The following is a 40,576-nucleotide window of genomic DNA, read 5'->3' as shown; positions in this document are numbered from 1 at the left end:
GACCACAAGTTTGATGCTTTTCTTGACTCTCTCCAATTTTTGTCCTGTACTTAGAAGAGTCTGCAGCTAAATTCGTTCGTGGGGGAGCATTTTCGCTAAACAGAGATATCTGAGTGCGAGCAACCCATTCGATGACCGCTACAGGAACGATTGAGCTATCCTTTAGGGGAATTGGCAGTAATCCAACAATTTCTTGTTCCTCATTCGTTACCGCGATCGACCAATCTTTATTTTCTGGTAGAAGTAATACGCCTTTAGATGTTCTAGTTTTTTCTAACATGACTTGTAGAAACCGAGCGAGCAGGCGATCGCGCTGAAATTCTTCTGAAAGAGAGCAAAGTGCCTCCATAACGCTATCCGAGTTAAAAAGATCGGCAATATCCGTATCCATTGAAGTCATGATTGTTAAAGGGGTTCTATTCATGGTTATATTATTAACTCAATTGTTAACTGTAACAGCCTCATCCTGTCAGAGAAAGGGACAAGCTGTAAATTGTCCGTAAAATTTAAAATTGTTTGTAGAATTGTCAATTGTCCATTGATATTACCCTGTATCCTCTTTCGTTCGATCGCAAAACCCCATAACAAGCCTGAAAAGCCAGAGAATAGATTACGCAATATACAATATAAATTACAAAAAATGAGTCATATTCCGTTTTCTGACCAAGGCTTGCTGACTCAAACTCGAAAAATAGAACGATCGATACAACGATCCCCGAAATTTTGACTTATCAATTTAGTCTTAATTTAGTCTTAATGTACTTAACTCGCCCTTAATGTTTTGGATTTGAAGGGTAGATGCTGGAATTCGAGTCTATTGTCTGGAATTATTTATTGTCAAGCAATGACAATAAAATTGCACTCAAAAATGAGATCTATCTTTAGGATAACACCAAAGCATTTTTCCCTGCAAAATTTTTCTTGCTATGCGCTGTGAAAACAATTTACTATTCTTAATTGAGAGAAGTTGCCGAGATTAAACTTTCGGTAGAGCGAAACTCATTTTGAGAAGCTCAAATATTGAGGAATTTATCGAGTTGTGACAAAAAGTTTAACAATTATTGTGATTGGTGGAGGTGCCGCCGGATTTTTTGGGGCAGTGACGGCGGCTCGTTTTTGTCCTAATTCTCGTATTGTCATTCTTGAAGCAGGACAATATCCTCTGGCTAAAGTTAGGATTTCAGGAGGAGGGCGTTGCAATGCGACCCACTCTTGTTTCGATCCGGCTCTATTGGTTAAGAATTATCCGAGAGGAGGAAAGGCTTTACTCGGAGCATTCAGTCGCTTTCAGCCTCGGGATACGATCGCTTGGTTTGAGAGTCGAGGAGTGCAGTTAAAAACGGAAGCCGACGGACGCATGTTTCCCGTTAGCGATCGCTCGCAAACCATTATTGATTGTTTACTAAAAGAAGCCAAACAGCAAGGGGTTGAATTGCGGACACGATCGAGGGTGAAATTGTTAACGCGATCGCCAGAGCAATTTACGATAACTTTAAAAACCGGTGAAATATTAACCGCCGATCGCGTTTTAATGGCCACAGGGAGCAGTCTTTTAGGGTATCGTTGGGCGAAGCAATTCGGACATGCGATCGCAACGCCTATTCCTTCTTTATTTACTTTTAAAATACCCGATCCTCGTTTACAGAATTTGGCTGGAATCAGTGTCGATCGCGCCCGAGTTCGTTTGCTACAGGAAGGAAAAAATAAACTCGAACAAACTGGCCCCATTCTAATTACCCATTGGGGTTTAAGCGGTCCGGCAATCTTAAAACTTTCGGCATGGGGTGCAAGAATTCTCTGGGAGCATCGCTATCATCTCTCATTACAAATTAACTGGTTGCCCGAGGAAAATGCAGAAACCCTGCGCCACAAAATTCTCCAAATCAAATCTGAATATCCCAAGCGGAAATTGTTTAATTCTTGTCCCGTTTCTGTGCCTAAACGCTTGTGGCAGCAATTGCTCATCTCTGCTGATATTTCACCAGCTAAAATTTGGGCAGAATTATCGAAGAAAGAGCTAACTCGCGCGATCGCGGAATTGGTCAACGGACACTATACCATTCAAGGAAAAAACGCCTTTAAAGAGGAGTTTGTGACTTGTGGGGGAATCAGTCTCAAAGAGGTTAATTTTAAAACAATGGAAAGCCGAAAATGTCCGGGATTGTATTTTGCAGGGGAGATTCTCGATATTGATGGCGTTACTGGAGGTTTTAATTTTCAAAGTGCTTGGACGACGGGATGGCTGGCGGGAACTTCAATTCAATGAACAATGAACAATTACCCATTACCCATTACCAAAAATTTATAAAACTCTCTGAGTTTGTGAAGATTCAGTGAAAATGCTGAAATTGCCTCGACAAACCCAAGATAGCCCGGATAAGCTGAAAATAAGCCAAATGGGGATGTAATTGAGGTGGGAACAATGCTGAGCTATCCTAGAATTTTTGGAGCGATCGCGGGAACGACTTTAAGTGTAATTGCACTCATTAGCACAACAACAGGTGCAGCCAAGGCTTTTACAATGGGCGATCATCTTGATGGGGCAGAATTTGATGCGTTGGGGTTAGATATCCCTTGGGCGGCAGAAAGTCGCATCGGTCGAGTTGGCGACTATGAAATTAATATTCACGATATAGACAATGATGCTGACAATCGTGTTCAGGCGAACTATGATAATTGGGTCAGTGGTGAAGCGGTGGATTTTTCCTTGATTTTTGATAGTATTGCCAATACTTTAACCTATACAGTTGCCGACGTTGAGATTAGCAAAACCGATATCTTCGAAGATAATTTTTCCGATCTGTATATCAGAACAAGCGCCCGTAAAGAGGGTACGAGTATGCTCGTTGATAATTTGTTTTTAAGTGATGCGTCCATGTCATCCAGTATCGCCGATATTTCTAGCGCTTCTTGTTCTGGCGGTGTGGGTTGCGGCTATTTTGATGCTGACTATCTTCATATTGGTAACATTGTCGGTGATTTCACTTTAACTGGGAAATCGACAATGACTTGGGGAGATATAAAACCCAACAATTCTAACCTTGCCTATCAAATTAAGTTAGTTGCCGGTGACGGGGGTGGCGAAGATATTGAAGTTCCCGAACCCGCTTCCCTCTCTTTACTTTCTCTGGGTTTAGCCGGATTATTAACTGTAGGGAAACGTCGCCAAGAAGATAGCGATCGCTAAGTTTAAAGTTTGATGTGAGAGTGGTTCTCCTTTTCTAATCCGCCTTCTTTAGGAAAGCGGATTTTTTTGTGCTGGGCGATCGCAAACAGAATTAAACGGCAACTGCCGATCGCCCTTTCGTGGCAACCAGAGAGACAAAATTAGAGAGGATTTTTAGCCCTGCTGTTGAGGACTTTTCCGGGTGAAATTGAACGGCGACGAGATTATCTTTGGCGATCGCGGCAGTCACTTCCTGAGAACCGTGAGTCACTGTTGCGGCCTGAATTTGCGCCTCGACGGGATCGACATAGTAAGAGTGAACAAAATAAACGTAAGGACTTGGCCCTAATCCTTGCCAGACGGCTAGATCGGGTTGTTTAAAAGAGAGAGTGTTCCAGCCCATGTGAGGAATAGTAATATCGGGTTCGGAATGAAAGCGCCGCACCATACCCGGAATAATCCCTAACCCCGGTTCTGTACCTTCCTCAGAGCCATCGAAGAGAATTTGCAACCCCAAACAGATACCGAGAAACGGCTTGCCACTGGCAATCGCATCTTTAATCGGTTCGACGAGATGGCGCGATCGCAAATGCTGCACGGCTGGATCGAAAGCACCTACTCCCGGTAAGACAATGCCATCTGCTGCGATGAGGTCTTTATAAGAGTCTGTCACTTTTGTTGTCGCACCTGCGTTTTCTAGCCCCTTGCAAGCCGAGTGCAAGTTGCCCATATCGTAGTCGATAACCGCGATCGATACCATTTTACTTCCGAAAAAAGAACACTTTAAACTGTGGCGATACCACTGGCTAGATCCTACCCCAAATTGCAACAAACTTGTTATACTAGCCGGAAAAACCGGCAGAGAGGATGAAGGGTTAACGCATCTGCCTTTATGTTTAGCTTCCCAAATTAAAATTCGATAATGTTTGCATATTTCTGGCGTACAATCTTTGGAACGGCGATCGTTTGTGTTGTTTTAAGCGTTCGCTCTTTAAGTTGGGCGGAATCTATTACCGCGACAGATGAAACGGGAACGATCGTGCAAAAAGAAGGGGATATTTATCGCATTCAAGGAGGAACGCGATCGCAAGATAATCTTTTTCATTCTTTTCAGGATTTTGGCTTAAACAGTAGCGAAATTGCGGATTTTCTTTCTTCTCCAAGCATTCAGAACATTTTAGGACGAGTGACCGGAGGCGATCCTTCAATTATTAATGGTTTAATTCAAATTACGGGGGGAAATTCTCACCTTTATTTAATGAATCCTGCGGGGATTATTTTTGGCAGCAATGCGAGTTTAAATGTTCCCGGTTCTTTTTTAGCAACAACGAGCGATCGTATCGGTTTTGCAGGTGGTTGGTTTAATGCAGTCGGAGAAAATAATTATCAAGATTTAATCGGGAATCCCGATCGCTTTGCCTTTTTGAGCGATACATCCGGTGCAATTATTAATAACGGTAATTTAGCCGTTCAAACAGGAAACGATCTCACGCTAATTGGCGGAACAATAATTAATACGGGAACAATTTCTGCACCGGGAGGCAATATTACTTTAGCCGCCGTACCGGGAACAAATTTAGTGCGAATTTCGCAAGCGGGGACGCTTTTAAGTGTAGAGTTACCCGCCGAAACAGTCGCCACAGGAATTACGGCTTTAGAATTGCCCGAACTATTAACAACACCGGGAATTGAAGATGCGATCGCAAATCTCCCTACACCTCAAAATGGTGATATTTTCATAAGCGGTCAAATTCATGGGGAAACAGTAAATTTAATGGCAGCAAATCGAGTCAATGTTGTTAATACAGCTAATCCCTTAGTTTTGACAGGAGATGGAACGAGAAGCGCACCCACTGTGACAATATTTCCTGAAAATACAGAGGATCCTCTAGCCTATGTTTTTATCGATGCGCTGGTTGAAAATTATCAAGATTTTCTCTACAATGGCAAACCCGGAACGGTTTCTTTTGTCGTGACTCCAGAAGAAAATGGCATATCCTTGATTAGCGATCGCTTAGCTGCGATCGGCGATCGCGAGCAAAAAGTTGACGAAATTCATATTATCTCAGAAGGAAATGAGGGAAACTTTTGGCTAGGAAATGCTTATGTAGCTGAAGAAACAATAAACCAATACCGAGAAGATTTTCGCAATTGGAGAAGTAGCTTAAGTCAAGAAGCCGATATTTTATTGTATAGTTGTTTTACTGCATTAGGAGAAGTTGGCGAATCTTTAATACAAACCATTGCCACAGAAACAGGAGCCGATCTCGCCGCTTCAACTAATTTAACAGGAAATTCAGTCTTGGGAGGAGATTGGATTTTCGAGAAGAAAATTGGTAATATTGAAGCAAGTTTAGCCTTTAAACAATCAATTTTAGAAAATTATAACAATACTTTAGCTATTTTTACAGCGAGTAATGGTTCTGAATTAGATACAGCAATATTGACTGCTAATACAAATGGTGTTGATGACACAATTAATCTTACTCCTAATACAATTTTTTTCCTAAATGCCGAGTCAATTACTGAGTTCTTTACAACTCTGACAATTAATGGATTTGGCTCAACAATTGATGCTCAAAAGAACGGACGAATTTTTACAGTTAGTCAAAATGCAACTCTCAGTCTCAATGATTTGACAATTCAGAATGGATATCGCGTGGGATCTGCAAGTGGAGCAATTTCTGTTCGCACAGGAGGAACATTAAATATTACCAATAGCACCATTACTAATAATTCAACAACCAGTAGTGGCGGGGCGATTTCCTTGAATGGAGGAACGGTCAAGATTAGTAATAGCACGATTTCTGGTAATTCTGCTGTCAATGGCGGAGGAATTTTTAACGATCGTGGTACAGTTACTATTAGCAATAGCACAATTTCTGGAAATATTGCTATGTCTAATGGGGGTGGTGTTTACAATGGCTTTGCAACAATTACTCCTAATACCGCGATCGCAACAATTACGAATAGTACAATTTCCGGCAATAGTTCGGGAGGACAAGGAGGAGGAATTGCTAATATTAGCCGTTTTGCTAACACTGCAACCTTACAACTCTATAACAGTACCGTATATGGAAATACCAGCCCACAAGAAGGAGTAGGAATTTTTAATGATGATGGTGGATCGGGTTCGGCGATCGCCAAAATTCGCAACACAATTATTGCCGGAAATATTTCTTTAGGGAATCCCGATCAGCGAGATGTTAGAGGTGGGAATGGCTCTCTCAACTCTGAATTTACCGATCTTGGCAATAATCTTATTGGAGTGGTTGATGGTGCGATCGGCTTCAATTCTACTACTACGCTTTTAGGAACTTCAAGTAATCCTCTCGATCCTATTCTTTCTCCTTTAGGAAATTATACTGGAGACACTCAAACTCATGTTCCGCTTCCCGGAAGTCCTGCAATTAATACTGGTAGTACAACAGGAACTCCCAGTACGGATCAGCGAGGATTAACTCGAGGAATCCTAGTTGATATTGGATCGGTTGAAGTCACTGCCGATCTGCAAATCACTCAAAGTGTTAGCACTACTATTCCTATTCTAAATCAGGATATTGGTGTTGTTCTGACGATAGAAAATCTGGGTCCCGATCCTGTCGGAGGCGTATTGGTTAGCAGCCTTTTTCCCGATGGAATTACCTTAAATAGTGCTACTCCTTCTACTGGAAGCGCAACATTTAACAATAATATCGGGCTGTGGACGATTGGTAATCTCGATGGCAATTTCAACCTGATTTCTGAAGGGAATTCAGCGACTTTAACATTAATTGGTCGTGTCACCGATCCCGATATTTTCAACCTGATTTTTTTGAATTTTATTCAAAGCGATATTTTTCAAGCGGAAGATCCCGATTTATCAAATAATATCGCTCAATCCGAGTCAACAACAATTAACCCTAATATTCTGCCAACTTTACAACCAAAATCCCCTTTAGTTGCGATCGCACCCTTCAAACCCATTCTCAATACTCTGAGTGATGAAGCAATTTTTATTGAGATTGAAGATACTTTTTCTCAAGAGTATGAAGATTACTTAGAACTTGAAGCAGAGAAACCCGTAACTTTACAAGAAGCGCAAAATATTCTTCGCAATATTGAAGTGACTAACGGCATTACTCCAGCCGTTATTTATGCTTACTTCAATCCGAAAAATTCTGGGTTAAATGAAAATGAACTCTGGCGTTTTTCTCCTCGAGAAAACCAGCAAACAAAAGTAAAATATGACCCTTCTCCTGATGATGAATTGCATTTATTAGTCCTCACTCCCAACGATCGCCCCTTGCGTCACCATCTTCCCGAAGTCACCCGAGAAAAAGCGATCGCCGTTGCTCAAAATTTTCGTCGTACCGTAACTAATGTACGTCGTCCCGATGCTTATCTTGACTCCGCAGGACAAATGTATAATTGGTTGGTGGGTTCAATTGCAGAAGAATTAGAAATACGAAGGGTGGATAGTTTATCGTTTGTATTAGATAGAGGATTGCGAACCATACCGCTTGCTGCCTTACACGATGGAGAAAACTTTATTATCGATCGCTATAGCGTCGGTATGATGCCCAGTTTCTTTTTAACAGCACCAGAATATCGCAATATTAAAGACCGTCCGGTTTTAGCAATGGGTGCCGATCGCTTTGTGGAATTAGAAGATTTACCCGCAGTGCCTACAGAATTAGAATTAGTCGGAAATGAACTTTGGCCGGGAGAATTTTATCTCAACGAAAATTTTACTGCCGATACCCTCAAACAAGCGCGATCGCGAAATGCTTTCGGACTGGTTCATCTGGCCACTCACGGCGAATTTAAACCCGGTAAAGCAGAGAATTCCTATATTCAGTTTTGGGATGAAAAATTGCCCCTCACTCGCTTTCGAGAATTAGGATTAAACGATCCTCAAATTGAATTATTAGTTCTTAGTGCTTGTCGTACTGCAGTGGGCGATCTCGATGCTGAATTAGGGTTTGCAGGACTGGCGATCGCAACAGGTGTTAAAACGGCGGTAGGAAGTCTCTGGTATGTTAACGATGAAGCCACTCTAGCCCTCATGACGGGGTTTTATTCCCAATTAGATAGCGCGGCAATTAAAGTGGAAGCCTTGCGACAGGCACAGTTAAGTTTATTACATGGCGAAACTCGTTTTGAAAATGGACAGTTGCTCTTTCCAGACGGAAGTTTTCCGCTTCCTCCAGAACTATTAGGCAGAGGCGATCGCCTTTTCAGCCATCCTTATTTTTGGAGTGCATTTACAACAATTGGCAGCCCGTGGTAAACCAATAAGCAATAAGCAATTATCAATTCAATCCAAATTCTTTTATTGCAGGGAGGAAGTTTTTGTTCTCGTGGCTGGGACGGCTGAGTTTAATTAAGGCAAAGCGGCGATCGGGGGTTAAACTTTGCCACTGTTCGAGACTTAAAGATACATCCATTTCTATTGCTTTTTTCTCCACCGTATCGGGAATCACTGTGTCGTTTAACCAAGGTGGATTTTCTTCAATGGGAAGTGTTGATGCTGGCTTTCCGGTATGTTGAATCACTAATTTTTGTAAATATTCTCTATAAGTTTCAATTTCTGTTTCTGTTCCACAGGGCATTATGACGAGATTTTCTCGAGTTTCGCGATCGAATTGATGCCAATGAGTGAGTTTCAGTTTGATCCCGCAAGTATCTAATTTCATCCTCACTTGCATGGGAATACAGCGTAAAGAGTTCACAAAATCTGCTTCAAATTGGAAAAAATAAGACATGGGCTATTCGTTTTTTATTTGTTAAAATAGCCCCATCACCTGAAAGGAAAATAGGGCTATTTTATTTTAGCGGAAGAGTTAGGAATTCTTCAAGGAACAAAAAACAAAGAAACTGTAATTTTTCTCATCAAAGTTCGACAACTCTCACATTGCGGAGTTGATAATCCGATCCGGTTTTCTTCGCACAGAAGCCCATATCAACGGTTTGATTGGGTTGCAGGGGTTGTCCCCAATTAGGCGGCGTTACGGTGTATTGCGAACCCTGACGCTGAAAATCGCCATTCCAACTGTTATTAATTTGTGCTTGATTCATATCAAAGCGCAATTGCCAAGCACGAATCGGAGAACTATTGGAATTCTTGACAGGAATCCGTATACAAAATCCTGTATTCCAATCGGAATCAACGATCGCATTTGCTGTTAGGTTGGTATTAGAAACAGGATCGACAACAGGATCGGGAGTTGGATCGGGTATGGGATCGACAACAGGATCGGGAGTGGGATCGGGTGTAGGATCGACAACAGGATCGGGAGTTGGATTCGGATCGATCGCAACGCTATCTCCTAATAAAGTACTTAATAGCTGTTGTTTGGGGGCATCAACGGTGCGCCAATCATCTTTTAAAATCCCTCCCGTATCGCCACTATTGGGATTCCAACTCCAATACGTAAAATGTAATTCTTTTTCATCAATGAATTTGACTAATTCGCGCTGCCAAATTCCTTCTTTCGAGGAAGAATCCACTTGACGACCGCCAAATTCTCCAATGAGAACGGGGGCAATCTTTTCATCATTAATATAATTAAACCCAATTTGCCAGCGTTGGCGCAGATTGCTAGGAAAAGAAGATTCAGAAAACCAAGGTTGATTGTAGACTCCCGCGCCATATTCGTGTGGAGAATAAACGAGCTTATTCGCGACATTCAAGCGAACGGGATAGTTTTTTACCCCTTCCAAATTACCGCCCCACCAGTGATTGATTTGTTGTCCCGGGACGTTTTTTTCGACCCCTTCAACCACAATGAGCCAATCAGGATTCACTGCAAGGATAGCATTTCCGGCACGTTCGGCAGCTAGTCGCCAGTCCGTCGCGCGATCGCCAGTTCCCCAACTCGCTTCGCCGTGGGGTTCGTTTTTCAGATCCGCCCCAATCACATTACGCTGATTTTTGTAACGTTGGGCGAGCATTGTCCAAGCGTCGATCCAGTCCTCTTCCGTGAAACCATCGCCATACCATAGGGTCGGGATGCGCTGGTCGTTTAAGCGATGGCTGTCGAGGAGAATGAGTAATCCTTGGCGATCGGCTTCTTGAATAAAGAGATCGAGGGCTTGTAAAGAGGTTTTTCCTTGGAAATCGGCGTTACTGCCAATACTAAAATCAACACCACTGAGGGAATTCGATCGCAATCCCTGTACGGAGTAAGGAAGGCGAATAACGTTGTAACCTAAGTTCTTAATTTCGGCGAGCATTTCTTGATAATCTCGCGCCCAAAGTCCGTGAGGGGCGTGGGTTTCCGTCTCAAAACCGAACCAATTGACCCCGCGCAAGAGAACCGGTTGACCGCTTGCATCGATGATTTGCGATCCGCGTGTAGAAAGAGGGGTTTGCAGAGGAGAGGCGGCGCTTGCTGGTTCGGGAAGGTGATGTAGTGCGATCGCGACCCACAAAGCTAAGAAAAAGGTCAAAATTCTCGCACCAATTTTGAGGAAATTTCGTTTCGGTTTCAATTTGTGCGACGGGTTGAATTGTTTTGTCAGCATGAAAATTTACAGGTAGAGAGTGATTTGCATTGCCCAAGGAAATAGGAGCCACTTTCCCTGATTTTTAAAGAAAGACTGAGTTTGATTTTAATCAGTTCCCCAACCAATATTTTAAGTGTCCTATCCTTATAGCAGCAATCCTCACTATTGCTAGAAAAAGAAGATATTATTTCAGCGAACAGTACCGATCGCTAAAGCAAGAGGCTTGAAACCTTAATCAAAGAAAAGCAGGGTATTCTAAGGATGCAACCGCTTAATATTTAATTTTGTAACAATTCGATGGAAAAGGAGCCGAGGATAGCCGAAATTGGGATTCAATTCATCTTAAGAACATCTAATGGAGTTTAATAACAATGACGGAAACACAAGTTTTTGTTGCCCTGATCATCGCTTTACTACCGGGTATTTTGGCTTACCGTTTAGCTTCTGAACTTTACAAGTAAAATTCTTAAGCAAAATTGCGAGCAAAATTAAATATGTGCGCGATCGGGGTGAAGGGAGTCTCTTTGCCCTGATTTTTTGCCTTGATTTTTACCATCCCCGAGTGCCGACTCCTCCTTTAAAAGGTCCGGTAATCTCGCTTGTTATCCAGCCACCATAAAAATCTCCTTCTTGTGCTTGGACTCGTTCTCCGTTTGCGTAGCACGCATCCATTAAACTAGGATAAACAGCAATATAATTTTTAATGGCTGCAAAGGAAGGAGTCGGTTCGGGATAATACCATGCTGCATGGACAATCTTTTTATCCCCCACCGCGATCGCATAATATTTTGCTACCCCTTTCCACTCGCAAAAGGTTTGTCGGGGGGTTGGGGAAAAATACGCCATTTTTACATCTTCGGGAGGGAGGTAATAAACCGGAGGATGACTGGTTTCGAGGACGCGATAGGTGCGCTGACTCTCGGCGATCGCCACGCCATTAAAAACAATTTTAATCTCTTTCGAGGAAGGCTCTGCGATCGCGGGACGGGGATAATCCCAAACAGATTCTTGATTTTTCAAGGAACAACGATCGATAAACAACGAACAATTATTAATGAATTAGGGGAAGTTTATCAAGTGCGATCGCGATAGTCGATCGCCTCTAAGCGTTTTTGCAAATCGATATTGCTACCCGTGGCGATGGCTTCTAGGGTTTTGACTCGCTCTTCGAGAAGTTTAACTTGAGTCGATGGGGATAAGCGATCGCTTTGCGGGTCGTCGCGATCGTCTTCCTTCTGTCGCCAAATTTTAACCGTACTGATGGTCGTCCCCACAATAATCGCCAGAGGAATCAAAGGACCGCTTCGGGTTGCGGGGGCCAGAGGAATGCAAATTGCGAGCATTCCCGTTGCAATACCCCAAATTTTAATAATCAGATCGCGCCGCAATTTTTGTTCTTTTTCCATTGTCCTTGACTTTAAAATTGTTGTAAAAAACGTAAGTCGCTGCTATATAAACGACGAATATCATCGATTTCATGGAGTACCATAGCAAAGCGCTCGACCCCAAAACCTGCCGCAAAACCCGTATACACTTCGGGATCGTAACCGACAGCTTTTAAAACATTGGGGTCTACCATCCCGCAGCCTAAAACTTCCAACCATTTTCCTTTCCATTTCACATCAACCTCTGCCGAAGGTTCCGTAAACGGAAAATAACTGGCACGGAATAACATGGGTAAGTCTTCCCCAAACATTTGTCGAACAAATTCTTGAATCGTGCCTTTGAGATCGGTAAACGTCAGTCCTTTATCAACAGCTAAAACTTCAACTTGGTGAAACACTGCTGCATGGGTTGCATCTACAGTATCCCGACGATAAACGCGACCCGGGGCAATAATACGAATGGGAGGTTCGTGATTCTCCATGTAACGAACTTGTACGGTTGAAGTATGGGTTCGCAACAAGTTCCCATCGGGAAGATAGAGAGTGTCCTGCATATCCCGAGCGGGGTGATCCTCAAGGAAATTCAACGCCTCAAAATTATAATATTCCGTCTCCATTTCCGGACCTTCCGCGACGGTATAGCCCAAGCCAACAAAAATATCGGTGAAGCGGTCAAAAGTACTGTTCAAAGGATGAACGCGACCGAGAGGGCGGCTGACTCCTGGCATGGTAACATCAAGGCGTTCTGCCTCGAGTTGCTCTTGAATTTGGGCAGCTTCTAAGGAATTGCAAGCATCTCTGAGGGTCTTTTGAATAGCTTCTTTGACTTCATTGGCGATCGCACCAATTTTGGGGCGTTCTTCAGGACTGAGTTTACCCATTCCTCGCAAAATTTGAGATAGCTGTCCCTTTTTTCCCAAATATTTCACCCGCAAAGGTTCTAAGGCTTCTAAGGTATCTGTAGCGGCGATCGCAGTGGTCGCTTCGGTTTTAAGGGCACTCAGTTGAGTTTCAATCTCGATCGGGGAGGTCATGGGCGTGGCGTTGTGCTTAATGTTCCATACATTACAGTTTATACCAATTCGCAATTGAGCAACTGTATAGAGTAGGACAAGGAGTATCGAGGAATCTTCGTGCTGAAATGGCCAAACCGTTGAAAAAAATGGAACAATTATACTCCGATTGTCATCGTAAGATTTTACTGTTTAGAAAATTTTTTCTTTGACTCAAACCATAGGCGATCGCGGCAATTAAATTCAATTAAATTGTTGCGAGATAAAATTGTGAGATAAAATCGAGTTCAAGCCTGACTTGGGGAGCAGTCTTTAAGGTAGTATTATTTTCAACAAACGTTTTACTCTGTAATCACAACTCACAATTAAAAGATTTCCCCTTGGCAAGAAATTATCGAATGATGACCCATGCTTCCCCAAGTCAGACCCCTTTTCCTCTTGAAGAGATTGCAAAAAATCCCTTTGCGCTCGATTCTCGTGATTCCTTTTGTTATTGAAGTTGTTGCAGCCGTAGGTTTGACAGGATGGTTTTCCCTGCAAAACGGACAAAAAGCGGTTAATGATGTCACCACGCAACTGCGAGAAGAAATTACTGCTCGCATTCAACAAAAACTTGAATCTTATTTAGAAGTTCCCCATACAATCGATCGCTTGAATGCGAAAGCGATCGCGATCGGGCAACTCGATTTTACCGATCCGATCGCCCTCGATCGCTGGTTTTTCCAGCAACTGCAAACTTTCGATTCCGTAACAGGTATTTATTTTGGCAACAAACAAGGCGGTTTTACCGGACCCGAACGAGGTGGGGAAGGAACTTTCTTTATTTACTCTACAGAAGACTTTAAAGCAGGCAATCTTTATCAATACGCAAGTGACAATCAAGGCAACCGGAGAGAAATCTTAGCGACCATTCCTGACTACGATCCCCGTCAGCGACCTTGGTATACTGCGGCCATCAAAGTACGGCGGGATGTATGGAGCGAAATTTATCCCTTTATTGCCGATTTGAGTTTGGGAATTTCAGCCAGTTTACCCGTCTATGATACTCGGGGACAACTCCAAGGAGTAGTCGAAACCGATCTCGCCCTTGCAGACATTAGTGATTTTTTGCGTTCCCTCAAGATCGGGCGCACGGGACAAACTTTTATTATGGAAAGTTCTGGGTTAATTGTTGCGACTTCCACCGATGAAAAGCCTTTTCTCGATCCCTCGGGAGAAGAGAAACCCCAGCGTTTAAACGCGATCGAGAGTCGCATTCCTTTAGTTCAAGGAAGCGCCAAACGGTTAATCGAGCAATTCGGCGATTTTTCCAGCTTAAAAGGCAGCGAACAATTAACCTTTACTCTGCAAGGACAGCGACAGTTTTTGCAGGTGACTCCCTTCCGAGACAAGCGAGGATTGGATTGGTCGATCGTGGTGGTGATTCCCGAGGCCGATTTTATGGAGCGCATTCACGCCAATACGCGATCGACGATTTTTCTTTGTTCGATCGCGTTGGGAGTGGCTCTGGTTCTCGGTATTTTAACCGCTCGTTGGATTGCTCAACCGATTTTACGCTTAAATGCGGCCTCGAAGGCGATCGCGTCGGGGGAGTTAAACCAGCACATTGAGGTCAAGCAAATTCGAGAACTCGATACTCTTGCTCGCTCTTTCAATCAAATGGCCGGACAGTTACAAGATTCTTTTACCGCTCTCGAAACGACGAACGCACAGTTAGAACAACGGGTTGTCGAACGAACTGCTGAATTACAGAAAGCCAAAGAAGTCGCCGACTCGGCTAATGAGGCCAAAAGTGAATTTCTTGCCAATATGAGCCACGAACTGCGAACGCCGTTAAATGGGATTCTCGGCTATGCCCAAATTTTACAACGCGATCGCGATGCGACTCCTAAAATCAAAGATGGCATTGGCATTATCGATCAATGCGGTTCTCATTTACTGACCCTAATTAACGATATTCTCGATATTTCTAAAATTGAAGCGCGAAAGCTAGAATTCTATGCGCGGGATTTTCATTTAGAAACATTTTTGCGAGGAATTCGCGAACTTTTTCGCATAAAAGCCGAGCAAAAAGAAATTAATTTTCACTACGAAGCACTCTCAGAACTTCCTCAAGCGATTCATGCCGACGAAAAACGCTTGCGTCAAGTTTTAATCAATTTGTTAGGCAATGCAATTAAGTTTACCGATCGCGGCACGGTAACGCTAAAAATCAGCATCGTTGAACCGTCCTCCGTCACCCGTCACTCGTCACCCGTTCAACACCCTCTAACTAAACTTCGCTTTCAAGTTGAAGATACGGGAGTGGGTATGACCCCAGAACAATTAGAGAAAATTTTTCTCCCGTTCGAGCAAGTCGGCGATCGCGCCCGTCGCTTCCAAGGAACGGGATTGGGATTAACGATTAGTCGTAAGATTATTAACATGATGGGCAGCGAACTCAATGTGACCAGTACTGCGGGTGCGGGCAGTCGTTTTTGGTTCGATCTCAATGTCCCCGAGGTGAGTAATTGGCATGAATTAGAAGTGAAAAAACCGCCTCAAAATATTGTGGGCTATCAGGGCAAAACTCGGAAAATTTTGATTGTTGACGATCGCTGGGAAAATCGAGCGGTTTTGCTGAATTTTCTCCAGCCGATAGGATTTGAAGCGATCGAGGCCGAAAATGGTTGTGACGGATTAGAAAAAGTAAAAATTCATCACCCCGATCTCATTATTACCGATCTATTTATGCCTGTCATGGATGGTTTTGAAATGATGCAAAAATTGCGGAATTTAGAGGACGGACAAAAAACGATCGCGATCGCCTCTTCTGCGAGTGTGGTCCGGGGCGCTCGTCAAAAAACGCAAGAAATCGGTTGCCATGATTTTCTCCCTAAACCCGTACAAGCATCGGAGCTATTTGCTCAACTCCAACAGCATTTAAACTTAGCGTGGATTTATCAACCGGTTGAACAATCTCCTGAAAGCACTCCGCAAAAACTCATTTTTCCTCCCGCACGAGAACTGATCCCACTCTACAATATTGTTTTAGATGGGTATCTCACGGAAATTAAAGCTGAAATCGAACGGCTTGAGGCTCTAGATCCTCAATATGTTACTTTTACTCAGAAAATCGTTAAACTTGCAGACGCATTCGAAGGCGAAGAAATTCTCAAATTACTCGAACCGCTTATCAATGAACAATTATCAATGAACAATTATCAATGAAGAACCAACAACCAACAGCTATTTTTTGGGTTATCTCCATTTTCGCAGCATTAATGGGGTTAGCGATCGCGCCGTCTCCCAGCATGACACAAGAAACCGCTTGTCCGCCTTCAGTTCTTTCGCGACTGCGAACCCATACGGTACAAGGAAGAGAAACTTTAGAAGCGATCGCAGCACAATATCAAATTTTGCCGGCTATTCTCGTACATTTCAATCCTATTTTGCAGGAGCGCCAACCCATTCCGGGCAGCACATTATTTATTCCTCCTCTCAATGGTATTGAAGTGAATGTCCCCTCGGGAGCAAATTGGCAAGATTTAGCCGAGGCTTACGGAGTTCGTGCCGATGTATTATTCGAACTCAACGGCTGTCAATTTCCGGGGGAAACTGCCTTTATTCCGGGAACGAATTGGAGTCCTCATAACACCCCCCAAGCGCGGAGTTATGAAGGTTTGAGTGGCTATCCTTTGCGCGATCGCACGGCGATCGGGCGTTCCTATGGTTGGCAGGATGGAGGAGGAGGAGAAGAAAACGAGTTTCATAATGGTATTGATTTTCTCGCCTCCCCGGGAACCCCCGTACTCGCCGCAGAATCGGGAATTGTTGCTTTTGCCGATCGCCAAGGAAATTATGGCAACTTGGCAGTGATCAACCACGAAGGGGGACGACAAACGCGCTACGCTCATCTCGATACCCTCAATGTCACCCCCGGACAAGAAGTTCAAACCGGGGATATTTTGGGAACTGTCGGGACGACTGGAAAACCTGACATTCCCCAACCCCACTTGCATTTTGAAGTCCGCTATCAAGTCCCCATTGGCTGGGTCGCCCAAGACCCACAAATTCACCTTATTTTCGATAATTGGTAATTAAATTAATTGATAACTGATGTAGGGACGTAGCATGCTACGTCCCTACAGGGAATGCTACATGGTAATTACTGATTCAGCCAACCGCGAAGCCGACGAGCTACTTGAGGGCGGCGAAGTTTTCGCATGGCTTTGCTTTGAATCTGTCTGACCCGCTCTCGAGACAAGTTAAACATCCCCCCCACTTCTTCTAAAGTATAGGGCTGGCTGGTATTTAAGCCATAGCGGAGAGAAATTACATCTTTTTCCCTTTCTGTCAAGACATCACTAAGAACTTCTCCGATTTCTTGACGCATCATGACTTCACTCATTTGATCTTCAGGCAACTTTAAGTCGCTATCCTCGAGCAGATCCATGAGTTCGGTGTCTTCTCCTTTACCGACGCGGTGATTGAGGGATAAAGATTGGCGGCGTAATTGGAAAAGGTGGCGCAATTGGGTGGGGGTAACATCTAATTCTGCCGCTAATTCTTCTTCGTGGGGATTGCGCTGTAATTTTTGTTTGAGATTGCGCTGGGCTTTTTTCAGTTTATTAAGTTTTTCAACGATGTGAATAGGCAGACGAATCGTTCTGGCATCATTGGCAATAGTACGGGTGATGGCTTGGCGAATCCACCAATAGGCATAGGTCGAAAACTTATAGCCTTTATTGGGATCGAACTTTTCTGCGGCTCGATTTAAACCGATCGCCCCCTCTTGGATCAAATCGAGGAAAGGTACACCACGGTTGAGATAGCGTTTGGCGATCGAAACTACCAAGCGCAAGTTTGAACGGATCATCTTCCGTTTGGCGACGCGACCTTGGTATAATTTCTGTTCGAGTTGACGAAGCGTGATTCCCAATGCTTTCGCAATCTCTGTTTTAGAAGGCTGTTGCTGCAACGTCTCGAATAGTTGCTCTTGCACCGCTTCTACTTCTACGATCGCTTTAACGCACTGCGCTAATTCGACTTCTTCATCGGGTTTGAGGAGGGGATAGCGTGCCATTTCTTTAAAAAAAGCACCGACAGTATCCTCGTCTCCTTTGCTATAACTGCTTTTACGGGTTTTGGCCGCAGTCCCTGCGGACATTGAAAAGGAGACATTCACCAAATTAGGCTCCAAATTGTTTGGCAACTTGACTTCTAAGTTGGATTCGATCGCCCCGTCGGAAATGATTCCAGCGAGTTTATTATCGGTGTTTACTGTCGTAGTGTTGGGAGGTAATTCTGTAACGTTCATAAGTCGAGCTTAATGATTTCAAAAAGAAAATTGTTAAAAATTGAAGGCGGAAATTTGTTGTTTGTTATGGGTTTTTGACGATTCTGTTAGCGATCGATCTGGATCTTGGGTGTGATGAGGTTCGGGCTTGTGAGTTTGGGTTTGAAGGCGATCGCGTTGAATTGAGGTTAAGCCTAATTCCAGTCAATCCAAAAAACTTAACAGTTTCTTAAACTTATTTTTCGCTAGAATTAGGTAGATGTTGTTTATCAGGCTAGCAGAAATGTTGGGGGAGTTTGTTTGTCTGATTACAAAATTTTGAGAAAAATATTAGGAAATGTTAACAAAAATCTCGACTTTCTTCATCTTGCGCTGCAAATTTAATCGAGACTAAAGGTAAAAATCGTTCTCTTCATTAGATTTTTTGCGTTTTAAGACTCTATTTTCAGGGCAGAGAGCGATCGCTCAGAAAAAAGTAAAGTTTTGTTTCTAGTCGCTTAATATTTCGTTAGAGCGGGTGTACTTCTATGTTATAAACCTAAATGTTACAAATGTCGAATACCCCGAGTATGATTTCTTCAGTTTTGTCTGCGTCATCTCATCCTATCGTTGCAGAGCCTCGAGGAGAATATGGCGATCGGAGCGATCGGGTTGAGGGCGATCGGTGGATAGAGGTTCTGGTGAACTGTGGAGAAATTGATTCTCTGTTAACTTACCGCGTTCCTCCCAACTTAGAGGTGCGATCGGGAGATATTGTTCTCGTTCCCCTCAAAACTTATTTTCTGAAAGGGATTGCTATTCGCCCCACTACATCTCTTCCGCTTAATTTAGCACCAAAAGACATTCGCAATATCATTGATGTTATTGCTAAAGGTATTTTTTCCAATAATTATTTGCAGCTATTGGAAAAAGTAGCAATTTATTATTTTTCACCTCGAATTGTTGTATTTCGTTCTGCTTTACCGCCGGGAACGCTAAAAGAGTCGCAAAGAAGAATTTGTTTGAATTCAGACTTAATACCTCAAGGAGCAGAAGTTTTTTGCTCCCCTGTTGCTCGTAAAATCCTCGATCTTTTACAACTCAATAAAGATAGAGATTACAGTGCAAAATACATCAACGGCAAAATCAAAGGAGCAAGTAAAGGATTAAAAGATTTAATTAAGCGTGGCTGGGTAACAAGTTATCTTGCACCGCCTAAAACCCCACGTCCAAAATATCAAAAAGTTGTTATTTTAATATCTACAAATATTTTGCTAAAACCCTTATCTCGTGAAGAAAAAACAATCAATATTTTGAAACGTTTAGGAGGAGAAGAAGTTTTAGCTAAACTTCATAAATTGTATAATGTTGATTATGGTGTGATTAAGAGTTTAGAAACCAAAGGTTGTGTTTTAGTTGAGGAACAAGAAGTCTTGCGTTTCTCCTCTGAACCGAAAGTACAAAAGGATAGCCTCAAAATCCTAAATCCCAATCAGACTAAAGCCTTGGACGTAATTAAAAATATAAATGGATTTGCTTCTATTTTGCTTCATGGGATAACAGGTTCAGGAAAAACAGAAGTGTATTTGCAAAGCATTGCTCATATTTTAGGACAGGGAAAATCTGCTATTATACTCGTTCCTGAAATTAGTCTAACTCCCCAATTAACCGATCGCTTTCGAGCTAGATTTGGAGATGGACAAGTATGTGTTTATCACAGTGCTTTAAATGATGGAGAGCGCTACGATACTTGGCGCTTTTTATTGTCGAATAAGCCTCATATTGTCATTGGTACTCGCTCTGCCGTGTTTACCCCTGTTCCTAATTTAGGATTAATTATTCTTGATGAAGAACACGACCATAGCTTTAAACAACAAGAACGCATTCCCACTTATCATGCTCGAACCGTAGCACAATGGCGGGCAGAACTCGAAAATTGTCCCCTTATTCTCGGCTCCGCAACCCCTGCATTAGAAACATGGGTTAAATCAGTCACCAGTCACCAGTCACCAGTCACCAGTCATTATTTATCTTTACCCGATCGCATTCATTCCCGTCCCCTTCCTCCGGTTGAAGTTGTCGATATGCGGCGAGAATTAAAACAAGGAAATCGTTCTATTTTTAGCGTGACCTTGCAAAATGCCATCAAACAACTCAAACCAATGGGAAAAAAAGGCATTCTTTTTATTCCTCGTCGAGGACACAGTACCTTTGTTTCTTGTCGCAGTTGCGGATATGTTATTGAGTGTCCTCATTGCGATGTTTCTCTCTCCTATCATCATGTCCGCGAGGAAGCCAATCAACTGTTACGCTGTCATTATTGTAACTATAATGCCTTGCATCCTTCTCACTGTCCCGAATGCGAGTCTCCTTATCTTAAATTCTTTGGGAGCGGTACCCAAAAAGTCGTGCGGGCGATCGAGAAAGAATTCCCCGACCTGCACGTCATTCGTTTTGATAGCGATACGACCCGTGCAAAAGGCTCCCATCGTGCAAAATTAACCGAGTTTGCCGAAGGTGAGGCAGACTTGTTGGTGGGGACGCAGATGTTAACCAAAGGGTTAGATGTGGCGCAAGTAACCTTGGTGGGAATTTTAGCCGCAGATGGACTCTTAAATCTCGCCGATTATCGTGCTTCCGAACGTGCTTTTCAAACATTAACCCAAGTGGCGGGACGGGCGGGACGAGGAGACGATCCCGGACGAGTTATTCTGCAAACTTATACGCCAGATCATCCCGTTGTCGAGGCAGTTTGCAACCATGATTATTTATCCTTTGCTCGGGAAACGTTGCAAGAGCGATCGCAATTAAATTATCCTCCTTATGGGCGCTTGATTTTGTTGCGCTTGAGTGGTTTAGATGCTGAAGAAGTCGAAGCGGCGGCGAATTTAGTGGCACAGGGATGTCCTAATTTGCTAGCGAATGTCAAATACGAACTCCTCGGACCCGCACCGGCAAGTATCATGCGAATCGATCGCCGCTATCGCTGGCAAATTTTGCTCAAGTTTCCCTTAGATGTTGATAATTTACCTGATTTATCTCGGTTAAAGAAATTGTGTCCTCAACCCGTTCGTTTAACCATTGATGTCGATCCTTTAAGTATTAGTTAGCAAGGCGCGATCGCTTTAATCGTGCCTTTAATGTTTGATAGGAATCTCAATTGTAAATTCCGTCCCTTTTCCTAATTCAGATTGACAAATGAGTCGTCCGCCATGTCTTTCTGTAATAATCTCATAGCTAATCGATAATCCTAAACCCGTTCCTCGTCCTATTTCTTTGGTTGTAAAGAAGGGAGTGAAAATTTTTTGTTGCATGCTTTTATAGATTCCGGGGCCATTATCTGCGACACGAATCACGACATAATGCCGATTGACTCGCTCAGTCTGAATCGTAATTTGAGGTTGAGCGATCGCTGCTTCTTCTAAAGCGTCGATCGCATTGGTCAAAATGTTTAGAAAAACTTGATTGAGTTGGCTAGCATAACAAGTAACATTAGGAAACTCTCCATTTTTTCCATATTCTTTAATCACTTTAATTTTTTCACCGTCTTTGCGTTCAAGACGATGTTGTAAAATCAGTAATGTACTCTCAATTCCTGCATGAATATCGATACTTTTCATTTCCACTTCATCTAATCGGGAAAAGTGACGCAGAGAGAGAACGATTTCGTAAATACGCTCGCAGCCAATATTCATCAATTGTAACAAATTAGGCAAATCTTCTTGAATGAACTCAAAATCGATTAAATTTAGCCAATCCTGAATTTTAGAAGTTGGCTGAGAATATTCTTGCTGATATAACTCAACAGTTTTTAATAAATCTTGAATATATTGCTTAGCATGGTTGAGATTGCCATGAATAAAATTAATCGGATTATTAATTTCGTGAGCGACTCCTGCTACCAATTGCCCCAAGCTCGACATTTTTTCAGCTTTAATGAGTTGGAGTTGAGTGTGTTTAAATTGTTCAAGTACTGCGGAAAGTTTTTGGTTTGTCTCTTGGAGTTGTTTCGTTCTCTGTTCAATTTTAACTTCTAAATTTGCTGAATATTCTCTTTCTTGTTCGAGCAGTTGATTTTCCGTTTTTCTGAGGGTCTGTAAAGTTTGTTCGAGCTGCTGCATCTGAGCATTAATCTGGCGATCTCGCTCGTGAATGTGCCGAACCATAATGTTAAATCCTCGCGCGAGAACACCTAATTCATCTTGACTTTTAATGGGAATCTGGATCGTAAAATCACTCTCAGTTACTTTCTTTGTTGCTTTAGTAATATTATTTAAACCAAGAACAATAGAATGAGCAATATTAATAATAATCAAAGTGATGGCAGAACCACCCACTAAATAAATAATACCCATTCCCAACCAGAGACGTTGCTTAAAGTCTTCTAGAGATGTGGTTGGTTCGAGTAAGATCGCCTGAATGGAGTTATTCATCACTCCTGCAATCGAGATCGTTTTAGCCATGTAATTACGATTGTCAATCGCAACCGTCGCGATCGGCGAATTCGGTTGAGGAGGTTGCCAAGATGCTGTTTTAGCAGCCGGTAAAGTAGAAGCAACAATACGAGTGTCGGAAAGTGAGACCAGATGGCGATCGGTGTCTTTTCGCAGTTCTTCAAGGGCGAGATCGTCCATAGCAATACCGACGATCGCACCACCGAGAATTTCTTGTGGCGATTTAATGGGCGTTAAACCCACTAATAATGAAGGAGTATCCCCTTGATTGGAAACAATATCAAACAAATCCATACCCAGACTTGCCGCACGATTGATATTCTCGTCATTTAATTTTGCTTGTGCGATTTCTCCTTGTCTTAAATCGACTAATATTGCACCATTGCGATCGATAATGCGAATCCAATCTGCTTTCAATGACGCTTGCAAGGGCAATAAACTCTTGAGCAGTGCGCTTCTTTTTCTCGCAAGAACTGCTGCGATGACTTCGGGACGATTGGCGATATCTTTTGCTCGCAGAAATTGCAATTCTTTTTTCTGTTTAAAGTCCAAAGCTAATAAAGTAGAAAATTCTTCGATATCGTTTTTGAGTTCTCGATCTGCATAGCGTGTAAATAGGTATCCTCCTGTGGCGATCGCGATCGTCCACGTTCCCAAAAACGTACAGAGTAGAGGAATGAGAATTTTTGCAAACAGAGGCAGCTTGTGATAAAAACGTGGCAACATAAGATTTATTGGGTCGGCGCAACTGTAGAAAAACCGGCTTGGTTGAGAATTTCAGTTCCTTCTGAACTCAAAAGAAAATCCAGAAAGTCTGCCACGGGATCGGACGGATTGTTCCTGTAAACGATACCTAGAGTTCGTGTCATTTGATATTCTCCAACTTCGACACTTTTAGATGTCGGTTTAACTCCATTAAGACTGAGATGATTAATGAGCAAATCGTTAGCGATCCCTCGGGCGAGAGAAAATGCTCCGATACTGTAGGGTGTATTTTGCAGAACATCCACTAATTCGCTTTCGTGGCGCAGGATGGTAGCATCGGGAGAATTTGCTAGAGCTTTCCCTAAATAGTGCTTTCGCAGCAAGCGTTTTGCCGACTCGTCTTCGGCTCGATCCAACAGGACGATCTCGGCATCGGGTCCCCCAACTTCTTGCCAATTGGTCATTGTGCCACTATAGATAGCTTGCAGTTGTTCGGTTTGCAGATTGGTGACTTCGGTAACACTCGGATGCACCCCGACGATGAGGATATCTCGGACGAATTGACGATATTGCAGTTCGGGGAATTCTTCTTTGGGTTTGGGCGCTCTCGTCACGGTGCCAATATCCGCTATTCTTTCTTTCACCCCAGCAATACCGGCAGAAGACTGACTCGAGGGTAAAAAGGTTATGGTAATCCCAGTCTGTTTCTCTTGGTAGGCATCTGCTAAGAGTTGTAGGGCGGGATAGGGGGTTGCAGCCCCCATGATTGTGATTTCCTGCTGGGTTTGGGTTTCGGCTGTATTAGGGCTGGTGTCGATCGCGCAACTCGGCAGCCCTAAGATCGCGATCGTTCCCAGTGCTATGCTAAGCCACATTTTTTGCTGCATGGATTCTCCTGATTTTGTCTTTGTGAGATTGGTAATATTACGGATTAATCTGATGAGTCTTATGTATAGCAAAAGATTGTGAAAAACTTGTGAAGTGTTTGATTGTACGTCCTACAAACAAGAGACAGAACTTTTTGAGTCAAGGGTTATGATTTTGTCAAAAAGTATGAGTAAACCGCTATCTAAATCAAGGATTGTGATAGCGGCTTTTAGCAAATTTCTATCTAATCGAATCGGAATTTCTAGGCGGGTTGATCAAAAGAGATACCGTGCAGATGAATTGTACTATCAGTATTTACCCCTCAGAAATGCCGTTCGGCACTGGCAAGAAATTCCGTGGGATCGAGTAGATCGACACGACGGAAATAGGGGGCGCGATCGCGAGTAAGAGAACCCGTAGCGATGCCCGAGTACATTTCCAAATGAAGCATGGAAAGATTGAGGCGTTCGAGTTTGCCGACATAGGCGATGACCTCGCCTCGACGCACTTTGACCCCTTTACGGATGCCCGTGGCAACGTGGGAAATTTCCCCATATCGGAGGATCGAGCCGCCGCGATCGCATTGCATTTCTAAAGCATGGGTTCCTAAATAGAAGGGGTAGGGATCTTTTAAAATTACGCCATCTTCCATTGCAAAGATGGGACGACTGACGGGAGCATAAAGGTCGCAGCCGCCATGTTTGCGTCCGTTTTTCCGCATCGAGCCAAACTTCCGAATTCCAGTCTGATAATTTTCTAGGGGAGGCTGCTCGAAAGGAAACAAAAAGTGAGGTATATCAACGGTGGTGCGTTGGGCGTTGGCTTTGAGTTTAGCGAGGGTCTGTCCCCCCGGATCGACGCGACCGTCGGGAGAGGTCAGGAGAGCTACCCGCGATTGGAAAGACTCGATCGCGGCAATGGTGTCCGGGTCGCAAATTCCCGTTTCCGAGAGGCGCGATCGCGGGGTTAAAAGATGACTATTGCAATTGAGAAGGTGCTGCACCGCTTGCACGTCTTCTTCGGCGTTGCGTCCGTCGCGACCCACAGAGCCTCGTAAATTCAGCAGGTGGGGGGAGGAGGTCGGCACGAAGGGGGTTTGCTCTTTGTTGACGCGATCGAGCAAGGTGGCGATCGTGAAGGGGTTAATCGTTCCTTCGAGATCGAGGGTTTGTTTAAAGCGAGCAAATGCGGCTTCTGTCTTTGGTCCGAGAATTCCGTCTGCGGGTCCGCAATTAAAGCCGATCGCATTCAAGGCTTGTTGCAATTCTTTAATGCAGGTGCGATCGGTAATTGACGATAATTTCTGCTCGTCTTCAAATTGCTGTAATGTCGGAAACTCGAGTGCAGATTTAGAAATCGAGTCGGTTTTGAGTGTGAAATCAGTTTTGTCTGTGGCAAAGGCACACAAGACTTCCTCATCGGTCTTGACTCCTAAATATTGCATTGCCCCCGGGGAGAGATCGAGAATGCGTTGGGTGTTAATGTGGGGACCCCAATCGATCGCCCGCAAAACCACTGCGCGATCGTTAGCGGGATTGATGGCTAAAATCGGGCGATTGCGCCAAAATGTCTTATTCTTTCGTCCGTCTCGGCCAAAATAGTTCCACCGCATGGCACAGTATTGGTCGTCTTTCCCCAGTGTCCGTAAAAGCTCTCCTGTCAAAGTGCCGGTTTCGTCTTTTTTCACCCCAGTATCTTCGCTACCGCCAAACCACGAGACTTTCCCGCGAACAAAAGCATAACCTTTGTATTTAGCAACGATCCCGTAAGATTCTGTCAACTGGTCACAAACACTCTCTAAAGTGGGATTATCTAAACCTTGACGAGGAATGGCATGGCCTTCTCGTTCGATTCCGGCATAAACTTCCCGCCAATTCATCCCCGAGTCGGGGGCTGGGGTTGAGGCAAAGCTGGTGCTAGAAGTGGGTTTTAGGGATGCAAATGCCGTTTGTGCCACTTGGGTCAAAAATTGCAGCCAAACCGATTGTACGGCTAGATTTCCAATGATGCCGCAGCGACGGAGAACGCGATGGTCTGTGGCTTTGGTTTTCGGTCCGTAACAACCGTCTACGGCACCGACTCCCGGTTCGTCGAACACTTCTTTGAGGGCTAATTGTAAGAATTCTACGGTTGTTTCCGAACTGGGGTTAAAGCCTATTTCGCAGCCATCGTCAATATGAAAATGATCCCGGTGGCGATTGTCGTGATAGGGATAATTAATGACCCGTCCGAAATGCTTGCGAAGAATGGCTTCTATGCCGAGATAGAGCTTGCGATTTTTGCCCTCATAGCCGTCGTATAGGGTTACGAATTTAACGCCAGAAGTATTCCAAAACAAGCCATCGAGGTCGATCGCGCGTCCTTTTTCGTGCATTCCCGGTTTATCGACCCAAAGCCCTGCTGTGGTTAAAATATCGGCTTTTCCATAGGGACAGACTTGCCAGAGTTCGGCAAAACATCGGTCGAGTTTTTGTCGAAATCCGGGGGTGGCCTGAAAGCTGAGGGGTTTACCGCGAGTTCCGTAACTATACTGAGAGTCCTCGAAACGATCGTAGTGGAGTTTTGCTCCGGCAATGGAATTAACTTTAACAAAATTCATGCGATTGACCTCCTTGGTGCGGGCAATCTAGCGGGCGAAGCGATCGCCATCTCTCTCAATCTTCAAGTTCTCGTCTGTCGCGATCGTCTTGGCAAGTTAGATTGGTATTTCTTTACCCTGCTATTCTTATTAAAACCGGACTCTCAAGCAAAGATTTCAAACCTTTTGCAAACTGTAATGAATTGCAAGGATTTTCAATATTTTTTAATAATATATTGGGGTTGAGGTAGAAGATGGCTAGGTTTGTAACAGCATTGCCTCACATCATTCTTGAAAAAGTTGGGTTTTGTTTCTCAAACCAACCTCTAGTTTAACATGAAAATGTAGTTATAAACTATTAAGAATGCGATAAAAACCCAACAAGCTCAAAATATTATATTGCAGGCAATCAATGCGAATTTCAAAATCGGTCAGACTTTGATGAAAAGCCCCTAAAATTCGCTGGGGATCGGAGAAATAAAAGACGGATTCGGGGCAGAATTGGGTTTGGAGTTGAAAGGCAATTCCCAATTGCAATGGGGTTAATAGTTGTGCGACAATCGCAGAGTTTTCTGTGTACATTGCCAGATCGCAGACAGAACATAGCGCTGTCATTCGTCGTGCCGTTGCCAGCGATCGCGGCGGTTGATAGATGCCTCCCAACCAATCGATATAAGAAGTTTGTAGATTTTGCCCTCGGGAGATTGTGGCGATCGTCCCGAGGATAAAATTGTAATATTCGCTGTTGTTGCGATCGCGAAAAAGCTGATTTAAACTCCACAATAGCCAAGGATCGGGGGCAATGGGTTTCTGGGATTTTGCTTGTTTTTCCAGCAGATAGCGAATGCCATTTTCCGCAGCGTCCAACCAAGTTGAATCCTTTGTTAAACGATAAATAAACAGCAGGGCAAAAATAGCTTCCCCAGGATAAATATCGGAAACGAAATCTTTGATTTTTCCTTCAGGATAAGATTGTTTGTGAGCAATAAATTCGCCATTTTCTTGCTGGAGACTGCGGAGGCGCTTTCCTAATTCTAAAATCAGAGGAATATAGGGTTTATCTTGAGTTAATTGGGTATATTTGCTTAAGGCGATCGCAGCAAGGGCATTCCCTCCTAGTTTAATCCAGCCTTCTTCTACGATACAAGTCCCAAGTCCCGGTTCGGGACAAGTTTGAACGAACTGTAATAAATATGAAATAGCATTGAGTATCGTTTCTAAAAGCGCTGTATCTTTGGTTTCTTCATAAAGGTCTAATAGTGCATAGATCGTTCCGGCGTGATGTAAAATATTATATTTTTTGCCAGTTTTGTTATTTTGAGGGTTATAATTATAAAGGAATTCTCCTTCAATTCCTATTGTTTTTTCTAAATAGTTTCCGGCTGTTTTGGCTGCATCAAGAAGTAAATCTGGCGTGATTTTTTGAGGATTTAAAACGCGATGGCCGCGATAGAGAGAAATTAATTTCTTGCTATTACAAAAGAAACTGGTGCTATTAAAGCGATAAAGTGTTAATTGAGGTGATTCTAATAAACGCTGATAGACCTGCAAGCGATCGGGATGAGGTTCTAAATAAGCAATAATTTTTTTAGGGAGTAAGCGCTGTTGTTGATTGATTAATGTTTGTGCGACTAATTCTTCGGGTAAAAAGGCAATTTGCGAGGCTTCTTCAAAAGCCAAACCATACAAGCTGCGATCGAGTTTTAAAGGGTGTCGAGAGTTACGCCGTTGTACGCATAAAGATTCTTGTACGATATCGATTTTAAACCATTGCAAAGCATCTTCAGGACAACAAGATTGAATTTTCCCGATCGCCGATGCGATCGCGGCTTCAATTCCCCATCCCGTCCCCCAAACGACTTTCGCGGCTGTTTTGGTATTGCTGGCGGAGAAAAAAACAATGCGCGGATGGCGATCGCTTTGCAACTCTTGAGGCAAGGGAATATTTTCTTCGGTGGAGTCTAAAATTGAGAGAATATGTTGCGCGATCGCCGTTTGATCGGCAGCCGTTAAATAAAGCGAACTTTGCAAGCGATCGAACCAAATACTATCCATAATTGAGTATATCTTTTTCAGATTTTAGGATAATTTTCCAAGGTAGCCTCGGGGGGTAATTAACCAATTTTCATGTTGGTAGGTGCTGCAATTGCCAATAATAACTACTGTTAACATATCAATGGGAAATTTTAACATTTCCTCGAGGGTGGTGAGTTGGATATTTTCATCGGGACGATAGGCAGATTTAACCAATGCAACGGGAGTATTTCCCTGACGATATTGTAAGAATATTTGTTGCGCTTGGACGATTTGTTTTTGACGCTGACGCGATCGCGGATTATACAATGCTGTCACAAAATCCCCTTTTGCTGCCGCGTGCAAGCGTTTGACAATAATATCCCACGGTGTTAATAAGTCGCTTAAACTTATCGCACAAAAATCGTGCATTAAAGGCGAACCCACGCGGGAGGCGGCGGCTTGTAGGGCTGTAATTCCCGGAAATACCTGCACTTGTGGGATTTTGCCATCCCATCCCGTGGTTTTGAGTTCCTCCATCACCAACCCCGCCATCCCATAAATACCGCAATCTCCCGAAGACACCACAGCTACATTTAATCCCCATTCTGCCAAAGCGATCGCTCTTTGGGCGCGATCGCGCTCTCGCGTAATCGGAAAAGATTCCACAATTTGCCCCGGACGTTGCAAAGGTGTAATTAAATCGAGATAAAGAGAATAGCCAATAATCACATCAGCTTCCGCGACAGCAGCTCGGGCGGATAAGGTCATTTGTTCTAAAGCCCCCGGACCCGTCCCCACGAGAAAAAGTCTCCCCCCACGTCCCGTATATTCCCTTTCCGCCAAAGAAACCGCGATCGTCACCGCACCTTTAACCCCATCTTCCTTATAAACCTGTTTTTTCACCAATAAACTATTGGTTTTTCCCTCTTCCTGTTTCCCCTTCTCTAACTGGTGACTGGTGACTGGTGACTGGTGACTGATAACTGGTGACTGGTGACTGATAACTGATAACTGATAACTGATAACTGATAACTGAGAAGCGGCTTCGGCTACGCTAGGGGTTCCCACTTCGCGATCGACCACTTCTGAAGGAGTGGGGACATTGACGCTTTTTAATTCCTCGGCTGAAAAGGTGCGGAGGGGCAAATTTCGGTCTTGACAGAGTTCTAAAATTCCGACTTCATCGGCTTTAATGTCGATAGTTGCAATGCCGGCGATCGCGGCTTCGGCGAGATGGTTGCGTTGAAATACGGTTGCGATCGCGCGATCGATGAGTTCTTTTGCAGTCCCTCTTTCGCATCCCACTCCGACCCATAATAAGCGAGGATGCCACTGTACTTTAGGAAAGTCTGCATCGGGGTTAAAATTGCGCTGAGTAAACCCGATCCAGATGCGTCCCTTGGGGGTTGTTTCCCCGGTAAAATGAAAGGGATGATTTTCAGGGAGGGCTTTTTGCCAAAGCGTCGATCCGGCTTCTTGAATGACTTCTACGGGATATTGTTTGGCGATCGCGGCACTCACTCCCGTCCAATCTCCGCTCCCTTTTTGCCAGCCGAAAGGTTGTCCGAGAATATCAATTCCGGGTAGGTTTAAGCTGTGAGAGGCTCCGGTAATAATCGGTTTTGCGTCAATGGTTTGAGCAACGAGTCGGGTTAACGCATCCCCTCTGCCTTGATGTCCCCCGCACAAACTAATGATGAATTTTCCGGTTTCATCCAATACTAAAATTGCCGGATCGGTGCTTTTATCGTGCAGCAAAGGGGCAATTAAGCGAGTCACGGCTCCTGTTGCCAAGACAAAAACAAAGGCTTTGTAATCCTGCCAAATTGCGGTTAAATGTTCTTTTAACGTGCCTTGATAAGGTTGCACGTTTTCTAAACTTTCTAAACTTTGGGGAACGTAAAGAATTGTATTACTCGCTTGACAAAAAGGCTTTAAGGTAAGGACGGCGCGGGGAGTCGTCGCGATCGCGGCAATGGGTTGATAAGATGTAAATAACATCAATAATAAATTTTCCTGAATAAACCAAAGGCTCTTTAGGTTAACATGAGTTCGTTCGTTATTGGGCTTGAACCATCGAGAGATGGCGCATTAAATCCGCCATCTCCAAATGAGTTAGGGTTAAATATCTCTGCATTAGATCTATTTTTTGATAATCGTGTAGCCACTAACATATTTTGTTCCATCTGGTAATGATGTCCAGACCCATTCAACCTCTTCATCGTTACTGAGTTGGACGCTAATGACGCGATTTGCAGGGAGTGGGGAAGATGAGGTTAATATCGGTTGGGGGGCTGCAATGGTTTGCTTTTGATGATTTTTTATCATGGCGATTGATCGGGAGCGAGAGTCTACTTTTATTGTAGACAATTTCCGAGGGATTCGTGCGATCGCCGCAATTTGGGAAAATTGCTCTGTTATCGATTATTAGCATTTTCATCCTGCCAAACGATCGCCCCTTTAACGAGCCAAGTCATAAAATCCTCCCACCCTTGACGCAAAGCGTACAAGCGGGGAATCCTGCGTTTTTTTGTTGAACTGTCCTTTGGATATATTACGATCGCCTTCTTAAAGGATTTCAATTTCAACAATCATTATCATTAAATCATCGCTTTAGTTCGGCAATGATTATCGACGAGGAAAAAACCGAGCAAAATCCCTCTGAATTCTCACGATTTCTAAGGGAGTGCGTAAATCCTATATCAGTGCAAATCTCGGAAACAAGAGCCTCAATCATCCTCAAAAATTGTCAGGGTTTGAGGGTATCCTTGCTCGATTTGAATCGTAATCTCTCGGGCTTCTTCTTGTACGAGATCCTCGATGTAACCCGCTTGTGAAAGTCTAGCTTCTTGTCTGTTCGTAAAGGGTCCAAAGTAATAGATACAAGCCGGAACTTGAGTTTGGATTTTAACCCACCAAGGCGGTGTAACAGGAGGTGGGATAATATTCCCCTTGCGATCGCGAGACTCTTGTTGAAATTGAACGTCACGATCGCAAGAGCGATGAAAAGTTTTCTGTAGGGGCTTAAACATGATTTCTGCAATTTAAAGTTAATTAACCAGAACTTCTTTTGATAATTGTGAAGATGACTTGTAAGGAAACTGTGAGGTATGGGATGATAATTGAAGTTAGATAAGCAAATCAAAAGCAATCCGAACCTAACGCGATCGAACCGAATAAATTAAACTGATTGACCCTCCATTTTGGAGACCATCATGAAAATTCTGGTTGTAGAAGACGATCGCCGTCTAGCGCGATCTTTACAACTCTTACTTTCTACCTATCACTACGCCGTTGATATTGCCGAAGATGGCGAAGTGGGATGGCAAATGGCAGATATCTTTGAATATGACTTGCTGCTGCTGGATCTTTTATTGCCCCGCTTGGATGGCATCGGGCTGTGTCAGAAGATCCGCCAGAAAGGAGCGCAGACTCCCATCTTATTATTAACAGGACAAGGAGGAGGACGACAAAAAGCTAATGCGCTCAATGCAGGTGCGGATGATTATGTCGTTAAACCCTTTGATGTCGATGAATTGATGGCGCGAGTACAAGCGCTCTTGCGTCGCGGTAGCCCTCAAAAGCAACCGCTCTTGCAATGGGGCGCTCTTTCAGTCGATCCCAGTCGCCGAGAGGTCGCTTATCGCTCTCACTCCTTGTCGGTAACGCCCAAAGAATATGCCATCTTAGAGTTATTTTTGCGGTATCCTCACAAGGTATTTAGTGCCAGTGCCATTGTGGATCGCGTCTGGAGTTCTCTGGATTCCCCCGGCGAGGAAACCGTGCGGTTTCATATTAAGGAATTGCGGAAAAAATTGAAGGCGATCGCGGCTCCTCCGAATTTGATCGAGACGGTTTATCGGGTAGGCTATCGGCTGAACCCCTTGTTTGCCAATGCGATCGAGTCCCCAAGCGAGGAAAGCCGCGCGCGATCGCAAATTGCCGAACTCCAATTCGCCAATGAAAGTTTACGCTCTCAATTAACCGCATTGCAATTGACTCAAACCGGTCTGATCGAGAAGAATCAGGAGTTAGCTGTAGCCTGTCAGACCCTTGAAGAAGAACGACGGCAATTGCAGGCTGAAAATGAGGCACTGAAGCGGAAAATGGCTGCAACGTAATTAAATTTAACTTCACGTTTCCTCGACTCAAAATCGTTTATAAATTAAGTATAAAGTCCCATTTACTCCTAATTGTGGGTTTCCTGTGGAAGATCGAACCCCTCTGCCAATATTAGCGCGATCGAAGGCATCCTTTGAAATTGTGGCAATGGCTGCCTCGGCAGGAGGACTCAAAGCCTTCTCCCAACTACTGCCCGAACTTCCGGCACAGTTTCCGGCGGCCATTGTTATCGTGCAGCATTTAGCACCCCAATTCCGTTCCCTCATGGCAGAGATTCTCGATCGCCAGACCCCCTTGAAAGTCAAACAGGCAGAAGCGGGGGATATCCTGCAAACGGGAATTGTTTATGTGGCTCCCCCCGATCGCCATTTATTGGTCAACCCCGATGAAACCCTGTCCCTCACCCACACCGAGTTAGTGCATTTCGTGCGTCCTTCGGCGGATTTATTGTTCGAGTCCGTTGCTGCCAGTTACAAAAGCAAAGCGATCGCCGTGGTGCTTTCCGGGACCGGCACTGATGGAGGAATGGGGGTGCAGGCGATCGCCAAAATGGGCGGCATCGTCATCGCCCAAGATGAAGCCACCTCAGAGTTTTTCGGGATGCCCGATACGGCCATTCGCACGGGAGCGGTAGATTTTGTCCTCCCCTTAGCCGAAATTGCTCCCACTTTAATCAAACTCGCGATCGCCGAGGAGGGGAAAGCCTCCCCCCTTTAATGCCAAAGCCCTTAAACCGACACGATTATGCCCCCTTCTCCAGACCCAATTTTTGAAGAACTCCTCGAATACCTCCAGCGATCGCGAGGCTTTGACTTTACCGGTTATAAGCGATCGAGCCTGATGCGTCGAGTGCGAAAGCAAATGCTCGCCCATGATATCAACGATTTTGGTAAATATTTAGATTACCTGCAAGTTCGCCCGGAAGAATTTTTCCCCCTCTTCAACACAATTTTGATCAACGTCACGGCATTTTTCCGGGATGCTGCGGCTTGGAAATATCTACAAGGGCAAATTCCGCAACTCCTTGCCAATATCTCTGTCCGAGCGCCGATTCGCGTCTGGAGTGCCGGCTGCGCCTCGGGGGAAGAAGCCTATAGCATCGCCATCATACTCGCGGAAGCCCTCGGGATCGAAGAGTTTCGCCAAAGGGTGAAAATTTATGCCACGGATGTCGATGAAAAAGTCCTGCGTCAGTCTCGCCTCGCCGTTTACAGCCCCCAAGCCTTGGAAGCCGTCCCCGAGGAATGGCGCGATCGCTATTTTGAGGCGGTTAATGGCAATTTTGCCTTCCGCTCGGATCTGCGCCGAGGGGTGATTTTCGGTCGCCACGACCTGATGCAAGATGCCCCCATTTCCCGCTTGGATTTGCTGATCTGTCGCAACGTCCTGATGTATTTCAATGCCGAAACTCAAGCGAAAATTCTCGATCGCTTTCATTTTGCCCTCAACGATCGCGGTATGTTGTTTTTAGGCAAAGCGGAAATGCTCCTGACCCATCCCAATCTATTCACGCCCATCAGCCTGCAAAATCGCATTTTTCGCTGCACCCCCAAAAACAACCGGCGCGATCGGATATTTATGTTTCCCCAGAATCCCGATGAGAGCGGCGATAGCATTGAGGGGTATATGAATTTACAAGAATCTGCCTTTGATATTACCCCCTACGCCCAGATTGTTATCGATCGCAACAGTAATTTGATCTTGGCCAATGCGCGAGCCAGAGAGGATTTTGGTATCAACCTCCTCGATCGCGGGCGGCCGTTGCAAGATTTAGAGATATCCTACCGCCCCCTCGAATTGCGATCGCCCATCGAACAGGCCTACCGGGAACGCAAAGCGATCGTCGTGTCTGACGTAGCGCGTCACGGCATCAATGAACAAGTACAGTATTTAGACATTGAGATCTCCCCTCTCGAAGATCGGGAAAAACAAATCATCGGCGCAAGTATTATCTTGATTGAGGTAACCCAATACCACAACCTGCGAATCGAACTCGAGAAAACCAACCAAGATCTAGAAACGGCAAACGAGGAATTGCAGTCCAGCAACGAGGAGCTAGAAACCACCAACGAAGAATTGCAATCCACCAATGAAGAGCTAGAAACCACCAACGAAGAATTGCAATCCACCAATGAAGAATTAGAAACCATTAACGAAGAACTACAATCCACCAACGAAGAATTGCAAACCATTAACGAAGAATTGCGCCAGCGCACCAGCGACCTCGATCGCCTCAATGCCTTTCTCAACTCGATTTTGGCCAGTCTCCAATCCGGAGTCGCCGTCATCGATACTCAATTTCGCATCCTCAGTTGGAATCACGAAGCCGAAAATCTTTGGGGACTGCGGAGCGAGGAAGTCCAGGAACTTTCTCTCTTCGGTCTCGATATCGGGCTGCCCCTCGATAAATTGCGAGACCCGATTCTCACTTGCCTCAACGGAGACCGCGAGCGCCAAGAGTTAACCCTCGAAGCCGTCAATCGTCGCGGACACAAGATTCAATGCCGCATTAGTTTTAATCCTTTAGTGAGTCTCACGAAGGAGCGCCAAGGAGTAATTTTATTAATGGAGGAAATCAAGCCGTGAACGAACCTTTTGATTTAGATCGACAGTTACACGCCGCCCAAGCCCGATTGCAAGGGCTGCAAGACCGGGCAATGGACTCCCAAGATCCCTTGCAGCAAGAAGCGATCGCCGAACTTTCCATCGCCTTAGAAGAGTTACACGTTACGGCTGAAGAACTGCACGAACAAAATGAAGAATTGCTCGCCACGCGGGAAACCTTAGAATGGGAACGCCAGCACTACCAAAATTTGTTTGATTTTGCTCCCGATGCCTATTTGGTAACGGATGGAGAGGGCATCATTCAAGCGGCTAACGGTACCGCCGAAATGCTCTTGGATCTGCGCCGAATCCTGTTGGTGGGCAAACCATTAACCCAATTTGTGGTGAAACCGGATCATTCCCTCATCTATACGCAACTCGATCGCGTTGCTCAGTTTGCCCGACAACTGCAAAACTCTACTACCCAGTCCTCTCGGAATCCCTTCTCATCCCGTGGCAACCGAGTTGCTTTCTTTTTGCAAGATCGGGAAATTTCGTTACAACTGGGGCAGAAAACTTTTCCGGTTTCCCTCTCGCTTTCGGGAGAATACAATATGCACCGGGAATGGGTACTGAGTTGGGTCTTCCGAGATCTGCGCGATCGCCGACAAGCCGAAGCCAAAATCCAAGAACAAGCGACCTTAATCGATATTGCTTCCGACGCGATTTTTGTTCGAGATTTAGACGATCGGATTTTGTTCTGGAACAAAGGAGCAGAGCGCTTATATGGTTGGAGCGCCGCCGAAGCCCTCGGACAAAGCGAACTCGAACTTTTGCGATCGCCTCCTGCCAAACTGGAAGTCGGACTGAAAACCGTCCTAGAAAAAGGCGATTGGCTCGGAGAACTCCCGCAGATCGCCAAATCCGGCCAAGAAATTCTCGTGGCCAGTCACTGGACTCTCGTACGGGATGAGTCGGGACACCCCCAATCCTTCTTGGTCGTCAATACCGATATCACTGAAAAGAAACAACGCGAAACTCAGTTTGCTCAAATCCAACGGCTGGACAGTCTCGGGAAACTGGCAGGGGGCATCGCTCACGACCTCAACAATGTTTTTACCCCCATCCTCACCCTCGCTTGCGTTCTCCGTCAGGGACAGCATGGCTTGGATGCCCGAGGTCATGAGGAATTGCAACTAATCGAGGAAAGCGCCCAACAAGGAGCTAAAATGGTCAAGCAAATCCTCACTTTTGCTCGAGGAGATTCGGAAAGTCGAACTCAAGTGAACCTCGTCACTCTCTTACCCGAACAGATCGACGCGATCCGCCCGAGTTTCCCCCCATCCATCACCCTTGATTTAAACTTAACAGAGCCGCCGCGATCCCTCGGAGGAGTTTGGGTCGATCCGACTCATTTAAATCAGATCCTGACCAATCTCTGCATTAATGCTCGGGATGCCATGCCCGAAGGTGGAATTCTCTCGATCTCTGCGGAAAATCACTGGGTTGATGAAACGATCGCTGCGACCAATTTGGAAGCGCAGCCCGGACACTATGTCCTGCTGACGATTGGCGATACCGGCACCGGCATCGATCCGACTGTGCGCGATCGCATTTTTGAACCGTTTTTTACCACCAAAGAATTCGGGCGAGGAAGCGGGTTGGGGCTGGCGATCGTTGCGGGCATTGTCAAAAACTACGGCGGTTTTATCCAAGTTTTCAGTGAAGTCGGCTGGGGAACGCAAGTGAATCTCTTTTTACCTATTACTGTCGCTCCTCCTGCTGAAGATTCTCCCCGCGAGGACAATGAAGCCCGAGAACAGTTTAACGGCAATAGAGAGCGGGTTTTGATTGTGGATGATAATAAGGTGGTGCGAGGAGTGACCCAAGCCCTACTCGAAAATCACAATTACACGACCCTAGTTGCTCGCGATGGTGTCGAAGCGATCGCAATCTACACTCAATATCAAGAGGCGATCGCCTTGGTCATTGTCGATATTATGATGCCGGAAATGGGGGGAATTCCTTTAATGCAAACCCTGAAAACTTTGAATCCCCAGATTGAAGCGATCGCCATTAGTGGCTTGCCGAACAACCGAGAACCCGCTTTAGCCGCAGGATACAAGTTTTTTTTGACGAAACCCTATCCCCCCGAAAATCTCTTGAGCCATGTTTGCAGTTTGCTAAAATTAACAGATTGAGCAATCTCTCCTCTTAAATACCCATTATTGCATTTTCTCATCCCCCCCAAACCTAAAAATTGTTTATAATACGAGAAGATGACAAGAATACTAAACAGATCGCAACCATGAGTCTTAAAGATCGTCTGACGGACAATATTAAAACAGCAATGAAAGCCAAGGATAAAATTCGCTTGGAAACGATTCGCAGTATCAAAAAAGCTGTCCTTGAAAAAGAAGTTAGCGTGCGTCCGAGCGGACAAGAAACCCTCACAGAAGAACAAGAACTCGACATTTTAGCCCAGCAAGCCAAACAGCGTCGCGACTCGATCGCTCAGTATCGCAATGCCGGACGAGACGATCTCGCCGATAAGGAAGCGCAAGAATTAGTCATCATTGAAGAATATCTTCCCCAACAATTATCGGAAACGGAATTGAGCGCCATTCTTGATGAAATCATCGCCAAAGTTGGGGCAACTTTACCTAAAGATATGGGAAAAGTTATGGGTTTGGCTATGAAACAACTGAAAGGAAAAGCCGACGGGAAAAAAGTGCAAGAAATGGTTAAGGCTAAATTGAGTTTGGGGTAATTACTGTCCCAAGATTAACGCGATCGCGAATCATCATTATCTTTAACAGTGACGCGATCGCGCAATTTTCAAACTCAGGAAAATCACCGGGACGATCCCCACCAAAATAATCGCCAGTGCAGGGGCGGCGGCTTCTACCAAACGCTCGTCGGAGGCGTATTGATAGACTCGGATGGCTAAGGTATCAAAGTTAAAGGGACGAATCACCAAAGTGGCAGGAAGTTCTTTCATGACATCCACAAACACTAACATCGCTGCCGTTAATAATCCTCCCGACATTAAAGGGGCGTGAACTTTAATCAGGGTACTGGTCGGGGAATGACCCAAACTTCGTGCCGCATCGTCTAAACTGGGTTGAATTTTCCCCAAACTGGATTCGACAGTATTAAAAGATACGGCTAAAAAGCGCACTAAATAGGCAAAAATGAGGGCAGCGATCGTGCCGCTTAATAAGAGTCCTGTAGAGATACCAAAATGCGATCGCATCCAAGCATCGATCGCATTATCAAATCGTCCGATAGGAATGAGAACCCCAACCGCAATCACCGATCCCGGCACAGCGTATCCCATCGCAGCGATACGGACGGAAAAGGACATGGCAAAATTCTTTTGCAATCGTTTTCCATAGGCCATCACGAGAGCAATAATGACTCCAAAAACTGCCGTTAAAACTGCTAAAATCAAGCTATGAGAGGCTAAATTCCAAAAATTGCGACCGAGGGTGCTTTCCGGACGATTTAAGGTCATTTCTAACAAGACTCCCACAGGGAGTAAAAAGCCAAAAATAACGGGAATGCTACAGGATATTAAAGCCATCCCTGCACGCCATCCCCGCAACAGATAGGGTTGAAAGGGTTTCGCATGATTGGCAGTTTGATAATATTTTGCTTGACGACGCGATCGCCGCTCCAAAGCAATTAAAATCAGCACAAAGGTTAACAGTACCGCCGCCAACTGTGCCGCCGCCGTATGCTCTCCCATCCCCAACCAAGTCCGATAAATTCCCGTCGTAAAGGTGGAAATCCCAAAAAACTGCACCGTACCAAAATCATTTAAAGTTTCCATTAACACCAGCGCTAATCCGGCGATAATAGAGGGACGAGCGAGAGGCAAGGCAACTCTCACAAAACTGCGCCACGGATTACAACCCAAGGAGCGACTGGCTTCGAGGGTGCAAGTACATTGCTCTAAAAATGCTACGCGAGCTAATAAGAACACATAAGGATAAAGAACGAGGATCAGCATGGCGATCGCGCCTCCCATCGAGCGAATGTCGGGAAACCAGTAATCTCCGACACTGTTCCAGCCAAAAATATTGCGTAAAGTCGTTTGGACGATGCCGTAATAGTCTAAAAATTCGGTATAAACGTAAGCCAATAAATAAGCTGGCGTTGCGAGGGGAAGCAAGAGCAACCATTGCAGCCAGCGACTCCCCGGAAAGCGACACATGGTGCTTAACCACGCCGTCCCCGTCCCGATCGCGAAGGTTCCCAGCCCTACCCCCACCATTAAAATGAAAGAATTCTTGAGATAGTCTGGCAATACTGTCGTTGCTAAATGTCCCCAAATTTCTCCTGAATGGGCGAAAACACTACTAAGAACAACAAAAATGGGAGTACAGATCGGGATAGCGATCGCGGCAACTAACAGCGTCCAGCCAAAATTTCCCAAAGGAAAGACGTTGCGAGCAACGCCTAATAGGGATTTCCGGTTTTTCAAAAAAGGGAACGATGAGGACAATTTGACTTAGGCTCCAAAATCCTTTACAAAGTTTTAATGAGAATAAGTTTCAATTAACTTCCTTTCAATTTAGCATACGCCAGAAAAAAATAAAATATAGGGATTTACCTTCAGAGGTGACAAGGCGGCTAAAAAGCAAAGAGGACAAAGGATTTAGCAAATGCCCTCAAAAAAGAATAGAGTTGTCTGGACGGACAACTCGAAAAAAGAAATGTTTCCACACCCATAACATATGAAAGTCGAGTGCGGAATCTACAAGGATTTTTACACTTTAGGCATTGAACCGAGACAGCCTCAATTTTACCTCTCAATACTTTTCGCCATGATTGTCCTTTTCTCTGGGATAATATTCTCGATCTTGATTATTTACCCGATGAAGATGAAGCAAAATTTTAACTGTTTAATAAAGCTATTACGGGTCTACCGAACTTAGTATGTAAAACTAAGTTGAGAAAAGGGCATCCAACC

General features: G+C 44.6%; 29 protein-coding genes. 12 read left to right on the top strand and 17 right to left on the bottom strand.

The window, feature by feature from the left end:
- On the bottom strand, window positions 1–424 hold a 424-nt coding region (locus AC6RV6_RS25265), incomplete at its 3' end, for a hypothetical protein (protein ID WP_500243654.1).
- 615 nt (window positions 425–1,039) lie between these two features.
- On the opposite strand from AC6RV6_RS25265, the gene AC6RV6_RS25260 reads away from it, so the two are divergent.
- On the top strand, window positions 1,040–2,266 hold the full coding sequence (locus AC6RV6_RS25260) for a BaiN/RdsA family NAD(P)/FAD-dependent oxidoreductase (RefSeq protein WP_500243653.1): 1,227 nt from the start codon (window positions 1,040–1,042) through the stop codon (window positions 2,264–2,266).
- 156 nt (window positions 2,267–2,422) lie between these two features.
- A complete protein-coding gene (locus tag AC6RV6_RS25255) occupies window positions 2,423–3,187 on the top strand; it encodes a choice-of-anchor W domain-containing protein (RefSeq protein WP_500243652.1) in 765 nt (254 codons plus the stop codon).
- A 91-nt stretch (window positions 3,188–3,278) separates the two neighbouring features.
- Here the strand turns inward: AC6RV6_RS25255 and hisH are convergent, their stop codons facing one another.
- Entirely contained in the window at window positions 3,279–3,926 is a 648-nt protein-coding gene (gene hisH, locus AC6RV6_RS25250; RefSeq protein WP_500243651.1) for an imidazole glycerol phosphate synthase subunit HisH, read from the bottom strand.
- A gap of 162 nt (window positions 3,927–4,088) precedes the next feature.
- Here hisH and AC6RV6_RS25245 point away from each other — a divergent pair, with 162 nt between their 5' ends.
- Window positions 4,089–8,438, top strand: coding sequence for a CHAT domain-containing protein (locus AC6RV6_RS25245; protein ID WP_500243650.1), 4,350 nt, complete (start codon window positions 4,089–4,091; stop codon window positions 8,436–8,438).
- 22 nt (window positions 8,439–8,460) lie between these two features.
- Here AC6RV6_RS25245 and AC6RV6_RS25240 read toward each other — a convergent pair whose 3' ends face one another.
- Window positions 8,461–8,913, bottom strand: coding sequence for a nitrate reductase associated protein (locus AC6RV6_RS25240; RefSeq protein ID WP_500243649.1), 453 nt, complete (start codon window positions 8,911–8,913; stop codon window positions 8,461–8,463).
- A 127-nt stretch (window positions 8,914–9,040) separates the two neighbouring features.
- Entirely contained in the window at window positions 9,041–10,600 is a 1,560-nt protein-coding gene (locus tag AC6RV6_RS25235) for a cellulase family glycosylhydrolase (RefSeq protein WP_500243648.1), read from the bottom strand.
- A gap of 422 nt (window positions 10,601–11,022) precedes the next feature.
- On the opposite strand from AC6RV6_RS25235, the gene psaM reads away from it, so the two are divergent.
- Entirely contained in the window at window positions 11,023–11,118 is a 96-nt protein-coding gene (gene psaM / locus AC6RV6_RS25230) for a photosystem I reaction center subunit XII (protein WP_500243656.1), read from the top strand.
- Window positions 11,119–11,206: 88 nt separating this feature from the next.
- Here psaM and AC6RV6_RS25225 read toward each other — a convergent pair whose 3' ends face one another.
- Genes AC6RV6_RS25225 through pheS form a run of 3 tightly spaced genes read right to left on the bottom strand, consistent with a single transcriptional unit; the run spans window position 11,207 to window position 13,076 of the window.
- A complete protein-coding gene (locus tag AC6RV6_RS25225) occupies window positions 11,207–11,677 on the bottom strand; it encodes a DUF427 domain-containing protein (protein ID WP_500243647.1) in 471 nt (156 codons plus the stop codon).
- Window positions 11,678–11,730: 53 nt separating this feature from the next.
- Entirely contained in the window at window positions 11,731–12,063 is a 333-nt protein-coding gene (locus AC6RV6_RS25220; RefSeq protein WP_500243646.1) for a hypothetical protein, read from the bottom strand.
- Window positions 12,064–12,074: 11 nt separating this feature from the next.
- Entirely contained in the window at window positions 12,075–13,076 is a 1,002-nt protein-coding gene (gene pheS, locus AC6RV6_RS25215) for a phenylalanine--tRNA ligase subunit alpha (protein WP_500243645.1), read from the bottom strand.
- 426 nt (window positions 13,077–13,502) lie between these two features.
- Between pheS and AC6RV6_RS25210 the strand changes: the two genes are divergently transcribed.
- Both AC6RV6_RS25210 and AC6RV6_RS25205 read left to right on the top strand, forming a co-directional pair.
- Complete coding sequence (locus AC6RV6_RS25210; protein ID WP_500243644.1) at window positions 13,503–16,265, top strand: hybrid sensor histidine kinase/response regulator; 2,763 nt, start codon at window positions 13,503–13,505, stop codon at window positions 16,263–16,265.
- Complete coding sequence (locus AC6RV6_RS25205; RefSeq protein ID WP_500243643.1) at window positions 16,262–17,134, top strand: LysM peptidoglycan-binding domain-containing M23 family metallopeptidase; 873 nt, start codon at window positions 16,262–16,264, stop codon at window positions 17,132–17,134. The genes AC6RV6_RS25210 and AC6RV6_RS25205 overlap by 4 nt, the downstream gene beginning before the upstream one ends.
- Window positions 17,135–17,202: 68 nt before the next feature.
- Here the strand turns inward: AC6RV6_RS25205 and AC6RV6_RS25200 are convergent, their stop codons facing one another.
- Window positions 17,203–18,354, bottom strand: coding sequence for an RpoD/SigA family RNA polymerase sigma factor (locus AC6RV6_RS25200; RefSeq protein WP_500243642.1), 1,152 nt, complete (start codon window positions 18,352–18,354; stop codon window positions 17,203–17,205).
- 548 nt (window positions 18,355–18,902) lie between these two features.
- Here AC6RV6_RS25200 and priA point away from each other — a divergent pair.
- The gene (priA, locus tag AC6RV6_RS25195; RefSeq protein WP_500243641.1) at window positions 18,903–21,422 is read left to right on the top strand and encodes a primosomal protein N'; all 2,520 of its coding nucleotides are present in this window, start codon (window positions 18,903–18,905) and stop codon (window positions 21,420–21,422) included.
- Between the two features lie 27 nt (window positions 21,423–21,449).
- Here priA and AC6RV6_RS25190 read toward each other — a convergent pair whose 3' ends face one another.
- From AC6RV6_RS25190 to AC6RV6_RS25155, 8 genes are all read right to left on the bottom strand, one after another.
- Window positions 21,450–23,492 carry a sensor histidine kinase gene (locus AC6RV6_RS25190; RefSeq protein ID WP_500243640.1) on the bottom strand — a complete coding sequence of 681 codons (2,043 nt, stop codon included), beginning with the start codon at window positions 23,490–23,492 and terminating at the stop codon, window positions 21,450–21,452.
- Window positions 23,493–23,497: 5 nt separating this feature from the next.
- Window positions 23,498–24,358 carry a substrate-binding domain-containing protein gene (locus AC6RV6_RS25185; protein WP_500243639.1) on the bottom strand — a complete coding sequence of 287 codons (861 nt, stop codon included), beginning with the start codon at window positions 24,356–24,358 and terminating at the stop codon, window positions 23,498–23,500.
- 302 nt (window positions 24,359–24,660) lie between these two features.
- Window positions 24,661–26,937 (bottom strand): peptidoglycan-binding protein, encoded by a 2,277-nt coding sequence (locus AC6RV6_RS25180; protein WP_500243638.1) that lies wholly within the window; start codon window positions 26,935–26,937, stop codon window positions 24,661–24,663.
- Between the two features lie 327 nt (window positions 26,938–27,264).
- Window positions 27,265–28,971 (bottom strand): glycoside hydrolase family protein, encoded by a 1,707-nt coding sequence (locus AC6RV6_RS25175; RefSeq protein ID WP_500243637.1) that lies wholly within the window; start codon window positions 28,969–28,971, stop codon window positions 27,265–27,267.
- A 24-nt stretch (window positions 28,972–28,995) separates the two neighbouring features.
- Window positions 28,996–30,933, bottom strand: a complete 1,938-nt coding sequence (cobJ, locus tag AC6RV6_RS25170) for a precorrin-3B C(17)-methyltransferase (protein WP_500243636.1) — start codon at window positions 30,931–30,933, stop codon at window positions 28,996–28,998.
- A 141-nt stretch (window positions 30,934–31,074) separates the two neighbouring features.
- Window positions 31,075–31,260, bottom strand: coding sequence for a hypothetical protein (locus tag AC6RV6_RS25165; protein WP_500243635.1), 186 nt, complete (start codon window positions 31,258–31,260; stop codon window positions 31,075–31,077).
- An 89-nt stretch (window positions 31,261–31,349) separates the two neighbouring features.
- Window positions 31,350–31,520 carry a hypothetical protein gene (locus AC6RV6_RS25160; protein WP_500243634.1) on the bottom strand — a complete coding sequence of 57 codons (171 nt, stop codon included), beginning with the start codon at window positions 31,518–31,520 and terminating at the stop codon, window positions 31,350–31,352.
- 141 nt (window positions 31,521–31,661) lie between these two features.
- Window positions 31,662–31,964: a DUF1816 domain-containing protein gene (locus AC6RV6_RS25155; RefSeq protein WP_500243633.1), complete on the bottom strand. Its 303-nt coding sequence runs from the start codon at window positions 31,962–31,964 to the stop codon at window positions 31,662–31,664.
- Between the two features lie 183 nt (window positions 31,965–32,147).
- On the opposite strand from AC6RV6_RS25155, the gene AC6RV6_RS25150 reads away from it, so the two are divergent.
- The 5 genes from AC6RV6_RS25150 to AC6RV6_RS25130 all read left to right on the top strand — a co-directional run bounded on the left by AC6RV6_RS25150 (window position 32,148) and on the right by AC6RV6_RS25130 (window position 38,368).
- Window positions 32,148–33,053 (top strand): response regulator transcription factor, encoded by a 906-nt coding sequence (locus AC6RV6_RS25150; RefSeq protein WP_500243632.1) that lies wholly within the window; start codon window positions 32,148–32,150, stop codon window positions 33,051–33,053.
- Between the two features lie 148 nt (window positions 33,054–33,201).
- On the top strand, window positions 33,202–33,771 hold the full coding sequence (locus tag AC6RV6_RS25145) for a chemotaxis protein CheB (RefSeq protein WP_500243655.1): 570 nt from the start codon (window positions 33,202–33,204) through the stop codon (window positions 33,769–33,771).
- 27 nt (window positions 33,772–33,798) lie between these two features.
- The gene (locus tag AC6RV6_RS25140; RefSeq protein WP_500243631.1) at window positions 33,799–35,640 is read left to right on the top strand and encodes a CheR family methyltransferase; all 1,842 of its coding nucleotides are present in this window, start codon (window positions 33,799–33,801) and stop codon (window positions 35,638–35,640) included.
- A complete protein-coding gene (locus tag AC6RV6_RS25135; RefSeq protein ID WP_500243630.1) occupies window positions 35,637–37,799 on the top strand; it encodes a PAS domain-containing hybrid sensor histidine kinase/response regulator in 2,163 nt (720 codons plus the stop codon). Before AC6RV6_RS25140 ends, AC6RV6_RS25135 begins: the two co-directional genes overlap by 4 nt.
- A 107-nt stretch (window positions 37,800–37,906) precedes the next feature.
- Window positions 37,907–38,368, top strand: coding sequence for a GatB/YqeY domain-containing protein (locus tag AC6RV6_RS25130; RefSeq protein ID WP_500243629.1), 462 nt, complete (start codon window positions 37,907–37,909; stop codon window positions 38,366–38,368).
- Between the two features lie 42 nt (window positions 38,369–38,410).
- Here the strand turns inward: AC6RV6_RS25130 and AC6RV6_RS25125 are convergent, their stop codons facing one another.
- Window positions 38,411–40,087, bottom strand: coding sequence for an ABC transporter permease (locus tag AC6RV6_RS25125; protein ID WP_500243628.1), 1,677 nt, complete (start codon window positions 40,085–40,087; stop codon window positions 38,411–38,413).
- Between the last annotated feature and the right edge of the window lie 489 nt (window positions 40,088–40,576).

The sequence above is a fragment of the Spirulina sp. LEGE 11439 genome (assembly GCF_059821285.1).
This window is presented reverse-complemented; position numbering and strand designations above follow the sequence as displayed.

Coding starts and splice junctions, on each gene's coding strand:
- AC6RV6_RS25255 (WP_500243652.1), top strand. CDS start 2,423: ATGCTGAGCTATCCTAGAATTTTTGGAGCGATCGCGGGAACGACTTTA.
- hisH (WP_500243651.1), bottom strand. CDS start 3,926: ATGGTATCGATCGCGGTTATCGACTACGATATGGGCAACTTGCACTCG.
- AC6RV6_RS25245 (WP_500243650.1), top strand. CDS start 4,089: ATGTTTGCATATTTCTGGCGTACAATCTTTGGAACGGCGATCGTTTGT.
- AC6RV6_RS25240 (WP_500243649.1), bottom strand. CDS start 8,913: ATGTCTTATTTTTTCCAATTTGAAGCAGATTTTGTGAACTCTTTACGC.
- AC6RV6_RS25220 (WP_500243646.1), bottom strand. CDS start 12,063: ATGGAAAAAGAACAAAAATTGCGGCGCGATCTGATTATTAAAATTTGG.
- pheS (WP_500243645.1), bottom strand. CDS start 13,076: ATGACCTCCCCGATCGAGATTGAAACTCAACTGAGTGCCCTTAAAACC.
- AC6RV6_RS25205 (WP_500243643.1), top strand. CDS start 16,262: ATGAAGAACCAACAACCAACAGCTATTTTTTGGGTTATCTCCATTTTC.
- AC6RV6_RS25200 (WP_500243642.1), bottom strand. CDS start 18,354: ATGAACGTTACAGAATTACCTCCCAACACTACGACAGTAAACACCGAT.
- priA (WP_500243641.1), top strand. CDS start 18,903: ATGATTTCTTCAGTTTTGTCTGCGTCATCTCATCCTATCGTTGCAGAG.
- AC6RV6_RS25190 (WP_500243640.1), bottom strand. CDS start 23,492: ATGTTGCCACGTTTTTATCACAAGCTGCCTCTGTTTGCAAAAATTCTC.
- AC6RV6_RS25185 (WP_500243639.1), bottom strand. CDS start 24,358: ATGCAGCAAAAAATGTGGCTTAGCATAGCACTGGGAACGATCGCGATC.
- AC6RV6_RS25180 (WP_500243638.1), bottom strand. CDS start 26,937: ATGAATTTTGTTAAAGTTAATTCCATTGCCGGAGCAAAACTCCACTAC.
- AC6RV6_RS25175 (WP_500243637.1), bottom strand. CDS start 28,971: ATGGATAGTATTTGGTTCGATCGCTTGCAAAGTTCGCTTTATTTAACG.
- cobJ (WP_500243636.1), bottom strand. CDS start 30,933: ATGTTATTTACATCTTATCAACCCATTGCCGCGATCGCGACGACTCCC.
- AC6RV6_RS25165 (WP_500243635.1), bottom strand. CDS start 31,260: ATGATAAAAAATCATCAAAAGCAAACCATTGCAGCCCCCCAACCGATA.
- AC6RV6_RS25155 (WP_500243633.1), bottom strand. CDS start 31,964: ATGTTTAAGCCCCTACAGAAAACTTTTCATCGCTCTTGCGATCGTGAC.
- AC6RV6_RS25150 (WP_500243632.1), top strand. CDS start 32,148: ATGAAAATTCTGGTTGTAGAAGACGATCGCCGTCTAGCGCGATCTTTA.
- AC6RV6_RS25145 (WP_500243655.1), top strand. CDS start 33,202: ATGGCTGCCTCGGCAGGAGGACTCAAAGCCTTCTCCCAACTACTGCCC.
- AC6RV6_RS25140 (WP_500243631.1), top strand. CDS start 33,799: ATGCCCCCTTCTCCAGACCCAATTTTTGAAGAACTCCTCGAATACCTC.
- AC6RV6_RS25130 (WP_500243629.1), top strand. CDS start 37,907: ATGAGTCTTAAAGATCGTCTGACGGACAATATTAAAACAGCAATGAAA.